At 72.0% G+C, this 55,759-nt stretch carries 54 protein-coding genes (2 of these 54 running past the window's edge); 24 read left to right on the top strand and 30 right to left on the bottom strand.

Going from position 1 to position 55,759, the window contains the following annotated elements; all coding sequences use genetic code 11:
* Positions 1–153: the 3' portion of a CGNR zinc finger domain-containing protein gene (locus B5D66_RS04480; RefSeq protein WP_078760311.1), read on the top strand. It extends 363 nt beyond the left edge of the window; only the last 153 of its 516 coding nucleotides appear in the window; its start codon lies off the left edge, out of view; its stop codon occupies positions 151–153.
* 11 nt (positions 154–164) lie between these two features.
* On the opposite strand, the gene kynU is transcribed toward B5D66_RS04480, so the two are convergent.
* Both kynU and B5D66_RS04470 read right to left on the bottom strand, forming a co-directional pair.
* Positions 165–1,406 (bottom strand): kynureninase, encoded by a 1,242-nt coding sequence (kynU, locus tag B5D66_RS04475; protein WP_078760310.1) that lies wholly within the window; start codon positions 1,404–1,406, stop codon positions 165–167.
* 48 nt (positions 1,407–1,454) lie between these two features.
* Positions 1,455–2,354: a tryptophan 2,3-dioxygenase gene (locus B5D66_RS04470; protein WP_078760537.1), complete on the bottom strand. Its 900-nt coding sequence runs from the start codon at positions 2,352–2,354 to the stop codon at positions 1,455–1,457.
* Between the two features lie 186 nt (positions 2,355–2,540).
* Here B5D66_RS04470 and B5D66_RS04465 point away from each other — a divergent pair, with 186 nt between their 5' ends.
* From B5D66_RS04465 to B5D66_RS04450, 4 genes are all read left to right on the top strand, one after another.
* Positions 2,541–2,981 (top strand): Lrp/AsnC family transcriptional regulator, encoded by a 441-nt coding sequence (locus B5D66_RS04465; protein ID WP_078760309.1) that lies wholly within the window; start codon positions 2,541–2,543, stop codon positions 2,979–2,981.
* A gap of 86 nt (positions 2,982–3,067) precedes the next feature.
* The gene (locus B5D66_RS04460; protein WP_078760308.1) at positions 3,068–4,735 is read left to right on the top strand and encodes an ATP-binding protein; all 1,668 of its coding nucleotides are present in this window, start codon (positions 3,068–3,070) and stop codon (positions 4,733–4,735) included.
* A complete protein-coding gene (locus B5D66_RS04455) occupies positions 4,732–5,418 on the top strand; it encodes a response regulator (protein WP_078760307.1) in 687 nt (228 codons plus the stop codon). Before B5D66_RS04460 ends, B5D66_RS04455 begins: the two co-directional genes overlap by 4 nt.
* 63 nt (positions 5,419–5,481) lie before the next feature.
* Positions 5,482–5,757 carry a DUF4031 domain-containing protein gene (locus B5D66_RS04450; protein WP_078760306.1) on the top strand — a complete coding sequence of 92 codons (276 nt, stop codon included), beginning with the start codon at positions 5,482–5,484 and terminating at the stop codon, positions 5,755–5,757.
* Positions 5,758–5,767: 10 nt separating this feature from the next.
* On the opposite strand, the gene B5D66_RS04445 is transcribed toward B5D66_RS04450, so the two are convergent.
* Positions 5,768–6,427 carry an HD domain-containing protein gene (locus tag B5D66_RS04445; RefSeq protein WP_078760305.1) on the bottom strand — a complete coding sequence of 220 codons (660 nt, stop codon included), beginning with the start codon at positions 6,425–6,427 and terminating at the stop codon, positions 5,768–5,770.
* Positions 6,428–6,648: 221 nt separating this feature from the next.
* Between B5D66_RS04445 and B5D66_RS04440 the strand changes: the two genes are divergently transcribed.
* Positions 6,649–7,593 (top strand): ABC transporter ATP-binding protein, encoded by a 945-nt coding sequence (locus tag B5D66_RS04440; RefSeq protein ID WP_078760304.1) that lies wholly within the window; start codon positions 6,649–6,651, stop codon positions 7,591–7,593.
* Entirely contained in the window at positions 7,590–8,363 is a 774-nt protein-coding gene (locus tag B5D66_RS04435; protein WP_144389962.1) for an ABC transporter permease, read from the top strand. Before B5D66_RS04440 ends, B5D66_RS04435 begins: the two co-directional genes overlap by 4 nt.
* 70 nt (positions 8,364–8,433) lie before the next feature.
* Here the strand turns inward: B5D66_RS04435 and B5D66_RS04430 are convergent, their stop codons facing one another.
* From B5D66_RS04430 to B5D66_RS04405, 6 genes are all read right to left on the bottom strand, one after another.
* A complete protein-coding gene (locus B5D66_RS04430; RefSeq protein WP_159457213.1) occupies positions 8,434–9,813 on the bottom strand; it encodes a sodium/glutamate symporter in 1,380 nt (459 codons plus the stop codon).
* A gap of 549 nt (positions 9,814–10,362) precedes the next feature.
* A complete protein-coding gene (locus tag B5D66_RS04425) occupies positions 10,363–11,019 on the bottom strand; it encodes a response regulator (RefSeq protein ID WP_078760301.1) in 657 nt (218 codons plus the stop codon).
* An 89-nt stretch (positions 11,020–11,108) separates the two neighbouring features.
* Positions 11,109–12,710, bottom strand: coding sequence for a sensor histidine kinase (locus tag B5D66_RS04420; RefSeq protein ID WP_078760300.1), 1,602 nt, complete (start codon positions 12,708–12,710; stop codon positions 11,109–11,111).
* A 74-nt stretch (positions 12,711–12,784) separates the two neighbouring features.
* Entirely contained in the window at positions 12,785–13,468 is a 684-nt protein-coding gene (locus B5D66_RS04415; protein WP_078760299.1) for a PhzF family phenazine biosynthesis protein, read from the bottom strand.
* Between the two features lie 89 nt (positions 13,469–13,557).
* Positions 13,558–13,890 carry a winged helix-turn-helix domain-containing protein gene (locus tag B5D66_RS04410; RefSeq protein ID WP_078760298.1) on the bottom strand — a complete coding sequence of 111 codons (333 nt, stop codon included), beginning with the start codon at positions 13,888–13,890 and terminating at the stop codon, positions 13,558–13,560.
* Positions 13,887–14,333: a hypothetical protein gene (locus B5D66_RS04405; protein ID WP_078760297.1), complete on the bottom strand. Its 447-nt coding sequence runs from the start codon at positions 14,331–14,333 to the stop codon at positions 13,887–13,889. Before B5D66_RS04405 ends, B5D66_RS04410 begins: the two co-directional genes overlap by 4 nt.
* A gap of 252 nt (positions 14,334–14,585) precedes the next feature.
* On the opposite strand from B5D66_RS04405, the gene B5D66_RS04400 reads away from it, so the two are divergent.
* The 8 genes from B5D66_RS04400 to B5D66_RS04365 all read left to right on the top strand — a co-directional run bounded on the left by B5D66_RS04400 (position 14,586) and on the right by B5D66_RS04365 (position 23,826).
* A complete protein-coding gene (locus B5D66_RS04400; RefSeq protein WP_078760296.1) occupies positions 14,586–15,809 on the top strand; it encodes an MFS transporter in 1,224 nt (407 codons plus the stop codon).
* 145 nt (positions 15,810–15,954) lie between these two features.
* The gene (locus tag B5D66_RS04395; RefSeq protein WP_235000736.1) at positions 15,955–17,154 is read left to right on the top strand and encodes an ROK family transcriptional regulator; all 1,200 of its coding nucleotides are present in this window, start codon (positions 15,955–15,957) and stop codon (positions 17,152–17,154) included.
* Between the two features lie 21 nt (positions 17,155–17,175).
* A complete protein-coding gene (locus tag B5D66_RS04390) occupies positions 17,176–18,258 on the top strand; it encodes an ABC transporter substrate-binding protein (RefSeq protein WP_078760295.1) in 1,083 nt (360 codons plus the stop codon).
* A gap of 35 nt (positions 18,259–18,293) precedes the next feature.
* A complete protein-coding gene (locus tag B5D66_RS04385; protein ID WP_235000734.1) occupies positions 18,294–19,808 on the top strand; it encodes a sugar ABC transporter ATP-binding protein in 1,515 nt (504 codons plus the stop codon).
* Entirely contained in the window at positions 19,805–20,824 is a 1,020-nt protein-coding gene (locus B5D66_RS04380; protein ID WP_078760293.1) for an ABC transporter permease, read from the top strand. Before B5D66_RS04385 ends, B5D66_RS04380 begins: the two co-directional genes overlap by 4 nt.
* Positions 20,821–21,846, top strand: coding sequence for an ABC transporter permease (locus tag B5D66_RS04375; RefSeq protein ID WP_078760292.1), 1,026 nt, complete (start codon positions 20,821–20,823; stop codon positions 21,844–21,846). Before B5D66_RS04380 ends, B5D66_RS04375 begins: the two co-directional genes overlap by 4 nt.
* A 48-nt stretch (positions 21,847–21,894) precedes the next feature.
* The gene (locus tag B5D66_RS04370; RefSeq protein WP_078760291.1) at positions 21,895–23,145 is read left to right on the top strand and encodes a Gfo/Idh/MocA family protein; all 1,251 of its coding nucleotides are present in this window, start codon (positions 21,895–21,897) and stop codon (positions 23,143–23,145) included.
* Between the two features lie 270 nt (positions 23,146–23,415).
* Complete coding sequence (locus tag B5D66_RS04365) at positions 23,416–23,826, top strand: VOC family protein (RefSeq protein WP_078760290.1); 411 nt, start codon at positions 23,416–23,418, stop codon at positions 23,824–23,826.
* A gap of 15 nt (positions 23,827–23,841) precedes the next feature.
* Here B5D66_RS04365 and B5D66_RS04360 read toward each other — a convergent pair whose 3' ends face one another.
* Positions 23,842–24,612, bottom strand: coding sequence for a DeoR/GlpR family DNA-binding transcription regulator (locus B5D66_RS04360; protein ID WP_078760289.1), 771 nt, complete (start codon positions 24,610–24,612; stop codon positions 23,842–23,844).
* A 254-nt stretch (positions 24,613–24,866) separates the two neighbouring features.
* Here B5D66_RS04360 and B5D66_RS04355 point away from each other — a divergent pair, with 254 nt between their 5' ends.
* Positions 24,867–25,568, top strand: coding sequence for a glycerophosphodiester phosphodiesterase (locus B5D66_RS04355; RefSeq protein WP_078760288.1), 702 nt, complete (start codon positions 24,867–24,869; stop codon positions 25,566–25,568).
* A 321-nt stretch (positions 25,569–25,889) separates the two neighbouring features.
* Entirely contained in the window at positions 25,890–26,495 is a 606-nt protein-coding gene (locus B5D66_RS04350) for a TetR/AcrR family transcriptional regulator (RefSeq protein ID WP_078760535.1), read from the top strand.
* A gap of 82 nt (positions 26,496–26,577) precedes the next feature.
* On the opposite strand, the gene B5D66_RS04345 is transcribed toward B5D66_RS04350, so the two are convergent.
* The 3 genes from B5D66_RS04345 to B5D66_RS04335 all read right to left on the bottom strand — a co-directional run bounded on the left by B5D66_RS04345 (position 26,578) and on the right by B5D66_RS04335 (position 30,424).
* Entirely contained in the window at positions 26,578–27,609 is a 1,032-nt protein-coding gene (locus B5D66_RS04345) for an alpha/beta hydrolase (RefSeq protein ID WP_078760287.1), read from the bottom strand.
* 80 nt (positions 27,610–27,689) lie between these two features.
* Entirely contained in the window at positions 27,690–28,850 is a 1,161-nt protein-coding gene (locus tag B5D66_RS04340; protein WP_078760286.1) for an acyl-CoA dehydrogenase family protein, read from the bottom strand.
* Complete coding sequence (locus B5D66_RS04335; protein WP_235000732.1) at positions 28,847–30,424, bottom strand: 3-hydroxyacyl-CoA dehydrogenase; 1,578 nt, start codon at positions 30,422–30,424, stop codon at positions 28,847–28,849. Before B5D66_RS04335 ends, B5D66_RS04340 begins: the two co-directional genes overlap by 4 nt.
* Before the next feature lie 226 nt (positions 30,425–30,650).
* Here B5D66_RS04335 and B5D66_RS04330 point away from each other — a divergent pair, with 226 nt between their 5' ends.
* Positions 30,651–31,628, top strand: coding sequence for a LysR family transcriptional regulator (locus tag B5D66_RS04330; protein ID WP_078760285.1), 978 nt, complete (start codon positions 30,651–30,653; stop codon positions 31,626–31,628).
* A gap of 15 nt (positions 31,629–31,643) precedes the next feature.
* Here the strand turns inward: B5D66_RS04330 and ku are convergent, their stop codons facing one another.
* Positions 31,644–32,453 (bottom strand): non-homologous end joining protein Ku, encoded by an 810-nt coding sequence (gene ku, locus B5D66_RS04325; RefSeq protein ID WP_078760284.1) that lies wholly within the window; start codon positions 32,451–32,453, stop codon positions 31,644–31,646.
* A 111-nt stretch (positions 32,454–32,564) separates the two neighbouring features.
* On the opposite strand from ku, the gene B5D66_RS04320 reads away from it, so the two are divergent.
* On the top strand, positions 32,565–33,146 hold the full coding sequence (locus tag B5D66_RS04320; protein WP_078760283.1) for a P-loop nucleotide/nucleoside kinase family protein: 582 nt from the start codon (positions 32,565–32,567) through the stop codon (positions 33,144–33,146).
* Positions 33,147–33,170: 24 nt separating this feature from the next.
* Here the strand turns inward: B5D66_RS04320 and B5D66_RS04315 are convergent, their stop codons facing one another.
* Positions 33,171–33,806, bottom strand: a complete 636-nt coding sequence (locus B5D66_RS04315; RefSeq protein WP_078760282.1) for a TetR/AcrR family transcriptional regulator — start codon at positions 33,804–33,806, stop codon at positions 33,171–33,173.
* Positions 33,807–33,927: 121 nt separating this feature from the next.
* Here B5D66_RS04315 and B5D66_RS04310 point away from each other — a divergent pair, with 121 nt between their 5' ends.
* Positions 33,928–34,935: an NADP-dependent oxidoreductase gene (locus B5D66_RS04310; protein ID WP_078760281.1), complete on the top strand. Its 1,008-nt coding sequence runs from the start codon at positions 33,928–33,930 to the stop codon at positions 34,933–34,935.
* Between the two features lie 48 nt (positions 34,936–34,983).
* On the opposite strand, the gene B5D66_RS04305 is transcribed toward B5D66_RS04310, so the two are convergent.
* Positions 34,984–35,733 carry a TetR/AcrR family transcriptional regulator gene (locus tag B5D66_RS04305; protein ID WP_235000730.1) on the bottom strand — a complete coding sequence of 250 codons (750 nt, stop codon included), beginning with the start codon at positions 35,731–35,733 and terminating at the stop codon, positions 34,984–34,986.
* A gap of 116 nt (positions 35,734–35,849) precedes the next feature.
* Here B5D66_RS04305 and B5D66_RS04300 point away from each other — a divergent pair, with 116 nt between their 5' ends.
* Complete coding sequence (locus B5D66_RS04300) at positions 35,850–37,004, top strand: acyl-CoA dehydrogenase family protein (RefSeq protein ID WP_078760279.1); 1,155 nt, start codon at positions 35,850–35,852, stop codon at positions 37,002–37,004.
* 1,010 nt (positions 37,005–38,014) lie between these two features.
* Here the strand turns inward: B5D66_RS04300 and B5D66_RS04295 are convergent.
* The 5 genes from B5D66_RS04295 to B5D66_RS04275 form a co-directional block, all read right to left on the bottom strand.
* Positions 38,015–38,557: a hypothetical protein gene (locus tag B5D66_RS04295; RefSeq protein ID WP_078760278.1), complete on the bottom strand. Its 543-nt coding sequence runs from the start codon at positions 38,555–38,557 to the stop codon at positions 38,015–38,017.
* 1,297 nt (positions 38,558–39,854) lie between these two features.
* Positions 39,855–40,739 carry a fumarylacetoacetate hydrolase family protein gene (locus tag B5D66_RS04290; protein WP_078760277.1) on the bottom strand — a complete coding sequence of 295 codons (885 nt, stop codon included), beginning with the start codon at positions 40,737–40,739 and terminating at the stop codon, positions 39,855–39,857.
* Between the two features lie 22 nt (positions 40,740–40,761).
* Positions 40,762–41,058, bottom strand: coding sequence for an MTH1187 family thiamine-binding protein (locus B5D66_RS04285; protein WP_078760276.1), 297 nt, complete (start codon positions 41,056–41,058; stop codon positions 40,762–40,764).
* 37 nt (positions 41,059–41,095) lie between these two features.
* A complete protein-coding gene (locus B5D66_RS04280; protein WP_078760275.1) occupies positions 41,096–42,112 on the bottom strand; it encodes an AEC family transporter in 1,017 nt (338 codons plus the stop codon).
* A gap of 117 nt (positions 42,113–42,229) precedes the next feature.
* Positions 42,230–43,477: a beta/alpha barrel domain-containing protein gene (locus B5D66_RS04275; RefSeq protein WP_200813515.1), complete on the bottom strand. Its 1,248-nt coding sequence runs from the start codon at positions 43,475–43,477 to the stop codon at positions 42,230–42,232.
* A gap of 1,588 nt (positions 43,478–45,065) precedes the next feature.
* Here B5D66_RS04275 and B5D66_RS04270 point away from each other — a divergent pair.
* On the top strand, positions 45,066–46,253 hold the full coding sequence (locus B5D66_RS04270) for a UDP-N-acetylglucosamine--N-acetylmuramyl-(pentapeptide) pyrophosphoryl-undecaprenol N-acetylglucosamine transferase (RefSeq protein WP_078760274.1): 1,188 nt from the start codon (positions 45,066–45,068) through the stop codon (positions 46,251–46,253).
* Between the two features lie 509 nt (positions 46,254–46,762).
* Here B5D66_RS04270 and B5D66_RS04265 read toward each other — a convergent pair.
* From B5D66_RS04265 to B5D66_RS04255, 3 genes are all read right to left on the bottom strand, one after another.
* The gene (locus B5D66_RS04265; protein WP_078760532.1) at positions 46,763–47,518 is read right to left on the bottom strand and encodes a cation diffusion facilitator family transporter; all 756 of its coding nucleotides are present in this window, start codon (positions 47,516–47,518) and stop codon (positions 46,763–46,765) included.
* Entirely contained in the window at positions 47,518–47,853 is a 336-nt protein-coding gene (locus tag B5D66_RS04260) for an ArsR/SmtB family transcription factor (protein WP_078760531.1), read from the bottom strand. The genes B5D66_RS04265 and B5D66_RS04260 overlap by 1 nt, the downstream gene beginning before the upstream one ends.
* Before the next feature lie 366 nt (positions 47,854–48,219).
* Complete coding sequence (locus tag B5D66_RS04255) at positions 48,220–49,122, bottom strand: DUF4429 domain-containing protein (protein ID WP_078760273.1); 903 nt, start codon at positions 49,120–49,122, stop codon at positions 48,220–48,222.
* 317 nt (positions 49,123–49,439) lie between these two features.
* Here B5D66_RS04255 and B5D66_RS04250 point away from each other — a divergent pair, with 317 nt between their 5' ends.
* Together B5D66_RS04250 and B5D66_RS04245 are read left to right on the top strand one after the other, a co-directional pair.
* The gene (locus B5D66_RS04250; protein ID WP_078760272.1) at positions 49,440–50,282 is read left to right on the top strand and encodes a SigB/SigF/SigG family RNA polymerase sigma factor; all 843 of its coding nucleotides are present in this window, start codon (positions 49,440–49,442) and stop codon (positions 50,280–50,282) included.
* A 244-nt stretch (positions 50,283–50,526) separates the two neighbouring features.
* Entirely contained in the window at positions 50,527–50,793 is a 267-nt protein-coding gene (locus B5D66_RS04245) for a hypothetical protein (RefSeq protein ID WP_078760271.1), read from the top strand.
* Between the two features lie 176 nt (positions 50,794–50,969).
* On the opposite strand, the gene B5D66_RS04240 is transcribed toward B5D66_RS04245, so the two are convergent.
* The 6 genes from B5D66_RS04240 to B5D66_RS04215 all read right to left on the bottom strand — a co-directional run.
* On the bottom strand, positions 50,970–51,236 hold the full coding sequence (locus B5D66_RS04240; RefSeq protein ID WP_144389961.1) for a hypothetical protein: 267 nt from the start codon (positions 51,234–51,236) through the stop codon (positions 50,970–50,972).
* Between the two features lie 162 nt (positions 51,237–51,398).
* Positions 51,399–51,716 (bottom strand): hypothetical protein, encoded by a 318-nt coding sequence (locus B5D66_RS04235; protein ID WP_078760269.1) that lies wholly within the window; start codon positions 51,714–51,716, stop codon positions 51,399–51,401.
* A gap of 236 nt (positions 51,717–51,952) precedes the next feature.
* Positions 51,953–52,495: a CAP domain-containing protein gene (locus B5D66_RS04230; protein WP_078760268.1), complete on the bottom strand. Its 543-nt coding sequence runs from the start codon at positions 52,493–52,495 to the stop codon at positions 51,953–51,955.
* 2 nt (positions 52,496–52,497) lie between these two features.
* The gene (locus B5D66_RS04225) at positions 52,498–53,031 is read right to left on the bottom strand and encodes a hypothetical protein (protein ID WP_078760267.1); all 534 of its coding nucleotides are present in this window, start codon (positions 53,029–53,031) and stop codon (positions 52,498–52,500) included.
* 156 nt (positions 53,032–53,187) lie between these two features.
* Positions 53,188–54,417 (bottom strand): PP2C family protein-serine/threonine phosphatase, encoded by a 1,230-nt coding sequence (locus B5D66_RS04220; RefSeq protein WP_200813513.1) that lies wholly within the window; start codon positions 54,415–54,417, stop codon positions 53,188–53,190.
* A 597-nt stretch (positions 54,418–55,014) separates the two neighbouring features.
* Positions 55,015–55,759: the 3' portion of a helix-turn-helix domain-containing protein gene (locus B5D66_RS04215; RefSeq protein WP_235000729.1), read on the bottom strand. The gene runs 74 nt beyond the window's last position; only the last 745 of its 819 coding nucleotides appear in the window; its start codon lies off the right edge, out of view — the gene reads right to left on this strand; its stop codon occupies positions 55,015–55,017.

Below are 55,759 nucleotides of genomic sequence, written 5' to 3'. Positions count from 1 at the left end.
TGCGGGGCCGGCGGCCACCGGCTGGGCCGTTGCGGGCGCGAGGGGTGCGACCGGGTCTACGTCGACGTCTCCCGCAACGGCCGGCGCCGCTTCTGCTCCGTGGCCTGCGCCAACCGGGTCAACGTCGCCGCGCACCGCGCCCGCTCGCGCTGAGACCGCACGGCTCAGGTCACCTGGGCGCGCCGCGCGAAACGCGGGTCGCGCCACTCCCCTCCGCGCACCACCTCGACCAGTGCCGTGGCCGCGTCGAAGACATCGACGTGGCGCAGGTACAGCGGGGTGAAGCCGAAGCGCAGGATGTCGGGGGCGCGGAAGTCCCCGATGATCCCGCGTTCGATGAGCGCCTGGACCATCGCGTAGCCGTCCGGGTGGCGCAGCGACACCTGACTGCCCCGGCGCGCGTGCTCCAGCGGTGTCACCACCTCCAGGCCGGCGGGCCTGGTCAGCTCCAGGAACAGGTCGGTCAGCGCCAGGCTCTTGGCGCGCACCAGCGCCAGGTCGACGCCGCGCCACACCTGGAGCGCCGCCTCCACCGCGGCCGCCGCGACCAGCGGCTGGGAGCCGCTGAGGAAGCAGCTGGCGCCGGCCGCGGGCTCGTAGTCCCCGGTGAAGTCGAACGGGCGGGCGTGGCCGTGCCAGCCGGTGAGGGGCTGGCGGGCGCGCGCGTGGTGGCGGGCGGCGACGTAGGTGAAGGCCGGGGCGCCGGGGCCCGCGTTGAGGTACTTGTAGGTGCAGCCCACCGCGAAGTCGGCGCCGCAGGCCGACAGCTCCACGGGGAGCGCGCCGACGCTGTGGCACAGGTCCCACACCGCCAGCGCGCCGTGGTCGTGGGCGAGCCGGGTCTCGGCGGCCATGTCGCGCAGCTCGCCGGTGCGGTAGTCGACGTGGCCGAGCAGGACGGCCCCCACGTCCCCCGGCCGCAGCGCCTCCGCCAGCTCCTCGCCGCCCGGTCCCACCAGGCGCAGCCGCACCCCGTCGAACAGTTCGGCGACGCCCTGGGCGATGTAGAGGTCGGTCGGGAATGCACCGGCCTCGGCCACCACCACGCGACGGTCCGGGTTGAGGCGCAGCGCCGCGACGAGCGTCTTGAACAGGTTCGCCGAGGTGCCGTCGCCGACGACGACCTCGTCGGAGGCGGCCCCCACGAGCGGGGCCAGCATGGCGGCGAGGGCGCGCGGCTGGTCCCACCAGCCCGCGTCGTTCCAGCTGCGGACCAGCCCTCTTCCCCACTCCTGTTCGATCAGGTGGGCGACCCGCCCCGGGACGGCCCGGGGCAGCGCTCCCAGGGAGTTGCCGTCGAGGTAGATCACCCCCTCGGGGAGCAGGAAGTCCGCACGGCGCGGGGCGAGCGGGTCGGCGGCGTCCAGTTCGGCGCACGCCTCGCGGGACAGGGAGGGCAGGGGCATCGGGCGGCTACCTCGTCTCGGTGGGGACGACAGGGGACGGCGGCGGGCTCAGGGGAGCTGGAAGCCCGTTCGCAGCGACCATAGCTCGGGGAAGACGTCGCGCGCGGCGTTGCGGGAGAGCCAGTCCAGCCCGCTGGATCCACCGGTGCCCGGCCTGGCCCCCAGGGCGCGCTTGACCGCCATGAGGTGGCGGTGCCGCCAGCGTGTGACGCGCTCGGCGGTGTCGAGCAGGGCCTCGGCCAGCGCGGGCAGCTCCGCTCCGGGCGTCTCGTCCGCGTAGACCACGCTCCAGGCGCGTTCCACCTCGGGGTCGGGCTCGTAGGGGCGGGTCCAGTCGCGCTCCACCCGATCGAGCGGGACCGGCAGGCCGCGCCGGTGCAGCAGGCGCAGCGCGGCATCGTAGAGACCGGGCTCGCGCAGGGCCCGTTCCAGCACGGCGCGCGCCCGGGGCGCCGCGCGGTGGGGGCGGGCCATGACCGCCGACTTGTTGCCGATGAGGAACTCCAGGTGGCGGTAGCCAGGGGACTGCACGCCCGACGCCTCGCCGAGGACGTCGCGGAAGCGGCCGAACTCCACCGGGGTCAAGGTGGCGAGCAGGTCCCAGGAGGAGACCAGGACGTCCTGGGCGTGATGGCCGCGGCGCAGTGCGGCCATCGCGGCCGCCACCCGGTCGGCCTCCAGCTCGTCGCGGGCCCGCTCCCACTCCTCGCCGATAAGCAGGAACAGCAGCTCCATGACCTGCGTTGCGATGATGAAGCGCGTCTCGGCGGGTTCTCCGGTCCGGGGATGCTGCAGGTCCAGCAGGGCCTCGATCCCCGCGTAACGGGCGTAGGGGGTGCTCCCCTCGAAGGAGAGGGTGGGCGGCCCCTCGCCGCGCGCGGCGCGCTCGATCCGCTCCTCCTCCGCGACGGGAGTGCGTTCCCGGGGCTGGGCCGACGTGGTGGCCATCGTGCTCGCCATCCTCCTCGTGTCAGGGCGGGAAACCATGGCGCCTCATGTCGACGGCGCCCTCGTCCGGTTCGAGAAAGGATGCTGTGAAGCGTCCCGAAAGAGAAGAAGCACCTCACGGCGCGAAGGCGGTTCCGCTTCGCGTTCGCAATCCGTTCGCGGCGATGTGGTTTATGATCGCCAACCATGCTGGATGACGTGGACTGGCGGATCCTCGACGAGCTCCAGGCCGACGGCCGGCTCTCCTACAACGAGCTGTCGCGGCGGGTGAGCCTGTCGGCCCCCGCCGTCGCCGAACGGGTGCGCCGCCTGGAGGAACGGGGCGTGATCACCGGCTACCACGCCCACGTGAACCCGGCGGCGGTCGGGCTGCCCGTGATGGCCCTGGTGCGGATGGAGTGCTACGGCCCCCTGTGCCTCCTGCGCGACGCCGCCGCGGCGAGCCGTCCGGAGATCCTGCGGATTCACCGCATCACCGGGGACGCCTGTTGCGCGCTGCTGATCGCGGTCCGCTCGATGGCCCACTTCGAGGAGGTCATCGACCGGCTCACCCAGCATGGACGTCCGGCCAGCAGCATGGTGCTGTCCAGCCCGTTGTGGTGGCGCGGCGTCTCCCGAGGGGGGTAGGCGCGCAGGCCGCCCGGGCCGACCTGGCACGATGGGTCCTCCGGGGGCCACCTCCCCGATGATCCGCTCGTTCCTGGAGCCCACCGATGCACGCCCCGCACTGGCGCACCCCGCTGTCCCTCACCGGACACCTGTTCATCGCGCACGTCCTGCTGCTGACCGTGGCGCTGGGGACGACCGGGATGCTGTGGATCGTCCAACACGAACGCGAGATCGACCGCCACTACACCGAGAGGGTCCTCGTCATCGCCCGTTCCGTGGCCGCGTTGCCGCAGATCCACGACGCGCTGGAGCTGGAGGACCCCGCGGCGGTCATCGACCCGTTGACCGACCGCATCACCGCCGCCACCGGGGCGCAGTACATCGTGGTGGCCGACCCCACCGGCATCCGCTACTCCCACGTCGACGACTCGCTGATCGGGCAACGGGTCTCCACCCCTCCCGGTCCCGCCGCACGGGGGCGGGAGTGGACCGGCGTGCAGACCGGGACCCAGGGCCGCACCGTGCGGGCGAAGGTTCCGCTCTTCGGCGAGGAGGGCGACGTCGTCGGCTACGTGTCGGTCGGCGTGCTCGAATCCGACGTCGAGAGCGTCGCCGCGGGCGCGCTGCCCGCCATCGTCGCCACCATCGCGGCGGTGCTCGCGTTCGGCGCGGCAGGCGCCTACCTGCTGTCCCGCCGGGTCCGCGCCAAGACCCACGGCCTGGAACCCGGCGAGATCACCGCCCTGCTGGAAGGCCGCGAGGCGCTGCTGTACGGCATCCGCGAAGGGGTGCTCGCCCTGGACGCCGCGGGCCGGGTCACCCTCGTCAACGAGCCGGCCCGTCTGATGCTGGGGCTGGCCGACGACTGCGAGGGGCGCCGGCTGGAGGAGCTGCCGCTCGACGCGCGTCTGCACGACGTCTTGTCGGGGGCCGACCCCGGTACCGACCGGGTCGTGCTGGCCGGGCGGCGGGTGCTGGTGTGCAACCGCATGCCGGTCCGCGTCCGCGGGGAGGACAGCGGCGCCGTGGTGACCCTGCGCGACCGCACCGAGCTGGAGTTGCTCGCCGGCGAGCTCGACGGCGCCCGCACCCTCACCCAGGGGCTGCGCGCGCAGGGCCACGAGTTCGCCAACCGCATCCACACCGTGGCCGGGATGCTGGAGCTGGGCGCCTACGACGAGGCCCGCGCCTTCCTGGAGGAGCTGAGCGCCGCGCACGTGCGTACCAGCGCCGACATCGCCGGGAGGATCGGCGACCCCGCGCTCGCGGCGCTCGTGCTCGCGAAGTCGGCGCAGGCCGCCGAACGCGGCGCGGAGCTGCGGCTGGCCCCCACCACCGAACTGCCCGGCGCCCTGCCCGGGGCCCTGCGCTCGGACCTGCTGCTGGTGGTGGGCAACCTGCTGGACAACGCGCTGGACTCGGTGGCCGGCGGGACCGGTGACGAAGGAGAGGAGTGGGTGGAACTGATGCTGATGCGCCATCGCGTCTCGCGGGGGCCGGCGCGTGACCTGGTGGAGGTCCGGGTGACCGACTCCGGGCCCGGCGTCGACCCGGCGCTGACCGACGAGGTGTTCTCGCTCGGTTTCACCACGAAGGTGGCGCGCGACGGCGGACCGCGCGGACTGGGGCTGGCCCTGGTCCGCCGGACCTGTGAGGAGCGCGGCGGCGAGGTCACCCTGGAGCGCGCCGCGGACGCCGAAGAGGGCGGCTGCTCGGTGTTCACCGCCTACCTGCCGGTCGTGGAGGAGACACCGCGGGCGGTGCGGTCGTGATCCGGGTCGTGATCGTCGACGACGACGTGCGGGTGGCCCGGACCCACCGCGACCTGGTGGACTCGCTCCCCGGCTTCACCGTGGCCGCCGTCGCGCACACGGCCGCGGCGGCGCTCGCCGCGGTCGAGGCGCAACGCCCCGACCTGGTCCTGCTCGACCTGTACCTGCCCGACGAGTCGGGGATCTCGGTGCTGCGCAGCCTGCGCGCCCCCGCGCGCGCCGGGACCATCCCCCCGGTGGACGTGCTGGTGATCACCGCCGTGCGCGACGTCGACCAGGTGCGCGCGGCCCTGCACGGCGGCGCGGTGCACTACCTGCTCAAGCCGTTCCCGTTGGCGGCACTGCGCGACCAGCTGGAACGCTACGCCGCCGCGCACCGCAGCCTGGACCGTATCGGCGAGGCCACCCAGGGCGACGTCGACCGGCTGTTCGGCCTCCTGCGCCCGGCCCCGGCCAGGTCGCTGCCGAAGGGACTGACCCAGGCGACGGCCGACCTCGTGGCCGAGACGCTGCGCGCCGCGGGGACGGACCTGTCGGCCGCGGAGGTCGCCGTACGCAGCGGCGTCGCGCGGGTGACCGCGCGACGCTACCTGGAACACCTGTGCGCGGAGGGACGCGCCGAATTGAAGATGCGCTACGGCTCCACCGGCCGTCCCGAGCACCGCTACCACTGGGTGCGCTGAGAGGCGGGGGCGTGGCGCTCCGGCGGGGCGCCGGCCCCTCCGCGGTGGCCTACCCTCGCTCCCGTGACCATCCTCATCGATCCCCCGCTGTGGCCCGGCCCGCGCGACCTGCTGTGGTCGCATCTGGTCAGTGACGTCTCCTACGCCGAACTGCACATGTTCGCCCGTGAGCTCGGCCTGTCCGAGCGGGCCTTCGAACGCGACCACTACGACGTGCCGCAGACGCTGTACGACCGCGCGGTGGCGCTGGGGGCCGTGGAGGTCCCGGGCCGCGTGCTGGTGGCCCGCCTGCGCGCGGCCGGGCTGCGCCGACGTAAACGCGGGCGGCGGGTGAGCTGATCCGACCGGCTCACGCCGTGGCGTCGCCCGGCCCGGGGGCCGTTCCGGTCAGCTCGCGCACCTCCGCGGCGACGTTGGCGCGGGCCCGCGCCTCCCAGAGGGCACGCGCCCGCTCGGTGTGGAACAGCGCCGGGGCGGCCAGCAGGCCCTCCAGCAGCGCGGCGCGGGCGGCCCGGAAGTCCGCGTCGGCGACGTGGCGGTACTCCTCCCGGACCGCTCGGGCATAGGCCGCGTACTCCTCGGGGGTCCCGCCCAGGACCGACAGGTCCGCGTCGCACAGCACCTCGGCGTCGGCGTCGCCGGGCCGGGGGCGGTGGGCGGCGGTGACCCGGACCAGGCGGGCGACCTCGGCGACGCGCCGGGCGTCCACCCCGCAGGCCGGCAGCAGTTCCTCGGCGAGCCGGGCGCTGCGCTCCTCGTCGGCGCCGGGCTCGCCCTGGTAGACGGCGTCGTGGAACCACGCGGCGTAGCGGACGGCCGTGATGTCGGCGGCGTCCTCCGCGAGCTCGCCGACCGCTTCCAGTACCGCGCGCAGGTGGTGGAGCGTGTGGTGGCGACGGTGCGGCTCGTCCCATCGGGCGACCAGTTCGGCGCCGACGGCCGCGGCCCGTTCCCCCGGCCCGGCCAGTTCCCGCCAGGCTGCGCACAGGTCGGATCGGTGTGGGGGCATCGCGCCCTCCTCGTGTCTGCGTCCGGCTCGTGGGTCCCGCCGGACGTTACCCCACGGACCGCCCTTAGCGCCGGTCCCGGGTGACGAAGGACGGTGCCCTCCCGCGCCGGGACCCGCCGAAAGATGGGGGGACGCGCCGCCGATCGCCCACTGTGCCACCGCCCTTCCCGCGCCTAGGGTCGGTGGGCCATGGGAGACGACGCGCAGAGGGGAGACCGTGCATGATCACCTTCCACGGACTGACCAAGCGCTACGGCGACAGGATCGCCGTGGACGGGCTGACCTGCGAGATCGCATCGGGGCGGGTGACCGGGGTGCTCGGTCCCAATGGGGCGGGCAAATCGACGACGATGCGGATGCTGCTCGGCCTGGACGCCCCCTCCGCGGGACGCGCCCTGATCGACGGCCGTCCCTACGCCGCGCTGCGCCACCCGCTGCGGGAGGTCGGAGCCCTGCTGGATGCCCGTGCGGTCCACCCGGGTCTCACCGCCCGCGCCCACCTGCTGGCGCTGGCGCGTGGCAACGGGATCGCGGCGCGACGGGTCGAGGAGGTTCTGGAGACCGTGGGCCTGGCCCGGGTGGCGCGCCGACGGGTGGGGACGTTCTCGCTGGGGATGTCACAGCGCCTGGGCATCGCGGGGGCGCTGCTGGGTGATCCGCGTGTCCTCGTCCTCGACGAACCGGTCAACGGCCTGGACCCCGACGGGGTGCGCTGGATCCGCCGGCTCATGCGTTCGCTGGCCGGCGAGGGACGCGCGGTCCTCGTCTCCAGTCACCTCATGAGCGAGATGCAGGAGACCGCCGACCACCTGATCGTGCTCGGCCGTGGCCGGCTGATCGCCGACGCCCCGTTGGGGGAGATCATCGCGCGCAGCACGGGCAACTCCGTCCGGGTCCGCACTCCGCGCGCCGCCGAACTCGTCACGGCGCTGACGGGTGCGGGGATGCAGGTGAGGTGGACGGCCCCGGAGGAGCTCCGCGTCACCGGCGCGCCGATCGAACGGATCGGCCTCCTCGCCCACGAGGCCGGGGTGCCCCTGCACGAGCTCAGCCCGCGCACGGCCTCGCTGGAGCACGCCTACCTGGAGTTGACCGCCAGCAGCGTCGCCTACGCTGCGCCCACGCCGGACACCGTCCCGGCGGCGGAAGCGTGGGGGCGGTCATGAGCGGGAACCGATCGACCGTCACGCCCCGCGGCGGCGGCCTCCCCGGGGCTTTCGCCGCGGAGTGGACGAAACTGTGGGGGGTGCGCTCGACCTGGCTGTGCGTCGGTGCGGCCCTGGCGATCGGCACGGCCGTCATCACGCTGATGACCTTCTCGCTGCACTCCTCCGGTCAGGCTCGGACGACCGTGAACGCCTCCACCGGGCTGGGGGTGCTGTCGGCCCAGTTCGCCGCCGTCGCCCTCGCCTCGCTGGCGATCACCGGCGAGTACGCGACCGGTGCCATGCGCACGACGCTGACGGCGGTGCCGCGGCGTGGCGCCGTGCTGGCGGCCAAGGCGGGCGCGGTGACCGTCACCGCTCTCGTCACGGGGGTGCTGCTCGGGCTCGCGGGGTGGGCGGTGTCCGCGCTCTTCTACGGTCCCCACCTGGTGGTCCACTTCGTGGACCTCGTCCACGGCACCGTGGGGACCGGCCTGTACCTGGCTCTGCTGTCACTGTTCGTGCTGGGTCTGGGCGCGGTGCTGCGCAGCACGGCAGGGACGGTGACCACGACGATCGGGCTGCTCGTGGGCGTGCCGCTGGCCGCGCAGGTCCTGGGCGAGAAGGCGTTCGTGTGGTTCGCCGAGCACTCGCCCGCGGGCGCGCTCGAACCCCTGGTCTCGGGGCGGGAGCTGCCCTATGGCGCGGGGACGGCGACCGTGGTGCTGCTGGTGTGGGCGGCCGCGGCGCTGGCCGCGGGGTACGCGCTGCTGCGCCTGCGCGACGCCTGACCGCCGGGCCGTACACGTGGGGGCCGCCCCGTACCGGGACGGCCCCCACACGGTGTCCATGGGACCGGGGTCAGGCCCCCTTGGTCACGGGGGCGGCGTCGCCCTCGGCTGTCGCGAAGGCCCGTGCCCCGGCCCAGCGCAGGGCGAAGGCGAGGACGAGCACGCCGGCGCCCACCAGGAGGGAGATCCCGGTGAACGGCCAGACGAGGCCGGCCACGACCACCAGCGGGGCGATGATCACCGTGCCGATCTCAAACGGCGCGTAGGCCATGTAGGCCAGGCCGTACTCCTCGATGACCTTGCTCTTCTGCTTGGGGTCGACGATGCGCAGCAGCGCGATGCCGCTCGGGGTGGAGCCGGCCGCCCATCCCCAGGTGAAGATGCCGCGCTCGAACCAGCGCTCGCCGAAGACCCGCGGCGTGACGACGAAGAACATGAACAGGCAGTAGGCCAGGCCGACGAGCGTCAGCAGGAGCAGCGGGACGATGTTGTCCACGACCACCGACGGCACGATCGCGGCGATACCGAACGCGACGAGGTAGTCGGTGGCGGTGCCGGAGAGGCTGTTGACCGTGGTGCCGTCCACGTAACTGCGGGCCGGGGTGCGCTTGATGATCACGCCGGCCACCAGGCCGACGAGCATCGCCATGGCGAAGACCGGGACCGAGATCGACGGGAACAGCGCCTTGATGCCCTCGGAGAGCATGTACCCGCCGAGCACGACCAGGCCGATCACGGTCATCGGCAGCGCGAGCGGCTCCAGCGAGTTCGGCGAGGTCGTGGCCCGGCCGATGGGGGCGCGTTCGGCGTCGTCGCGCAGCAGGCCGGTACGCAGCGACTCGGGCAGCTGGTCGAAGGAGGAGATCTCCTGGACGACGCCCTTGCGCACGCCCCACTTGACCAGGGCCAGGCCGACGACGATGGAGGCGACCATGCCGAAGGTGGCCGAGGTGAAGCCGAGCGTCTGGAACTCCTCCATGCCGGCGTCGGCGATGGTCGGGCTCATCGCGGCCACCGTGCCGAAGCCGCCGACCCAGCCGGCCGGCACGAGCATGCCGAAGGCGTCGGGCAGGTCCCAGAACAGGTTGAGCACGCCCAGCGCGAACAGGAGGCACACGCCCCACTGGAGCACGTATCCGGCCACGGAATAGGACCACATGGCCCGGGCCCCCTTGGCGACGCCCTTGGCGTCGAGGCCGCCGGCCAGCGGGATCGCGCCGAACACCACCGCCACGAGGATCGTGGTGTAGGTGTTGAGCTGGTCGGAGAAGGGGATGAGGTTCAGGCCGTAGGGGCCGAGGGCGAGGCCGAGGACACCGGCGATGATGCTGGCGGGCAGCATGAGCCGCTGCGCTATGCCGACCTTGGCGCGGATGATCTTGCCGACCAGCAGCAGCCCGCTGATGCAGCCGACATCAACGAGGATGCTCCATGCGTCGAAGTCTCCCACTTGCGCTCCTACTAACACGGGACACGCGGCACCCGGGTGCGGCGCGTGCGCGGACGGGACCGCGCCGATGGGCGCGGTCGTGAACAGGAGTTGACCGGAGGATCCTCTGGGGTCCTCGAATCCGGGGAACGTGCCCCTGCGGGGAGGCACGAGGCGCGTCCGCGCTCGCTCGGGAGGGAGGACGGGGACGGGCCGGCCGGTCCGGTCAGAAGGTGAGGCGCCGCCGATCGGAGGACGGCGCGACGGGAATGGCCGGATGGGGATCGTGTGACGTGCTCCACTCAGAGCGCAACACCGCACGCACGATCTCTCCCACCGACACCCCCGATGACGCATCGGCGCCCCCGCTCTCTGCGGGATGCGCTTCCGACGTGGTGAATCCGCCGGTCGGCTCTGTCACCTACCGGTCAGTAACGACAAATGTCGCATAAGTCAGAGTTTATGGCGAATTACCCCACTCACTTGCCCGGACTTCTCATCTGAAGACAGGACATCGACCCAGGCCACGGTAACCGACCGTCAGGACCGGCTCGTCCCCACCCCGCGTTCTCAGTCCTGCGCGACCAGACCCGCCTCGTAGGCGACGATGGCCGCCTGCACCCGGTTGCGCACGCCCAACCGGCCCAGGATCGCGCTGACGTAGCTCTTGACCGTGCCCTCCACCAGGTGGAGCCGGCGCCCGATCTCGGCGTTGGACAGTCCCTCCCCCAGCAGCGCGAGCACGTCCCGCTCGCGCTCGGTCAGCTCACCGGCCCGGCGGCGCGCCTCGGCGCCACGCGCCATCCGGCCGTCCCCCAGTTCGGCGATGACCCGCTGGGCGACCCGCGGCGACAGAAAGGCCGCCCCCTCGGCCACGGCGCGCACCCCCGCCAGGAGTTCCCGCGGGTCACCGGCCTTGAGCAGGAAGCCGCTGGCCCCCTCTCCCAGCGCCCGCGCGATGTAGTCGTCCTCGCCGAAGGTGGTCAGGATGACGACCGCCGTCGCGGGCGCCGCCCGCCGCATCTCCGCCACCGCGGCCAGCCCGTCCAACCGGGGCATGCGGATGTCCAGCAACGCGACGTCGGGCCGGTGGCTGCGTGCCAGTTCGACCGCCGCGCGGCCGTCGGCGGCCTCGGCCACCACCTCGATCTCCGGATCCGCGCTCAGGATCGCCCGCACACCGGCGCGGATCATCGCCTCGTCGTCGGCCAGCAGCACCCGGATCATGCCTTGTCCCCCTCTCTCCGGCCACACCGGTCACCTGCGAACATACGGCGGTGTGACAATCCCGACACTCCCAGGAACCGCCAAACGGGTCAGTACGGATCGTAGGCGTCCTTCGCCACCACAACGCCATCGGCGAAGCACAACCGGTGGACCCGATGGCCGGCGCCCGCGTCGAGGGAGGAGCCGGAGCGGTAGTAGCGGCATTCGGCCCCCGGCGGTACCGGCGGCTGTTCCTCTCTCGCCAGGGACTCCTCCTGGACCTCGGGCAGCACCGCCTCCGCCGACGCCTGGTCCTGTCCGACGCTCAACAGCGCGAACCGCTCGGGCGGCAGCTCGCTGTGGAGCGACCGCTGGAGCCCCGACACCATCCCCACCAGCATGAGCCCCGCCACGCACAGCGCGGGAAGGCCCAGCACCACGACCATGCCCCAGCCCACGCGCCAGCGGGCACGGCGGTAGCGGTCCGCGGCGCGCACACGCTGGTCGGCGACGGACTCGGCCGGCTCGGCCGCCGCCCGCGCCGCGACACCGCTCACCGGGATGCGCGCCTCCACGGCCCAGCCGCCCTCATCACGCGGCCCCGCCCGAAACGTCCCGCCGGCCAGCCGGACCCGCTCGCCCAGGCCGATCAGGCCGTGGCGCCCGCCGCTCGCGCCGAGGGACGGGCCGCCGCGGGCGCCGTCATCGCCGACCTCCACGACGACCTCGCCGGGCCGGTGGTCGACGCGGACCTCCACGGCGGAGCCCGGCGCGTGCCGGGCGGCGTTGGTCAACGCCTCCTGCACCACCCGGTAGACGGCGCGGTCCGCCATGGGTGCCAGCACCTCGGGGGTGCCCGTGGAGGTCAAGGCGACCTCCAACCCCGAGTCCCGCGCCCGTTCGACCAGCGCCGTGACGCTGTCATCGGCGGGCTCCGTGGGGACCTGTTCGGAGTCGTCGCGCAACACCCCGATGATCTGGCGCAGCCGATCGGTGGCCACGGCCGCGCTCTCGCGCAGCTCGCCGGCCGCCGTCCGGTGCCGTTCGGACAGGTCGGGGGCGACTTGGAGGGCGCCCGCGCGCAGCGCGATGAGGCTGAGCTCGTGGCCCAGCGAGTCGTGCATGTCCCGGGCGATCCGGGCCCGCTCCCGCAGCCGGGCCTGCTCGGCGGTGATCCGCTGTTCGCGTTCAAGCTGCTCGGCGCGCTCCCAGCCCGCGGAGAGCAGCTCCAACTGCTGACGCCGGTGGGTGCCGACCAGCCACGGCAGGACGACGGCGAGCAGGAAGCCCGCCACCGTGGTGAACCAGACGCCGTTGTGCGCCGGCCCGTCCACGGCCACCACGGCGGCACCCCCCGCCGCGATCCCGGCGAACACGACGACGACCGCCCGGTTCACCGGCCGGTGCCGGCCGACCCGGTAGGACAGCGCCAGCAGCGGCAGCGCGAACCAGGACAGCAGGAGCGTGGCCGCCGCGGCGACCGGTACGGCGACGAGCGAGGAGAAGCGGGCGAGTACCGGCAGGGCGAGGAGGAGGGGCAGCGCGACGGCGATCCGTACGGTGAACATGCCGTCGGCCGTGTTCAGCTCACGGAGCAGCGCCTCCATGAGCAGGAGCGGTCCCGTGGCCACGACGAGCAGCGCGTCCACGGCGAGCTCGCCCCGGCCCGGCCGGCCCCTCCCGCCCCCGTCGACCGTCGTCGGTGTCCCCATGCCCTCGACGCTACCGGCCGCCCCCTCGCCGGGACACCGTCGAAGGACAGGGGTCCACCCCCTCTTCCGGCAGGTCAGGGGAGCCGGTAGGAGCGCTTCTCCAGCAGGGCGCAGCGTCCGCCCAGCCGTACCGTCCCCTCCGGATCGGGACGGACCTCGATGCGCGACCCGCGGCCCTGGTGGATGGTCAACGGACGGTTCAGCAACGCGCCCAGGCGCAGCGCGGCGGCCCCGGTCGCCTCGTCCTCGGCGATGCCCATCCCGTCGGGGAACACCCGGGCCCGGACCGTCCCCGCGGTCTCGTCCTCCCAGGCCCACACGTGCAGCTCCACCCCCCGCTCGCCCTCGGTGAGCGCGTCGACGTCGGCGGGGGTCGCCAACTGCCGGGTGTCGAACTCCGGTGCGAGGGCCGGATCCGCGCGGATCCAGGTCCACTCGCCCTCGGACCAGGTGGGGACGTCGCCGGCGGGAGGACGCAGGACGTCGACCGGCGTCCCCTCGCGGCGCAGCAGCCAGGAGGTGCCCACCAGGGGATGTCCGGCGAGGGGCAGTTCGACCGCGGGGGTGTGGATGCGCAGTCCGGCGGTGGAACGGTCCTCGACGAACACCGTCTCGGAGAAGCCGAGGTCGGCCGCGATCCTCTGGCGGGTGGCGGCGGGCAGGGGTGCGGCGTCGAGGAAGACCCCGAGGGGGTTGCCGCCGGTCCCCCCGTCCCCGAGGAAGACCGTGACGACGTGCAGGGTGGCGTGGGAGCTCATGAGGGGAACCCTGGCACGGCCGCTCGCGCCGCACCACCCCGGCAGGGTCGCCCCCTCCGAGGCGGCCGCTCCCGGCCACCGCCGCCCGGTCACTCCTGTCCCTCCGCCTCGGTTCCCGAGGGCACCGCCACGCCCTCGGCGATGTCGCGGAGCGCCTGGACATGCCGTTCGAAGGCGTCGCGCCCTTCGGCGGTCAGGGACAGCCGGGTGCGGGGGCGGCGCCCCACGGAGGTCTTGCGGACGGTGACGTACCCCGCCTTCTCCAAGGTGGTCACCTGTTTGGACAGCACCGAGTCGCTGACCTCGACGGTGTCGCGGACGAACCTGAAATCGGCCTGGTCGGCCGCTGCCAGGACCGCCACGATCGAGAACCGGACCGGTGCGTGGATGACCTCGTCGATCCTGCCGCGTGGATGCCTCATCGCCGGCCTGCCTCCGTGGTCGCGCGCAGGGTCTGCCAGGCCGCCACCGCGGGCGGCACCGCCGTGAGGAGGGCGCCGGGGATCCACCAGGCGGGTTCGCCGGGGAACAGGTACAAGCCGATCAGCAGGACGGCGCCGTAGAGCAGCGCCCAGGCCAGGATCATCATGCCGTGGCGCCGCCCCTGGCCCCGGGGCACCGTGGCCGAACGACGTTGCGCGAGAGCCGTGAGCAGGGCGATGGCGGACGCCCAGGTCAGCGTGGCGACCACGATCACGCCCGGGCCGGGGAACAGTCCGAGGACCGCCGTGCATCCGGCGGTGAGCACGGCGTAGCAGGCGGCCCAGGAGGCGTACCAGCGTCCGGTCGCACGGACCTTGGCGTCGATGACGCCCGCCGTGGTCAGGGCGGTCCGGGCCTCCCCGCGCGAGATGCCGTCGTTCATGGTGTCCCCGCCTTCCTTCCAGGGACGGCCGTTCGGCCGTCCTCCCGTGTGCAGGATGGCAAATACTTTCCACTTTGGCAAGTACTTTCCATGCAGCCATCTTCGTGAACGCGCGGCACCTGCGCGACGAGACGGTATCTTTGGCCGGGTAAACGCCAGGTGATGGGATGAATCCCCGCCCTCCACGCACACGGGGTCCCCCTCTTCGCCCCCTCGCGACCAGGAGCGCCGCCCGAAACGACCAGGAGTGCCATGTCCCCCCTCGCCGCGCTGCGCCGGATGCGTGAGATCGCCGGCACTCCCCTGCTGGCGGCCTCCTTCCTCGCCCGCCTGCCGGTCTCCATGTCCCTCATCGGCGTGCTGACCCTGGTGACCACCCAGAGCGGCAGCGTCGCGGCCGGCGGACTGGTCTCCGGGGCGCTCGCGCTGGGCGAGATGGTGGGCGGCCCCGTCATCGCCCGCCTCGCCGACCGGCGCGGGCAGCGCCCGGTCGTCCTGACCGCCTCCCTCGTGGACGCCGCCCTCATCGGTGTTCTGGTCACCGCGGTCTTCGCCGGGGCGAGCACCCCCACGCTCGCGGTCCTGGCGATCCTGGCCGGGCTGGCCATGCCGCAGATCGGCCCACTGGCCCGGGCGCGCTGGATCTCCATCGCCGGACGCTCCCCCCACGACCGGGAGCGTTCGGTGGCCGCCGCGCTGTCGGTGGACGGCGTGCTCGACGAGACCGGGTTCGTCGTGGGGCCGGCCCTGGTGGGCCTGCTCGCGCTCGCGGCCGACCCGGCCATGAGCGTCCTGGGCGCGGCCGTCCTCATGGGCGTGTTCGGTTCGGTGTTCGCGCTGCACCCCACGGCCCTGCCCGGAGCGCCGCCGCAGTCCGACGGCGGTCGGGTGGGCGGCCTCGGCCTGTTCGTGCTGGCGCTGCCGATGGCCTGTCAGGGGATGTTCTTCGGCAGCACGTCGACCGGCGTGACCGCCTACAGCCAGCAGATCGGCCACGGCGACCTGTCGGGACTGTTGTACGCGGTGATGGGGGTCAGCAGCGCGGCGGCCGGGCTGCTGATGGCCTCGGTGCCGGCCCGGGTGGCGTTGACCCTGCGGTTGCGCGCGGCCTCGCTCGGCCTGGGGCTGTTCTCCCTGCTGCTGTTCGTCGCCCCCGACCTGTGGACGCTGCTGGCCGCGATGTTCCTGCTGGGCAGCGCGATCGGCCCGCACGTGGTGACGATCTTCGCCCTGGTGGAGCGCAGCGCGCCGGCCACCCGGCTGGCGCAGGCGATGACGATCATGTTGAGCGCGCTCATCCTGGGCCAGTCCCTGGGGTCGGCCGTGGCGGGCGACCTCGCGGAGCGCTATGGCCACCATGGGGCGTTCGCCCTGACGACGGGGGCGGCGTTCGCCGCGTTCGCGGTCGCGGTCCTGGTGGTGCGATCCCGCTGGTACATCGCCGGCGACCGCTCCCCGGCGCCGGCCGACGCCTGACCCGACGGCCACTCCTGGGTTACCCGCGAGTAGAACACGATTCGGTTACTTCCGTCGATCTTCGACATAAGTTCCGTTGACGATCTCCAAAAGACTGCCTAGTTTGTGCGCTACGCCACACAAACAGGGGAAGTCGGAGACATTCGTGACCTCACCAGGAGACGTGCTCGACCTCATCAGCCGCGGGGCGGCCGAGACCCGGGCGGACCTCGTGCGTCACACGGGCATGGCACGCTCGACCATCGGCCAACGGGTCGACGCGCTGATCGAGTACGGCCTGGTCGAGGAGACGACCCCCGGCGGCTCCACCGGCGGACGGCCGCCGCGCCTGCTGCGGCTCAACACCCGTGACAACTGCGTCATCGGCGTGGACCTCGGCGCCACCCACTGCCGCGTCGCGCTGATGGACATCGGCGGGACCCTCCTCGCCACCCGTGAGGACCCCCTCCGCATCGACATGGGCCCCCTACCGGTCCTGCGCCACATCGACACCCGTATGCACGAGCTCCTGGCCGAGACGGGCCGGCCGCTCGCCACGGTCAAGGCGATCGGCATCGGCGTCCCCGGCCCCGTCGAGTTCGCCACCGGCCGGCCGGCCAACCCGCCGATCATGCCCGGCTGGCACGACCATCCCATCCCCGAGTTCTTCACCGACCGCTACGACGTCGAGGTCCTCGTCGACAACGACGTCAACGTCCTGGCGCTCGGCGAGCGCCGCTACGCCCACCCCGACGCCCGTCACCTGCTGTTCGTCAAGGTCGGCACCGGCATCGGATGCGGCATCATCGCCGACGGGCGGCTGCACCGGGGCGCCCAGGGCAGCGCCGGCGACATCGGGCACATCCGCGTACCCGACGCGGGAGACGCCCAGTGCCGCTGCGGCAACACCGGCTGCCTGGAGGCGGTCGCCGGCGGCGCGGCCCTCGCCGAACGCCTCACCGCCGCCGGGATCCCCGCCGAGGACGGCCGCGCCGTCGTGGACCTGGTCAACCAGGGCGACCCCACCGCGCTGCGCATGGTCCGCGACGGCGGCCGGCTCATCGGCGACGTCCTGGCCGGCCTGGTCAACTTCTTCAACCCCGAGGCCATCGTCGTCGGCGGCGTCATGGCCCACGTCCACGAACCGCTCCTGGCCGGTATGCGCGAGGTCATCTACCAGCGGTCGCTGCCGCTGGCCACGCACCGGCTCACCGTCGTCCCCAGCAGGTCGGGGGAGCTCGGCGGCGCGCTCGGCGCCGGCCGGCTGGCCATCGACCGCGTCCTGTCCCCCGGCCACATCGACCGCGCCCTGGCCCACCGGCCCGGCGCCACCCCATCCCCCCGGCCGCCCACGGCGGCCCGGTAGCACCACCCCCTGGAGGCACAGATGGGTTCGTTTCCGCACCGGTACCGCGCCGTCGCACTGGCGGCCGGAGCACTCCTGATCACCACGAGCGCGTGCAGCACCCCCGACGCGGGGGGCGGCGGTGGCGACGGTGCCGCCGCCGAGGGTCCCTTCACGATCGGTGTCAGCAACGGATTCGTCGGCAGCGAGTGGCGTGAGCAGATGCTGACGACCCTGGAGGAGGCGTTCGCCACCTACCAGGAGGAGGGCGTGGTCGACGACCTCGTCGTGGAGAGCGCCGACGTCGACGTCAACGGCCAGATCCAGCAGATCCGCAACCTGGTCAACTCCGGCGTGGACGCGATCATCGTCAACCCCAACTCCCCCACCGCCCTGAACGAGGTGTTCGCCGAGGCGGCCGAGCAGGGCATCGAGATCATCGCCATCGACCAGGCGGTCAGCTCCGAGCACGTCACCAACGTCGTCATCGACCAGGGCGAGTGGGCCGCGATCTCCGCGCGCTGGCTGGCCGAGGAGGTCGGCGAGGGCGGCCGGATCATCGCGGTGAACGGCGTTGACGGCCACCCCGCCAACGAGGCCCGCTGGGAGGGCGCCTCCGCGGTCTTCGACGAGGCGGGCGTGGAGGTCGTCGCCAACGACTTCGCCGACTGGGACCAGGCCACCGGCCAGCAGGTGACGCAGAACCTGCTCGCCAGCCACCCCGACGTCGACGGCGTCTTCGTCCAGGACGGCATGGCGCTCGGGGCCTTCCAGGCGCTGGAGGCCGAGGGCCTGACCGACGAGGTGGCGATCACCGGCGAGGCCCGCGTCGGCTTCATGAAGCGCTGGGCGGAACAGCGCGAGGCCGACCCCGACTACTCCAGCATCGGCGTGCCCAACCCGCCCTCGGGGTCGGTCTCCGCGCTGCACATCGCGGTCCGTCTGCTCCAGGGCGAGGAGTTCGCCCCCGACACGCTCGACGGCAACACCCTGTACCTGCCGATGCCGGAGACCGTCACCGACGAGAACTTCGACGAGCGCTTCGCCGAGGTCGAGGGCGAGGCCGACACCTACGCGGTGGACCACGCGATCACGCCCGAAGAGGCCGACGCCTACTTCCAGTAGACCGCCGATCCCCGCGGAGCAGGGAGAACCGAGTCGTGCCAACCCCATATCTGCAGATGACCGGTGTGCGCAAACGCTACGGCGGTGTCACCGCGCTCGCCGGGGCGGACTTCGCCGCCGAGGCCGGAACCGTGCACGCGGTGCTCGGCCCCAACGGCTCCGGCAAGAGCACCCTGCTCAAGGTGCTCACCGGCGTTGTGGAACCCGACGCGGGTGAAGTGCGGCTGGAGGGACGTCCCCTCCGGCCGCGCGGCCCCCGCGACACCCTCGAAGCCGGCATCAGCGCGGTCTACCAGGAACTGTCGCTGGTCGAGGACTTCACCGTCGTGGACAACCTCGTGCTCGGCGTGGAGCCCCGCAGGTGGGGGCTGCGCGACCGGGCGCAGGCCCGGCGGATCGCGCTGCCCTGGCTGGAGCGCTTCGCCGACGCCTTCGGCGGCCGGGTCCCCGCCGACGAGCGGGTGCTCGGCCTGGATCCGGGGGAACGCCAGGTCGTGGAGATCTGCAAGGCCCTGGTCCGCGACCCGCGCGTGCTGGTGCTGGACGAGGCGACCGCCTCCCTGCGCCGCCGCCAGGTCGAGGTGCTGTTCGACGTCGTCGAGGAGCTGCGCGAGGCCGGCGTGCTGGTGCTGTTCATCACCCACCGGCTGGCCGAGATCCGTGCCGTGTGCGACCGCGCCACCATCATGCGCGGTGGCACCGACGTCACCACGGTCACCGTCGGCGAGCTCCCCGAGCAGGAGCTGGTGGAGCTGATGGTCGGGGAGATGGCCGCGGTGGGCGCCGCCCCCTCCACGGCGCGCGAACAGGTGCGCCTGGAGGTGCGGGACCTGTCGGGGCCGCGGGTCCGGGAGGCGTCCTTCCAGGTCCGCGCGGGTGAGATCGTCGGCGTGGGCGGGCTCCAGGGGCAGGGGCAGGGATCGCTGCTGGCGACCCTGTTCGGGGCCGAACGCCGGCACTCCGGGACGGTCCTGGTGGACGGGCGCGAGGTGCGCCCGCGCTCGCCCAAGCAGGCCGTCCGCTCCGGACTGGCCTACGTCCCCGGCAACCGGGGCACCCAGGGCCTGGCGCTGGGCCGGCCGATCCTGGAGAACATGGCGCTGCCGTCACTGGCGCGGCGGGCGCTGCTGGGGGTCGGGCTGTCGCGCCGGCGCGAGGTCGAGGCCGCGCGTTCGGCGGCCGGGCGGATGGCGACGAAGTACGGCTCGCTGGACGACCCGGTGGCGACGCTGTCCGGCGGCAACCAGCAGAAGGTCGTCGTGGGCAAGTGGTTCGCGACCGAGCCGCGGGTCGTGCTGATGGACGATCCCGCCAAGGGGATCGACGTCCGCGCCAAGGCCGAGCTGTTCGGCGTGGTCCGCGACCTCGCCGCCTCCGGCGTGGCCGTCCTCGTCAGTTCCAGCGACGACCGGGAGCTGGTGGAGGTGTGTGATCGGGTGCTGGTGATGTTCGAGGGACGGGTCGTCGACGACGTCCACGGCGAACGGCTGACCGAGGAGACGCTGGTGGCCGCCGCGATGCGGGTGACCGGAACGGAGGTCGGCTCATGAGCGCGCCGGCCCCCACCGCCGCCCCGCCGCCGGCCACGCGCCGGGTGTCGCGGGCGCTGCTGGCCACGCGCATGCCCTCGGCCGCCACCGCGGCACTGCTCGTGGTCGCCGTGACCGCCTCGGCGCTGATGCAGCACAACTTCTTCACCCCCTACGGCCTGACCTCGAACTTCGCGACGATCCTGCCGGTGGCCACGATCGCGGTGGCGCAGACGATCGTGGTGCTGGCCGGCGGCATCGACCTGTCCATCGGCACCATCGTGACGCTGTCCTCGGTGGTGGCCGTGCAGCTCATGGACGGCGATCCCGGCCGGGTGCCACTGGCGCTCGCGGCCGGGCTGGCCACGGGCGCGGCGTGCGGTCTGCTGAACGGGCTCGTGGTGGCGGTGCTGCGGCTCCAGCCGATCGTGGCGACCTTCGCCTCCAGTTACGTGTTCGGCGGGCTGGCGCTGCTCGTGCTGCCCACGCCGGGCGGAACGGTCCCGGCGGAGATCACCGGCGGCTACCGGCAGGTCATCGCCCTGCTGCTTCCGGTCCCGGCCGTGCTGCTGCTGGTGCTGTGGCTGGCCTGGCGGCTGCTGCGCGCGCACCGGATCGGCCAGTACCTCTACGCGGTGGGCGGCAACGCGGGGGCGTCCTACGCCTCGGCGGTGCCGGTCGCGCGGGTGCGGGTGTTCTCCTACACCGCAGGGGGGACGGTGGCGGCGCTGGCCGGGATCGCGCTTTTGGCCAACTCCGGCTCCGGTGACCCGTTCATCGGCAATGAACTGACGCTCGGCTCGATCGCGGCCCTGGTGATCGGCGGGACCCGGCTGAGCGGTGGGGCCGGCGGGGCCGGGGGCGCGATCCTCGGCGCCATCGTCCTCACCCTCATCCAGAACCTGGTGTTCTTCGCGGGCGTCCCGACCAACGCCCGCGAACTGGTCAACGGCGCGATCATCATCGTCGCGATCGCGCTGGCCGGCCTGCTCACGGCCCGCGGTGGCACTTCGGACGGTGGAAGGGGACGCTCATGAGCACGGTCGAGCGACCGCGCGCGGCGGAGCAGGGGGACAACGCCCCCGGACGCGCAACAGGGGTCCTGCGCCGGCTGGCACGCGACCCGATCGTCGTCTCGGGGGTGGCCGCCCTGGTCCTGTGGGGCGTGGCCGCGCTGGTCTCCCCGGCCTTCGCCTCGTGGAGCCAGATCGTGACGCTGCTCGTGCTGGCGTCGTTCCTCGGCGTCATCGCGATCGGCCAGACCCTGGTGGTGATCGCCGGCGGCGAGGGGATCGACCTGTCGGTGGGGGCCACGGCGACCCTGGCGGCCATCGTCGCCTCCCGCCACATGGACGGGTCCAACGAGGGCTTCGTGGGAGCGGTCGCCCTCGCCCTGGGCGCGGCGGCCGTGGTGGGCGCCCTCAACGCGACGGGGATCCTGGTGTTCCGGGTCCCCCCGCTGGTGATGACGCTGGGGATGATCTCGGTCGTCTACGGCTTCATCCGCCTCTACACCGGTGGCCGGCCGGCCGGATCGGCCGCGCCCGCCCTGCGCTCGCTGGTCGGTGGCGACACGGTCGCCGGCATCCCGGGGGTGCTGTGGCTGTGGCTGGGGCTGTCGGTCCTGGTGATCTGGCTGCTGCGGCGCACCTCCTACGGGTGGCGGCTGTACGCGGTGGGGGGCAACCCCACCACCGCCTACCTGTCCGGGGTGAACCCCCGCTTGGTGAAGGCCAGCGCCTACGTGCTGTCGTCGCTGTTCGCCGGGGTGGGGGGACTGCTCCTGCTCGGCTACACCCAGACCGTGTTCCTGCGCCTGGCCGACCCCTACATGCTGCCCAGCGTCGCGGCGACGGTCGTGGGCGGGACCGCGCTCATCGGGGGGATCGGCGGCTACCTGGGCACGATCATCGGCGCGATCCTGCTCACCGTCCTCGACTCCTTCCTGCGCGTGTTGCAGGTGGGCGGTGGTGGAGACGCGCCGCGGCAGATCATCTACGGGCTGGTCCTGCTGGTGGTGCTGTCGGCCTACGGACGTCAGAAACGGCTGCGGCAATAAGTCCGCATCCCCTTCCGGCTACACCCGACAGGAAACGGAGATGAGCAGGTGAGTAATCGTCTTGGCGTCGCGATCGTGGGAAGCGGTTTCATCGCGGAGTTCCACGTCCGCGCGTTCCGCGGGGTGCGGGACGCCGACGTGGTGGCGGTCGGCGGACGCAACCAGGAGACGGTCCAGCGGGTCTGCGACCTCGCCCGGGAGCTGCGGGTGGGCGATCCGGTCGGCTATGCCGACGTGCGCGAGCTCGTACGCGACCCGGCCGTGGACGCGGTCTGGATCACCACGCCCAACCACGTCCGGCTGGAGACGGTGCGCGCGATCACCGAGGAGGTGCGGTCGGGCCGGGCCCGGCTGCGCGGCATCGCGATCGAAAAGCCCCTGGGCCGCACGGTCGCCGAGGCCGCCGAGGTGGTCCGGCTGGTCGAGGAGGCCGGGCTGCTGCACGGCTACCTGGAGAACCAGGTGTTCGCGCCGGGCGTGACCCGGGCGCACGAGCTGGTGTGGGCGCGGGGCGCGTCGGCCGCGGGATCGCCCTACCTGGCCAGGTGCGCGGAGGAGCACAGCGGGCCGCACCGCGCCTGGTTCTGGCAGGGGGACAAGCAGGGCGGCGGCGTCCTCAACGACATGATGTGCCACAGCATGGAGGCGGGCCGCTTCCTGCTGACCCCGCCCGGCGTGGACATGGCGCAGTGGCTCACCCCGATCAGCGTGGACGCCACGATCGCGAGCCTGAAGTGGTCGCGCCCCGCCTACGCCGACGACCTGGTGCAACGGTACGGCCCGGAGGTGGACTACCGGCGCTCCCCCTCCGAGGACTACGCGCGGGCCACCGTCGTCTACCGCAACGGCGACGGCGACGAGGTGATCGTCGAGGGGACGACGTCGTGGAGTTACGTCGGCGCGGGTCTGCGGCTGACCTTCGAGCTGCTCGGCCCGGAGTACGCGATGTCGGTCAACAGCCTGGACACCGAGGCCAAGGTGTTCCTGAGCCGCGAGATCGCCGGGAAGCCCGGCGAGGACCTGGTGGAGAAGCAGAACGCCGAGGGCGGTCTCATGCCGGTCCTGCCCGACGAGCCCGGCGCCTACGGCTACACGGAGGAGAACCGGCACATGGTGACCCGCTTCCTCGACGGGGTGCCGCCGGCGGAGAGCCTGCACGACGGTCTCCTGGTGACCCGGCTGTTGATGGGGGCCTACCGCTCGGCCCAGGAGGGCCGGCGGGTGGACCTGACGGGCGCCGAGGACCTGGACCACTTCACCCCCGACGTGGCGCAGGGCACCTGGCGGCCTCGGGGGTGATCTCGCGGAACGCGGGGTGGTGATCGCCACACCGGGGGCTTCCGCCGGCCGCGCGCGGCCGGCGGAAGCCCTGGGAACGCGCGGACACGGCCGGTTCCGGGGGCCGTGGAGCGGACGGAACGGCGTGCGGCCAATGTCACGCAAGGACCAAACAGCACAATTATTAACAGAAACTTGCATGCCGGAAACAGCGGCGTAAGCTGGGCCATCGTGCTTACGCTGTTCCCTCCCCGAATGCTTCGGGCGCAGAATCGCCGTAGAGAGGTCTCCGTGCCCCAGTTAACGGGCCTGGCCCACATCACCCTGTCCGTCCGCGACCGTGACGCGAGTGTGGAGTTCTACCGCGACGTGCTGGGCTTCCGCGAGTACCAGACACGCGACGACGGCCAGTGGTTACGCACCACCTGCCACCACCCCTGCGGTCTCGTCCTGGCGCTGACCCAGCACCGGGACCACTTCAACGCCCGCTTCGACCCCCGCCACGCCGGTGTCGACCACATCGCCTTCGAGGTGGCCGGGGTCGGCGACCTGGAGACGTGGGAGGAGCGGCTGACCGAGCTCGACGTCGACCACTCCCCCATCGTCCACTGCGACTCGGGGTCGCTGATGAGCTTCACCGATCCCGACGGCGTCCAGCTCGAGCTGCACTGTTCCCCCGACCCCGACACCGGGGAGGACTGAGCAGCCCGGCGCCGCTCACTCCGGCGAGACGAGCTGGAGGCGCACCTCGCGTTCGCGCATCTCCTCGATGGCCGACTGGGGCAGCCGGTCGTCGCTGATGATCAGGTCGAACTCCTCCAGCTGGGCGACCCGGAACGTGCCGAACTTGCCGTACTTGGTGCTGTCGACCGTCAGGACGCTCTTGGAGGCGATGCGCAGCAGCTGCTGCTTGGCCATGACCTTGGGTTCGGAGGGCGTCGTGGACCCCCGCTCGACGTCCCATGAGCTGCTCGCGATGAACGCGATGTCGACGTTGACCTTCCTGAGGAACTCCGCCGAGAACTGTCCCACCGATGAGTGGTCGGCGTGGGCGACCAGCCCTCCCGTGTGGATCAGTTCGATGTTGGGGTACTCCATGAGGTGGCCGACCACGTTGAAGTCGTTGGTGATCACGGTGAGCCCGACCTTGTCGGTCAGCAGCGGCACCATCTGGAGCGTCGTCGTCCCGGCGTCGAGGAAGATCGTGAAGTTCTCCCGGACCAGTTCGGCCGCGGCCCGCGCGATGGCGCGCTTGGCCGGGACCTCCAGTTGCGCCTTCGCCAGGTAGGAGGGCTCGCTCTTGAGCCGGGCCGCCAGACGGACACCACCGGTGACCGACAGCACCTTGCCCTCGTTCTCCAGGGCCTGGATGTCGCGCCGCACCGTCATGTGCGAGACGGACAACATCGACGTGAGCTCGTTGATGCTGAGAACGTGGCGTTCCTGCAAGAGCTTCAGAATGTGCTCGCGCCGTTGGTCGGGGATCATCTTTCGCCTTCGGATTCGTTTGCCGTCGTCGGTGTGTGTCACTGTGACAGACGTATCCGCCACTCCAAAAGTTTCCCAGTCCGCCGGCCACCCCCGCACCCGCCCCCCGCGTGACCCCGATCGCAACCGGTCGGCACTTCCCGGATTTTCACCGATCGGCCCCACGCGCGTTCCCCTCCTTTGGCACTCTTGACGCAGTAGCCCGGCGCGCCGGCACCCGGACGCCGGTCCCGTCGCGCCCATCGGAGGCATCCATGACGCTGGCGATCGCGCACCGCGGCGACCCCATCCGGTTCCGCGAGAACACGCTTCCGGCCATCCGCGCCGCCGTCTCCGCCGGGGCCGACATGATCGAGATCGATCTCAAGGTCACCGCCGACGGGCACGTGGTCCTCCTGCACGACGAGACCCTGGAACGGTTCTGGGGACTGGACCGGCCCGTGTCCGACCTCACCCTCGCCGAGCTCGCCGCGCTGGGGGACGGCCGCGACCGGCGCATCCCCACCCTGATGGAGGTCCTCGCCGAGTTCGGCCGTCCGCCGGCCCCACCCCTGATGCTGGACGTGACCTCGCCCGAGGTCGCGTTGGCGGCCGACACGCTGGTCGCCGAGCACGGCGCGTCGGACCACGTGCTGTACTGCGGGTCGATCGAGGCCATGCGGGAGTTGCGGGCGTGTCGGACCGACATCCAGCTCGCGCTGACCTGGGACCGCCCCGATCTCCCGCCGGCGAGTCTGTGGCAGGAGCTGCGGCCCCGGTTCTACAACTCCTACTGGCCGTTGCTGACCCGCGAACTCGTCGCCGAGGTCCACCGGCACGGGTACGGGGTGTGCGCCTGGACGGTCAACGACCTGGGCGAGATGGCGCGGTTGATCGGCATGGGGGTGGACGCGCTCATCACCGACCGGCCGGCCGACGTCGCGACGCTCACCGGTGGCCTTCCCGTGGCGCGTTGATCTCGATCGGGGTGCGCACGCTCCGGCGCATCTTCCGTCCCTTCCGCCCTCTGATGGCGTCGTTCTCCCCAGATAAATGAATTCGGTTCATTTCAAACAGGCGTTCCACACCTTCCGGAGAAAGTAAGAATTCTCAGAGCCTGTTGCCGCACATCCCCGTTTTTTCCGCAAAGCACGGCTGGGGCGGCGCTATCCTCGAAACCGATTCGTAACCGAACCTGGAAGGCGTTTCCCGGCAGTGCCCCGCTGCCCGCCCCTTTATCCCCCGCCCCCTCGACCCCTCATCCCCTCGCCCCCTACCGACGCAGGCTAGAGATGATCATGACGGCCGACCTCTCTCCTCTCGACAGTCGCCGCACCGGACGCGCCCTCGACGTCGCGACGCGACTGTTCGGCGAACACGGCGTAAGCCGAGTCGACATGACGGTGATCGCCCGCGAAGCCGGAATCGACGCCCTGACGTTACGGCGGGCGTTCCCGACAAAGGTCGACCTCGTCCACGCCATCGCGCTGCGCACCACGCGCGCGCTCGTGGCCGGACGGCTCGTCGACGATTCGGGAACACCGGTCGAGCGCCTCTCCCGGCTCGTCCGGGCCCACGTCAGATTCTGCTGGCGGCACCGCACCGAAGAGGAACTACGCCGCTCCCTGACACCGGCGCTGCGCGCCGTCTACCCCGCGCGGCACCGCGAGATCTCCGACCTGCTCCGCGCCTACCGCGAGCACATCGACGCCCTCATCTCCGCCGGACGCGCGCAGGGGCTGTTCGTCCCACGCCGCCCCGGGGTCTCGGCCGGCACCGTGCTGGAGATGCTCGACGGCGCGCTGAACTGGTACGACCCCTCCGACGGCCTGTCGGTCACCCAGCTCGGCGACGTCTACGTCGACCTCATCATCCACCATCTGCTGGGCGCCCCGCGCGACTGAGCGCCCCGCGCCGGCCCCTTCCGCCGCTCCGCCGCGCGGGACCCGACCGCGCTCCACGACGGACCTCCGCGGGCGGCCCTGCTCAGTCGGCGATGCGCTCCAGCAGCCAGCCCACCGCGGGCGCGTAGCGGTACTCGATGGCGGCGTGTCCCGCGTCGAACAGCTCGAAGTGGACCCGCTCCTCCGGCACGCCGGCGGCCGCGACCGCCTCCCGGAACGCCTGCGCCCCCAGGTCCAGGTACCACTCGTCCCGCCGCCCGGCGTCGATCCAGATCGCGCGCATCGAGCGCAACGCCTCGGTGTAGGGCTCCCGTTCGGCCATGCGGACGGGATCGCGGTCCAGCCAGCGTCGCCACACCGACGGGACGATACGGCCCACCTCGTCGAAGGGCATCAGCACCGTTCCGTCGGGTTCGGCGGAGTAGGCCGCGGCGTAGGCGTACATCTCGATCAGCTCGGCGTCGCCGGCGCGGGTGCCGAACGGCCGGCTACGCACATCGGAGAGGAAGGAGGCGTAGGAGCCGTCGTAGGAGTCCCGCAGCGTCCGCGCGATCTGCGCGAAGTTGGGCTGGTAGGCCACGTCGAACAGGGCGTCGCCGGCGTGGGTCGCCAGCGCGCCGAACACGTCGGGGCGCAGCATCGCGGTGACCATCGCGCCGTAGCCGCCACTGGACTTGCCGGCGATCGCGCGGTGGTCGCGGTCGGGGATCGTCCGATACCGGGCGTCCACCCAGGCCACGACCTCGTCGCACAGGTAGGAGGAGTAGGCGCCGGTGCCCGGCGAGTCCAGGTACTGGCTGCCGCCCAGCGAGGTCCAGGCGTCCACGTAGACGAGGATCGCCGGCGGCGCATCGCCACGGGCGAACATCGCGTCGGCCAGCTCGGGGAACGGCGTGCGAAACGCGGTCCGGTTGTGCCACATCCCGATGTGTCCGGTGAACCCCTGGATGATGTGGACGACCGGGTAGCGCCGGTCCCCGTTGTCGTAACCGGGCGGGAGGTACACCTCGACGGGACGCTCGTGCGGGTCTCCCAAGGGGTTTCCCCGCAGCCGGTCGCTGACGATGGTCCCCCGCTCGATCCGTCCGGCGAGCTCCGACGACCAGGGCGGCATGGGCCTCCTCCTCGCTCCGTTGTTCCGCCCCACCCTCTCATCCCCGGACCGGCCGCGGTCCGGGCGGCCCCGCGATCGGCTCAGGTCATCGCGTCGACCCCGGTCAGCGCCCGGCCGATGATGAGCTTTTGCACCTGGCTGGTTCCCTCGTACAGGGTCAGCACGCGGGCGTCGCGCAGGTACTTGCCCACCGGGTACTCGTCGATGTAGCCGTAACCGCCGAACACCTGGAGGGCGTTGTTGGCGACGCGCACCGCGGTCTCGCTGGCGTGGTACTTGGCCATCGAGGCCGCCGTGGCGAGCTCGCTCGTCGAGGCCCCCCGGTCCATCATGGCCGCCGCCCGCCAGGTGAGCAGCCGGGCGGCCTCGGTGTCGACGGCGGAGTCGGCGAGGAGTTCCTGCACCAGCTGCCGCCCGGCGATGGGAGAGCCGAACTGCTCGCGTTCCTTGGCGTAGCCGATCGCGGCCTCCAGCGCCGCCCGGGCGACGCCGACCGCGCCCGCCGCCACCGACACCCGTCCCTTGGTCAGCGCGCCCAACGCGATCCCCAGGCCGCGGCCGACCTCGCCCAGCCGGGCCGAGTCGGGCACCCGGACCTGCTCCAAGACGAGCTCGGCGGTGCCCTGGCCGCGCAGGCCGAGCTTGCCGTGCAGCGTGTTGGCGGTGAACCCGGGCGTGTCGGTGGGGACGAGGAACGCGGTGATCGCGCGCCTCCCCTCGTCGGCGGTCCGGGCGAACACCAGGGCGAGGTCCGCCCACGGGCCGTTGGTGATGAACATCTTGCGGCCGGTGATGACCCACTCGTCCCCGTCCCGGCGCGCCCGGGTCCGCAGCGATCCGGCGTCGGAGCCGGACTCCGGTTCGGTCAGCGCGAAACAGCCCAGCGCCTCGCCGGAGGCCAGCCGCGGCAGCCAGAGGTGTTTCTGCTCGTCGCTGCCATGGGTGGCGACGGTGCGCGCCACCAGGCCCAGGGAGACCGAGACGATGCCGCGCACCGAGGAGTCGCCGCGTCCCAGCTCCTCGGTCACCAGGGTGTAGGACAGCGCGTCGGCCTCGACACCCCCGTACTCCTCCGGCAGGGTCAGGCCGAGGAAGCCGAGTTCGCCGAGCCTGCGGACGATCCCCCGATCGACCTGTTCGCGGCGGTCCCACTCCAGGGCGTGGGGGACGATCTCGGCGTCCACGAACTCCGCGGCCATCGCCTGGAACTCGCGCTGGGTGTCGGTGAGGTCGAAGGTCATGGCGTTTCCCGTCCGGGGGTCAGAAGGTCGGCCGGGAGGGTCCCGGTCTCGGTGAGCGGCAGGCCCAGCGCGGCCCGTTCGGCCAGCCAGGGGCTCGGCCGGTAACGGGGGTCCCCTGTGGCCTCGTGCAGGCCGCGCAGGATCGTCAGCATCCGCTCGGCTCCCACGGCGTCGCCCCATTCCAGCGGGCCGCGCGGATATCCCAGGCCCAGGCGCGCGCCGGTGTCGATGTCCGCCGGCGCGGCCAGGCGCAGTTCGGCGATCGAACAGGCGACGTTGACGATCGAGGCGAGCAGCCGTTGGGCGACGGGCGCCGGGCCGTCGCGCACGACCGTGACGGGACGGCCGGTGGCGGCGAGGGCACCGACCGCCGCCCGCCCCGCCTCGGGGTCGAGCGCCGGATGGACGCCCACGGTGAGACGCCCGCCGAAACCGCCGAGGGGGTCCACCCCGACCGTGCGCTGCGGGGGAAGCCCGGCCTCCAGCGCGGCGACCGCCGCCGAGCAGCCGTAGGGGGCGACGAGGACCACCGCGTCGTTGGGGGGCGCCGCCGCGTCGCTCACCGTGACGCCGGCGGCGCGGAGCGGGGCGAGGAGCCGCTCCCGGTCGGCGGGGTGCGCCGAGATCCACACGGTGACGTCGGTGCGCGGCCGGGGCGAGGGCCGCGCCGGTTCCTGCCGGACACCGTCGACGTAGCGGTAGAACCCCTCGCCGCTCTTGCGGCCCAGCAGCCCGGCCGCCAACCGGGCCCCGGTCACCGTCGGCGGACGCAGCCGCGGTTCCCCGTGGAATCCGGTCCAGATCGTCTCCAGCACGTGGTGGGAGACGTCCAGGCCGGTGAGGTCGAACAGTTCGAAGGGGCCCATGCGCAGCCCCAGAACGTCACGGGCGATCCGGTCGATGTCGACGGGCTCGGCGACGCCCTCGGCGAGCAGGTGCAGCGCCTCGGTGCCCAGCCCCCGGCCCGCGTGGTTGACCAGGAAGCCCGGCGTGTCGGGCGCGCGCACGGGTTCGTGTCCCAGCCGTCGGACCAGCGCGGCGGCGGCCTCGGGCAGCCACGCGGCGGTGCGGGCCCCGGGGACGACCTCGACCAGCCGCATGAGCGGGGCCGGGTTGAAGAAGTGCAGGCCCAGGAACCGTTCCGGGGCGCGCAGGCCGGAGGCGATGGCGGTCACCGACAGGGAGCTGGTGTTGGTGGCCAGGACGGTGCGCGGGGGACAGGCCCGCTCCAGCGCGGCGAACAGCTCCCGTTTGACGTCGAGGTCCTCGCGGACCGCCTCGATCACCAGGTCGCACTCGTCGAGGCCGCCCACCGGGTCGCCGACCGGGCGCAGCGCCGCGACAGCGGAGGCCGCCCGCTCCGCGCTGAGGCGCCCCTTGTCCACCGCCCGGCGCAGCATCCGCTCGATGTGGTCGCGGGCCTCGGCGATGGCGTCGGCGCGCGTGTCGGCGAGCTCGACGGTCAGGCCGGCGGTGGCCATGAGCTGGGCGATACCGCGTCCCATCACCCCGGTGCCGATGACACGCGCGGTGCGCACCCCCTCCGCCCACGCTCGCGGATCCGTCGTGCTCACGTTCTCACCTGACCTTGTCCCGGGGTGCGCGAGGCCGTGGGGCACGGCCGGCCTGTCGGCGCGGTCCTCACCCGGGCGCGTCGGGACCGGGACGCCGGTGCCGCCCGCCTTTGTGGTGACCGCTGTGCCGAATCTGACACGAACGATTGGGTATCGTCCAATACCCGATCAGGACAGTGGTGATACCGATCCGCTATCGGTCCGTCCTCCGGAAGGGGTCTTCGCCGTGGAGCTGCGGCATCTCCTCGGGTTCGTCGCGGTCGCCGAGGAACTGCACTTCGGCCGCGCGGCGGCGCGACTGCACATGGCCCAGCCGCCGCTGAGCCGGCAGATCCGCCTGCTCGAACGCGACTTGGGGGTGCGCCTGTTCGAGCGCAACACGCGCTCGGTGCGGCTGACGTCGGCCGGCCAGGCCCTGTTGGAGCCGGCTCGGCGGGTCCTGGCCGAGGCTGAGGTGGCCCGGCGGGCCGCCCTGGCCGGCGGGCAGGGCGAGGTGGGCCGGGTGAGCATCGGGTTCGCCGGGGCCAGCAGCCACGAGACGCTGCCCCGGCTCACCCGGGCGGTGCGCTCCCGGCATCCCGGTATCGAGCTGGTCCTGCACGGCCAGACCTACTCGGGGGAGGCCGCCGCGAAGGTCGCCTCCGGCGAGCTGGACCTGGGGTTCGTCCGGTTGCCGGTGCACGGCGAGGGCGTGGCGCTGCGGGTCATCGAACACGAGGAGCTGATCGCGGCCCTGCCGGCCGACCATCCGCTGGCGGCCGGATCGACCGTGCGGCTGCCCGAGCTCGCCGACGAGCCCTTCGTCACCTTCCCCGGCACCCGCGGCTCCTCGGTGCGCGACGCGCTGGTGCACGCCTGCGTCAGCGCCGGGTTCAACCCCCGCATCGTCCAGGAGGCGCCGGACTCCTACACGATCCTGGCGCTGGTCGGCTCGGGCGTGGGCGTCACCCTGACGATCTCCTCCGTACGCCACATCCGCCACCCGGGACTGGTCTACCGGCGGCTCGCGGGCCCGCCCCGGCACCTCACCGCCGCGCTCGCCTGGCGGCAGGACAACGCCTCGGCCGCGCTGCGCCGTGTCCTGGAGGCCGCCGAGACCGCCCTGCCCACGCCCCCGGCCTACGGCGGTCCTGATCCGGCGAGTGTCGCGGGGCCGGCGGAGACCCTCCGTCCGGGGCGGGCGCCTGGCGCCGGCGGAGGGTGACGGCGCCCGCGCGTCCTAGCCCGCCTTCCTCCCGTCGTCCCCGTGCGCGTCGCGCCCTTCGAGGCTGGCGCGCAGCGCGTCCATCAGGTCGGCGGTGCGGGTGTCGCTGGGCGGGGCCTCGTGGGTGATCGTCTCCCGCCCGGTGCGCTTGGCCTCGATGAGCTCCTCGATCCTGACCCGGTGCTCGTCGACGTGCTCCTCGGGCCGCCAGGGCACCGTCATCGTCTCGACGAGCCGCGCCGCGGTGCTGATCTCGCGCTCGGTGAAGTCGCCCGCATCGGGCAGCTCCTCGAACACCTCCGCCGGGTCGCGGATCTCGTCGGCGTAGCGCATCGTCTCCAGCGTCAAGGCGCCGTTTTGGGAACGGACCGCGCCCAGCTCCTGGCGGCCGTTCATGACGAAGGTGCAGATGCCCACCCGGCCGGTGCGCGACAGCGCCGCGCACAGCAGCGCGTAGGCCGTGGCAGCGCTCGACGTGCTCGGTACGAGGTAGTAGGCCTTCGCGTAGTGGATGGGCTCGATCTCGTCGCCGTCCACGAACTCCTTGAGCTCCAGCAGGTGGGAGCGGCCCGGGGCGACGGCGTCCAGTTCCTCGTCCTCCAGCAGCACGTACTGGCCCTCCGCGACCTCGGCGCCCTTGACGATGTCGCGGTAGGGCACCTCCTCACCGGTGCGCTCGTTGACACGCACGTAGCGGATCCGGTCGGTGGTGCCGCGCTGGAACTGGTGGAAGGTCGGGTTGCGGTTGACCGTCGCCGGCACCAACCCGACGGACACGTTGACCAGTCCGAACGACAGGGTCCCCGTCCACATCGGCCGTGCCATGTCACTCCTCGCGTGTTCCCCTGGCGGGCCGGTGCTCCGCCGTGTCCAGGTCCCCTACCCGGCGGGGTGGAAAGGATGTCCCCAGGAAGGCGGATCGGGCAGGCTTGGGCCATGACCACCTCCGCCAACCACGCCACGGTCTGGGTCGTCGCCGGTGCTCCCGGGGTCGGCAAGTCCACCGTCGCCGAGGAGCTGCTGCGCCGGCTGCGCCCGGTCCCGGCCCTGCTCGACAAGGACGTGCTCTACAGCGGGTTCGTCGCCGAGGTCCTGGCCGCGCACGGCCGCCCCCACGGCGAACGCGAGGGAGCCTGGTACGACGAACACGTCAAGGTCCACGAATACGGGGGCATGACCGCCGCCGCGCGGACGATCCGGGCCGCGGGCTGCCCGGTGCTGCTGGTGGCGCCCTTCACCGGCCAGATCCGCGACGCCCGACGCTGGCGGGAGTGGACGGCCGAGCTCGGCGGCGATCCGGTCCGTCTGGTGTGGGTCCGCTGTGACGCCCCGACACTGCGGACCCGGCTCAAGGAGCGGGGCAGGGGGCGTGACGCCGGCAAGCTCGCGGACTTCGACGCCTTCCTCGCCCGCACCCGGCCCGACGAGGCTCCCGCGGCTCCGCACGTCGAGGTCGACAACCGCGCCGGAGCTCCATCCCTGGCGGAGCAGGTGGCGGCGCTGGCCACGCGGGGCTGACCCCGTTCCCCCTCGGGGCGCTCCTCACCCGCTCGCCCGGGCGGGCTCCTCCTCCCCGTAGATGGCCCGCACGATGACCGTCCGCAGGGTCGCGGCGGTCGCCCGCCCGTCGGCGTCCTCCTCCGTCTCCCCGGCCAGGGCGAAGTTCGCGATGATCGCCCGGACCAGGGCCGCCGCGAGCGCGCGGGCGGGCGGGCCGGGCAGCGCCCGCCCCGCCCGCCGGTCCCGTTCGATCCGCTCGCTCATCCCCGCCACCAGCCAGTCGGTGAACTCCTCCATCGCCGCCCGCAGCACGGGGGCCGTCCCCGGTTCGAAGAAGGCCGCGCGCAGCAGGGCGCCCTGTTCGCGCCACAGGCACGCGGTGGTGGCGAGGGCCGCGTCCAGCGCCTCACCCGCGGCGTCGTCGCCGGCCAGCCAGCCGCCGAGGTCAGAGCGGAGACGGGCGGTCACCGCGCCGACCAGCGCGGCCAGGACCGCCTGCTTGGACTCGAAGTAGAAGTAGAAGGTCGAGGGTGAGATCCCGGCCTCGGCGGCGATCTCCTCCACCGTGACCCGCGCCGGTGGGCGTCGCTTGAGCAGCCGCGCGGCCCCCTCCAGGATCGCCCGTTCCCTGAGCTCGCCCTTTGTCGGCCCTCTGCGGCGTCCCGTGTACTGCGGCATGGCCACCACCCTAGCCCTCGGGCGGCGCGTCCCCCCGTCCCTCGAATGAGCATCGGGAATAATCGACGCTCATTCGGTTTTCTCTTCCGAGACACCATCCGTCCAAGCCAAGGAGCACGCCATGTCCCGTACCCGCGGAGTGGAACTGGTCTCGCGCCCGCAGGGCTGGCCCACCCACGACGACTTCCGGCTGACCGAGACCGAGCTGCCCGACCTCGGGCCGGGCGAGGTCCGGGTCCGCAACACCCACATCTCCGTGGACCCCTACATGCGCGGCCGGATGAACGACGTGAAGTCCTACATCCCCCCGTTCGGGCTGAACGAGGTCATGACCGGCGGCGCGATCGGCGAGGTCGTGGAGTCGCGCTCCGAGGATCTGGCCCCCGGCGATCTCGTCGTGCACATGCTGGGCTGGCGCGACGTCGCCCAGGCCCCCGCGGCCCGCTTCCGCAGGGTCCAGCCCGTCGCCGGGGTGTCCCCGTCGGCCTACCTGGGGGTGCTCGGAACGACGGGGCTGACCGCCTACGTCGGCCTGCTCGACATCGCGGAGTTCGAGCCGGGCGACACCGTGTTCGTCTCCGGCGCGGCCGGGGCCGTCGGCAGCATCGTCGGACAGATCGCGCGGCTCAAGGGCGCCGCCCGCGTCATCGGCTCGGCCGGTTCGCCCGAGAAGGTGCGTCTGCTCACCGAGAGGTACGGCTACGACGCCGCCTTCGACTACAAGGAGGGCGACGTCACCGGCCAGCTGGCCAAGTCCGCCCCCGACGGCATCGACGTCTACTTCGACAACGTCGGCGGCGACCACCTGGAGGCCGCGATCGCCTCGTTCAACGACTTCGGCCGCGCCGCGTTGTGCGGGGCGATCTCCCAGTACAACGCGACCGAGCCCACACCGGCGCCGCGCAACCTGGCGCTGGCGATCGGCAAGCAGCTGACGCTGCGCGGTTTCACGCTCGGCCACCACCTGCACCGCACCCCCGACTTCGAGGCCGAGATGGGCGGGTGGCTGAGCGAGGGGCGGGTGGCCCACGACGAGACCGTGGTCGAGGGCATCGACAACGCGGTGGAGGCGTTCCTCTCCATGATGCGCGGCGGCAACGTCGGCAAGATGCTGGTCCGCGTGTCCTGACCGGCCGCGCGGGGGCGGCGCGTCCGCGCGGCGCCCCCGCGTCCCCGACTAGGGTTCCAGCGCGTCGCGGACCCGGGCCAAGACATCATCCCGAGAGGCGCCGGCCGGGTAGACCGCGACCAGGACGCCGCTCTCCCGCTCGGTCCCCTGCTCCTTCTCCCGTCCGGCCAGGCGGACCGCGTAGGCCAGCGCGTCGTCCAGCCGCGCCCACGGAACCGCTCGGGCCGGGTCCTTCAACCACGAGCGCAGCACATGGTTGTGGGCGGCGATGATCGCGGCGGCCAGCGTCTCCGCCTCCAGGTGCGCCCGTTCGCCGTTCCTGCCGCGCGCCAGGTGGCGGCTGAAGGCGCGCTGGTAGCGCGCGGTCATCGCGATCTCCCGGTCGCGCAGCACGGCGTTGGCGCGGACCAACCGGTAGCGGGGCACCGAGATCTCGGGGTCGCCGACGTAGGCCTGGAAGACCATGCGGGCGGCGGCGCAGACCGCGGCCACCGGTTCGCCGCGCGTGTCGGAGTCCAACTGGCGGCGGACCGACTCCAGCACGCCCTCGTGCTCGGCGAACAGCACGTCGTCCTTGGACCCGAAGTAGCGGAACACGGTGCTGCGGCTGACACCTGCCGCCACCGCGATGTCGTCCATCGTCGTCGTCTCGTATCCCCGCTCGGCGAACAGGCGTAGCGCGGCGACGGCGACGGCGCGCGCCCGGGCCGGCCGGGCCGTGTCGCGCCCGTCGCGGTTGGCGGCCCTGCGGCCCCTGCGCCCGTCCGGATCGCCCATGTGCTCCGTTCCCCTTTCCATGCGCGTCGCCCCATTCTCCCGAGCGGCGGCGAAACGGCGAACACCATGGAACTCAGTTCCACAAATTGATACCCAGTGTCATACTGGTTCCATCGCCGCCGCCGAGGAGAGAACCGATGAGCGACTTCGACCTGTACCGACCCACCGAGGAGCACGAGGCGATCCGCGAGGCCGTCCGCGAGATCGCCGAGGACAAGATCGCCCCGCACGCGGCCGAGACCGACGAGACCGCGACCTTCCCCCGCGCCTCCTACGACGCGCTGCGCGCCGGCGACTTCCACGCCCCGCACATCCCCGAGTCCTACGGCGGGGTCGGGGCCGACGCGCTCGCCACCTGCATCGTCATCGAGGAGGTCGCCCGGGTCTGCGCTTCCTCCTCCCTGATCCCGGCGGTCAACAAGCTCGGGACGATGCCGCTGATCCTGGCCGGTTCCGAGGAGGTCAAGCAGCGCTACCTCGCCCCCGTGGCGCGGGGTGAGGCGATGTTCTCCTACGGTCTGTCGGAGCGTGAGGCCGGTTCCGACACCGCGAGCATGAAGACGCGCGCGGTCGCCGACGGCGACGACTGGATCCTGTCGGGACAGAAGTCGTGGATCACCAACGCCGGCGAGTCGGCCTACTACACGGTGATGGCCGTGACCGACCCCGACGGGCCGCGCGGCCGCAACGTCAGCGCGTTCGTCGTCCACGCCGACGACCCCGGCTTCTCCCTGGGCGAGCCCGAACGGAAGCTGGGCATCAAGGGGTCACCGACCCGGGAACTGCTCTTCGACAACGTGCGCATCCCCGGCGACCGCCTCGTCGGCGCCGTCGGCGAGGGGCTGCGCATCGCGCTGCGCACGCTCGACCACACCCGGGTGACCATCGGCGCCCAGGCGGTGGGCATCGCCCAGGGCGCGCTGGACTACGCGGTGGGCTACGTCAAGGAGCGCAAGCAGTTCGGCACGGCCATCGCCGACTTCCAGGGCATCCAGTTCATGCTGGCCGACATGGCGATGAAGCTGGAGGCGGCCCGCCAGATGGTCTACACCGCCGCGGCCAAGTCCGAGCGCGGCGACGACGACCTCTCCTTCTTCGGCGCCGCGGCCAAGTGCTTCGCCTCCGACGTCGCCATGGAGATCACGACCGAGGCCGTCCAGCTCCTGGGCGGCTACGGCTACACCCGCGACTACCCGGTCGAGCGGATGATGCGTGACGCCAAGATCACCCAGATCTACGAGGGCACCAACCAGATCCAGCGCGTGGTGATGGCCCGCCAGCTCCTCAAGTAGGGCGTTCTCCCCGCTCGGCGGCCGGTCCCGCCCCCGCGGCGAGCCGTGGAACAGGGGTCCCAAAGCCGGCTTCGGGACCCCTACGTCCCCCTGCGTTCCGAGCCGCACCGGCGTTCCCCAGAGCACGTCCTCCCCGCCGAGCCCGGCGCGCTCCCTGTCGATCCTCCGGCGCACAGGCCGTTCTGGGCGGCAGGCGCGCTCCACCCACAGGGAGGGGCCGGCCGTGGTGACCTCGATGGGATCGGCCCCGGCCCGGCCGAAGGCCGGTGGATGCCGCGCCCCGGCCGATCCGGCCTGCCTTTCGAACCACGGACCCCGGCCCGCACCCCGAATGAACGACGCGGCCGGCCCCGCGGGCCGCCCTTCTTCCGCTCCAGTGGCCTGCCCGCCCAGTCCCCGCCGGCGGACTTCGCGGCCGGACATGAGCCCCGGCGGCCGTCTCTCCCGGCGGGCGGTCCGGCCTCGGCTCCCCGTCCCGCCGGGAACCGGGCGTCGTCTTCGCCCAGCGCCCCGAGCCGGGCACGCCAGGCCCGGCGCAAGGTCACGAGGTCAGGCGAAGACAGGGGATCCTGGTGAGCGGCGCCGGCCGCGTGGCCGGCAGCCTCGGACATGCCGGAGTCACGTAACGGCCACAGCAGCCTGCCCGGGTGATGCCGTCCAGGCACATCGAGCCTGTTGACGAGGCCGACCGGGAATGGCCGGAGCCGGCACCCGCCCCGAAGGCTCCAGAACCCACCGACTCGATCCCTCACCTGCCTCCCGAAGGCCCCCGCCTCCCCATGGTGCCGGACAGCCGAGCACGCATCGGCTGTCCGCCTGATCCCCGCGAGACCGCTCCCTCTAGCGCATCGGACGGATCTGTTACCACAGACGCTCGGAGGGTGATCCGTCGTCGCGCTACCGAGCGAAATTCCCTCGCCCCGTCCACCTTGCGCGCCCAGCACACCGCAGCCCGCCATTACGCCACCGAGGCAGATCACCCGATTCCGGAGCATTCGAGATAGCAGACATCACTGAGCAGCCCTAAGAAGCAGGTGGATCACGAAGAACACACAGAAAACCGAACAAAGGAAAAGAATATTGAAATGCGGCTTATGGGTGACCGTCACACCCTCCACCCCGTCCCCGGCATCTCTACTTTCCAGGAAGGCTATCAACTTCTCCGCACAGCGCCGGTTCGTCGGATACCCGGCCAGGGCACCCAGGACAGATCCCCCCAGGTTGAGGCTCCCGTACGACCGACCAGGACGAGTGAATATCTCCACACCACCCTCATAGGTGACCCGGTTGATCATCCTCGCCGGAATAACCGTCTTGGAGAAGAGGTTCTTGACCACAACGGAATTCCCCACGGTCTCAATGTGAGCAAAAAATGCGACTTTAAAAAAGAACCATACAAAAATCGACGGAAGTGCGGAGCCAACGAACATATCACCCCACGTCAACCCACCGTTCTCCTCCCCCATAACCAGAAAGCCCATAAGATACAACAGGGAAATGAACACGGAAGCCGCCACTCCGGCCGACGCCGTCCAATAGTTTCTCAACACCATCCAACACGCTCCCGGGCGCGAATCCCACAAGAACAAAAACGATATCCCGGCGCCCCTGACGGGACGCCGGGAACTCCACCGAATCAACCGCTGTCAGGCCAAGCCCAGCATCTCCCTCTCCATCGACCCGAAGAACCGAGAAACCATCGCGGCGTTAGACCCGGCCACGAACACACCGCTACCAACGCCCCCACCTCCAGCGCCGCGACCCGCCGGTCTCCTCCGGTACTGCGACAGCCTCACAAGCGTCGTCTCCCCAGAACCTTGCCGCACTTCCAGCCGATTGGCGAACGATTGCATCCCGGCCGCCAAAATGAGGCTCCAATGAGACCCGAAATCGATCTTCCTCGGCTGGCAGCGGTGTTCAGCCGGCTGCTCCGGCCGTTCTTTCCGCGTTTCAGCGCCTCAGCGGTCGGATCGGGCGAAGGACCGGCGAAAAAGTCGACCTGTACGGCGGCGTAAGAGGAGGACGATCCCCACCGGAACCATCGCGGCCCGGATAACCGGAGTGGCCGCAGCACGAGGAGGATCCCCGGTGCATTCCGTTCCCCTAGCGGATCTTGGCGAGATCGCGGCCCTGCCGGGTCCCCATCGCATCCCGGTGCTCGTTGATCCATTCCGGGACTGCTCGCTCGGTTTCCCGCGTTTTCCGCCACCGCCCGGCGCGCACGGGTGCATACCCGGCACATAAAGGTCCGGGGTTCTGTGGAGGCTACGGGGTTGTTGTTGGCGTAGCCGTGCGCCTGCTGGGCGTTGGTGAGATCCATGATCGGATCGGCGACGACGGACCGCCCGAGAGTGCGCGAAACCACTGACGGTGTTCCGCGCACGACGAATCGGGATACGGCCTTCGGCTCTCTTCCGGCCGTGCTCGCAAACCGTCGGATGGGACGAGGGACCACGGGCACGCATCCCACCGTCCTCCTCGCCCCGGGCACCGGTGTAAGGACCGGGGCCGCGTAGACGGCGGCCCCGGCGTCGAGAGCGCGCGGCGCCCCCGGTCGGTGATCCGAGCGGGGGCGCCGCGGCGGGGGTGACGTAGGGGCCCCCGCGTCGCGGCGCCGTCCTCTTCCCGGCTCACGGTGTGCCCGGAACGGGGTTGCGCGTCGTCAGCCTTCACCCACCATGGCACCGCTGGGCGGCGAACCCGTGGCAGCGGCATGACGCCGCCACGGGAGGCGCCGTGAGCGCTCCGGGAGGAACCGGCATGGCGCCGTGGCCGCCGGCGGAGGAACCCCACGGGGAGGCCCCCATGAGGGCCGCGCGCCCCTCGTCCCGGATGGCGAACGCCCGCGTCTCAGCGCGGCCCGGCGGCGGGAGGCTGGCCCGACTCCGTCACCTCGTACCGCTGCGTCCCCAAGGGCCCGCAGCCCAGCTCCACCACGTCACCGGAGGCGAGATAGCCGGGCGGGGAGGAGGTCATTCCGGTGCCCGCCGGTGTCCCGGTGCAGATCAGGTCCCCCGGCTCCAAGACCATGAAGTGGCTGAGGTAGTGGACGAGCCGGGCGGGGCCGAACGCCATGTCCTTGGTGCTGCCCCGCTGGCGCGCCGCCCCGTTGACGTCCAGCCACAGGTCGAGACCGCCGACGTCGGGGATCTCGTCCCGGGTGGCCAGGAACGGACCGCACGGGGTGAACGTGGGCGCCGACTTGCCCTTCATCCACTGCCCGCCGCGATCGAACTGCAGGGCCCGCTCGGACACGTCGTTGACGAGCGTGTAGCCGGCGATCGCCTCCTCGGCCTCCCCCTCGTCGGAGAGCCGGTACACGCGCCGGCCGACGACGACGCCGAGTTCCACCTCCCAGTCCGTCCTGTCCGACCCCGGCGGGAGCACGAGCGGATCCGTGGGGCCGCTCAGCGTGTTCGGGGCCTTCGTCGTGATGACCGGTTCGTCGGGGAGCGTCTGACCGGTGGCCGCGGCGTGGTCGGTGTAGTTCAGCCCGACGCACAGGATCTGATGCGGCCGGGCGATCGGCGGACCGATCCTGATCCCCTCCAGGGGCCGGGCGGCGCCCGCGGCCACCCGTTCCGCGATCAGCGGGGCGAGGGAGGCCGCCGGGTCCGAGGCGAGGAAGGCGGCGTCGACGTCCCCGACGACGTCGGACACGTCGATGTAACGGTCGGTGCCGACACGTACGGCGGGGACCTCCGCCCCGGCCGGGCCGATACGCATGAGGTACATGGGGGCTCCTAGTCGGGGTGGGTCACATGTCGCGGAGATGGGCCTCGACGGAGGCGACCTTGCCGTCGAGCGCCCCGGTGGTCCCCGGGCGGATGTCGGCCTTGAGGATCAGCGTGGTCCGTCCCGCCCCCTCGCCGGCCGCCGCCACGGCGCGCTTGACGACGTCCATCACCTCGTCCCACTCGCCCTCGATCGTGGTGAACATCGCGTCGGTGCGGTTGGGCAGCCCGCTGTCGCGGACCACCGCCACGGCCCTGGCGACGGCCTCTCCCACGGATTCGCCGGTGCCGAGCGGACTGACTGAGAAGGCGACGAGCATGGTCGTTCCGGTTCCTTTGGATGGTTGGTCGGTTGCGTCACGCGATCAGGGCCGCCAGCGGCAGGGTGATCAGTGACAGGGCGCTGGTGACGACGATGGAGGCCGCGGCCTGCTGGGCGCCGGACTCCTTCTGCTGGGCCAGGACATAGGCGGTCGCGGCGTTGGGCAGCCCGCACATCACCACCGTGGTGAACGCCCACACCGTGGGCATCGGGAAGACCCACGTGACCAGGGCGACGGCGACGAGCGGCATGATCGCGAGCTTCACGACGATCGAGCAGGACAGCTCGGGGATGGCCACGCTGCCCTCGCGCAGCGCCGACATCGCCCGGCGGAGGGTGAGGCCCACGGCGAACAGGGCACCGGGCGCCGCCGCCCCGGCGAGCATCGTGATGGTGTCCTCGACGGGCCCGGGAAGGCCGAGCCCGGTGAGGGCGAAGAGCAGTCCGGCGACGACGGAGAGGCTGACCGGGTTGAGGACGACGCTGCGCAGCACCGCCCGTCCGGTGCTCCCCGTGGAGGGCGCCGACGGGCCATCGCCCTCGGCGGTGATCCCGCCCTTCCCCGAAGCGACGGGCTCCTTCACCCGCGCGCGCTGGACCGCCACGGTCACGCACATGGGGTAGAGCACCATGAAGAACATGTTGTGCAGCAGCTGCCCCAGCGCCACCGGTAGCGCGGCCTGCGTCCCCACCGCGGTGACCAGGAGCGGCACCCCGAGATAGGCGACGTTTCCGTACCCGGACAACATCGCCGTCGTCAGCGCCCGGGGCATCGGGTGGCGGAACAGGAGCCGCCCGATGGCCAGCCCCAAGCCCGCGCCCAGGACCAGCATGGTGAGGTTCGCGGCGATGAAGGACCAGGAGATCCCCTCGGACAGGCCGGATTCGGCGACCGAGGAGAAGAGGAGGGCGGGAAGCGCGATGAAGAAGACGAAGTCGTTGACGGCCTTCTGCGCGTTCCCCTTGAAGGGGGCGGAGTAGCTGGCGAGGTATCCGATCAGGACGATGGCGAAGAGCGGGACCATCGTCGACAGCAGTGGGGCGAATCCCATTGCGGGCGGACCTCTCGAAATCGTCGGAACGTGGGCGTGGCTGGTGCCCGCCGGTCGGGCGGGCACCAGGGCGTGAGAGTGGCCGGTGGTGTGCCGGTCGCGCGCCACCGGCGGGGATCAGGTCGCGGGCACCTGGTCGGAGGCCCGCTCCTGGAGGACGTCCAGCGCGGCGTCCTGCACCGCGTCGAGGCGGACGATGTCGGTGTAGAACTCGTGCACCTGGCGCAGGAGCTCCTCGAAACGTTCCCGCTTGGCCGGGTAGAGCACGTTCTCCATGTGGTCGGTGAGGCGGTCGGCCACCGCCGTGATGAACTCGCGGTCCCCCGTGAGCCGTTCGGGGAATCCGGCGTTGTCCAGCGCCTGGGCGACGGTGGTGGGGAAGGTGCCGATGGGGTTGAGGAAGTAGTCGACCGGTCGGCTGACACCGAGGTAGTCGGGGACGTTGACGATCCCGGCGTTCTCATTGCGCACCAGCATGCCACTGACCGGACGGTAGACGTTCGGCAGCACCATGAAGACCTCTTCGGCCAGCGACGCGGCGCGGGACAGCTTCTCGGTGTCCAGTTCGGTGCCCGCGACGGAGATGCCCCGCTCGGTGAAGATCTGGCTCATGACCTCGAGGTTGGCCAGTCCGGCCCGGTTGCCGAACCCCGCCACCCCGCCCTCGACCATTTGGAAGCCGTGGAAGATCGAGGCGAGGGAGTTGGCGAGGCCGAGCCCACGGTCGTCGTGGGAGTGGAGGTAGAAGGTGATGTCGGGGTTGTCGCGGACGAGGTTCGCGGCGAGGACCGCGGTGGCCTCGGGGAACAGGGTCCCGATGGAGTCGTTCACCCGCACCAGGTCGATGCCGAGCGCGCGCACCCGGGCCACCTGCTCGTTGATGAAGGCGTACTGCTTGTCGTCGATCTCGTGCGAGAAGGCGTTGAGGATGCTCGCGCGGAAGGAGCCGACCCCCAGCGAGGTCAGGTGGTCGTGGGCGCGTTCGAGGAGTTTCTCCTCCTGGCGGTGCTCCACCATTCCCAGGCTGACCTGGATCTTCGCCAGGTAGTCCCGCGGGATGATCTTCAGCGCCTCACTCAGGGGCTCCCAGGTCTTCAGCGTCAGGTTGAAGACGAACTGGGTGTCCTCCGGGATGCGGCCCAGCATGTGCTGCGCGTGCAGGCAGCGGAGGAGGAAACGCGGCTCGGTGAGCCCGGACCCTAAGTCGATGTCGCGCAGGCCGCCTTCGGTCAGGGCCTCGATCAGCTGGAGTTTCTGGCCGTCCTCGGCCCCGTAGAGGGCACGTTCCCCTCCCTCACGCATGGTCTCGTCCGAAATGCCGGCGATCTCAAAGTCGGTGTACCGGGGCTGGTGCCCATCCGGCATGGAAAGAGGCATTTTTACTCCCTTGAAATATGTCATTCATTCGGGGGGACGAGATGAATCGGAGAACATTCCCGGAAGCAAAGCGTGAATGGCTGGATAAGGCTCGGTCATCCAGCGATAAGTGGCCGTGGATTCACTCAGCGCGCTGTACCGGCATGAGACTACCGGGACCCACTTCGCATTTAAATGTGACCTGTCTCACATTACACCTTTTGTTACCCCAATAAGGAAATTTCGCGCGCTCCAAGATCAGCAATTAGCTGGCCCCCTCCAGGCGGCAGACCCGACCCGCCCCCTCCACCCCGAGCGCCCCTCTACCTAAAGTCGCATTTCGGGAGGAGGCGGTCTTCATCCCCACCCGCATCACGCCCGGCCCCACCCCACGTGTCGAGGGGACGGGGAGCGCGAACGGGCCAGAGCCCCTCCTCCACACACACCGCCCTACCCGCCTTTTCACGCTCCTGTCCGCGAGGATCCGCACGTCGAAACGGCCGACACGACCACCCGGGCATCAACCCCCGACCCCCGGGGGAGGCGGCCGGAAACGGATGCCCTCGCTCGGATCATCGAACGGGACAGGGGAACCCCCTCGGGAATACGCGAAAAAGAAAGGTCACCCCTCGCGAATTTCGCCCATTCGAGCGGAAGAACGCACGTCGGCCGCCCACGACTCACGCGCGTCCCAGCTCCACCGCGGTATCCGATCTGGCCGATATGGGCCAGGGCGGGGCGGACATCGGTATCGACCCCATTCGGTTCTTCTCGACGCGGAGTGACGGTCGCACCGGCAAACCGCGCGTTCCGTAACAGGCCCCTGGATCGCGCACCGCCGCGGAAACGCCGCCCCGGCGCCAGCGACGGGCTCCGGAAACGCCTCATCCCCGCTCCCGAGCGGATCGAGCCTCGATGCCCTTTCCCCTCACCCACAAAAACGACTCCATCGGGAAGAACACCGGCCCTCCGGGCAACGGCCCGCGTGGCGCGAGGAGGGGCCGAGACCGTCACCGCACCCGCCGATTGGGCCGGCGAGCACCGAAAACCACGCGACTTCCATTTCCCTGAACCGCCCCCGGGCGCCACCGCATCTGTCGGCCGCGACACGGGAGGGGGTTCCACACGCCCGATGTGGACGGCCGAGGGCACCAATGGTCCCCGGCCGGGTCCATCCCCGCCATCCAGCGCCGCTCCGCCCGCCACACGTTCGATTCCGTTCGGGGCGGAGAACTTCCCCACCGATTTCCCGTACTCCCGATCCCCCTCCCCTCATCGGCGGGCCGTTTCCCATCCAGGTCAGAGGGCGCGCGGCCGCCTTCGAACGCTGAAGGACGCGGCGGACGTCCCGCGCGGAGCGCGGGGAGGCAACGACGCGCCCCCGATTCGGGGTCTACCATCACGGGTGAAGTAGGGCGCGGCGTTTGTCCGCCCGCCAGGCCACCCCACGCCTGGCCGAGCACGCCCACCCTCCCGACGGGTGCAGGGTCTGGAGCGTCACTTCGTCTTTTCCAGCGTCATCGGCCCCTGGCGACGATGACCGGCCAGGAAATCCCTACGGCCCGCAGGAGCCCGGGCGTAGCCAGATTGGAATCTTGTGAACAGCGACGACCTCAACCGCCTCCCGCAGGACCGGCCCCTCCGGCTGATCGTCACCGGGGGTGGGACCGGCGGCCACACCTATCCCGCTCTCACCGCCGTGCGCGCGCTGCGCGCACGGCTGGCGTCCACCGGCAGGGCGTTGGAGGTCCTGTGGGTGGGAGCGGCCAACAGCCTGGAGTCACGTGTCGCGCAGGGCGAGGGGATCCGGTTCGCCTCGGTGGCCACCGGGAAGATCCGCCGCTCCAAGAACCCCCTCAAGCTGGCCTCTCCCGCCAACATCCGGGACATGACCAACGTTCCCCGCGGCGTGGCCCAGGCCCGCCGGATCGTCGCGGACTTCCACCCCGACGTGGTGCTGGCCACCGGGGGCTATGTCGCGGTTCCCGTGGGCCTCGCCGCCAAGCTCTGCCACCGCCCCCTGGTGGTCCACGAGCAGACGGTCCGCCTGGGGCTGGCCAACCGCGTGCTCGCCCGCACCGCGGCGCGGGTCGCCGTCTCGTCGGAGTCCACCATCGCCCTCCTCCCCGAACAGGCCCAGGCGGGTGCCGTGGTGACGGGGAACCCGGTCCGGCCGGAGGTGCTGTCGGGCCAGGGCGAGAAGGCCGTCGAGGCGCTCAACTTCACCGGCTACGACCCGAACCTGCCCACCGTCTACGTCACCGGTGGCGCCCAGGGCTCGGCCCAGATCAACGGCACGGTCGGGGGTCTCCTGCCGTGGCTGCTGGCCCGCGCCAACGTCATCCACCAGTGCGGCGAGGCGAACATGGCCGCGTTGATCCGGCACTCCGAGGGGCTTCCCGTGAACCTGGCGGTCCGGTACCACCTGCGTGGTTTCGTGGGCCCCGAACTTCCCGACGTCCTCGCCCTGGCCGACGTGGTCATCTCGCGCAGCGGGGCGGGGACGATCGCCGAGTTGACGGCGCTGGGCAAGGCGTCGGTCCTCATCCCCCTCGCGTCCTCCGCGGGGAACGAGCAGGCGCACAACGCCCGCCACCTCCAGGAGGCCGGGGCCGCGGTGGCCCTGCTCGGCGAGGTCTCCCCGGAGAGCCTGCGCGACGCGGTGGGGCCGCTCCTGGCGGACCCCGCGCTGCGTGCCGGTGTGGCCGAGCGGGCCCGCGCGCACGGCCGCCCCGACGCGGCGGAGCGTCTGGTCGACGTCGTGCTGTCGGCGGTGGGCGCCTAGCCTTCCGGCGCGCGGTGAGGTGCGCCGCGCGTCCCCGGCCGCTCCGGTGGGCGGGGACTCCCCGAGACGGTCGCGCTCGCCCCCGAACCGGTGGGAGGGCACCCGGTGTCCGGCCCGGGAGGTGCGCCATTTCGCGAGCGCTCGGCCGGGGCTGGCTCGACGGCCGCCGCCCGGGCGCCTTCCGGCGGCGCATCCGGCACTCGTCCATGGCCGCGGCAGCGCGCCATTTCGCGCTTCTCCCGGCGCGCCGGCCTGTCCCCGCGTCCGGCCCGTCCGCAGGCCGCCGTGGTGCGCCGCGCGTCTGCTCCGCGTTCCGCCCGCAGCGGCGTTCTCGCCGGCCTCCCCGCCCGGGCGGACGGGTCTGCGGCGACTTCGGTGGGGGTCCGCCGTGCTCGACCCCGGCGCCCATAGGGAAGCCGCTTCGGGCATCCGCGAGGCGCGGCGGCCCGGCCGGCCGCGCCGGTCGTCGGGGAACGGCCCCGGCGACCGGCGGCCTGCCACGGCGTCACTCAGGGGCGGTCCCGGTCGCCGGCCGCCGCGCAACCGTCGTGACATCCCGGCTCGGCCGCCTTCGCCGCGGTGTGGCACGTCCCGGCCCCGGCGGCCTGCGCGCCGGCGGGGGCGAGCCCCGGCGCGCAGCAGGCGTCGCCGCGCCAGGCCTCACGCCCTTCCTTGACCGCGACCACGGCGATGAACAGGGCGACGACGGGATCGGCCCACGCCCACCCGAACAGGGCGTTGGCGAGCAGTCCCACCAGCAGGGCCGCGGAGAGGTAGGTGCACAGCAGGGTCTGCTTGGAGTCGGCGACCGCCGTCGCCGAGCCGAGTTCGCGGCCCGCCCGGCGTTGCGCGTGGGAGAGGAACGGCATGACCACGACCGAGAGGGCGGCGAGCACGATGCCGGGAACCGAGGAATCGGCCTCGCCCCCGCCGAACAGGCTCCTCAGCGCCTCGAAGGTGACATATGCGGCCAGGGCGAAGAAGGAGACGGCGATGACGCGCAGCGCCCGACGCTCCCTGGCCTCGCGCGTCGAAGCGTCCCGGGCGGAGAACTGCCAGGCCACCGCGGCGGCGGAGGACACCTCGACCGCGGAGTCCAGTCCGAAACCGATCAGCGCCGTCGAGGAGGCCAGGGTCCCCGCGGTGATCGCGATCACGGCCTCGATGACGTTGTAGGCGATGGTGATGGCGACCAGCAGGCGCACGCGGTTGGTGAGCGCCGCGCGGCGCTCGTCGCTCAGCCGGAGAGTGGGGGACACGCTCATCAGCAGCACCCCTTCTCCTCTGCATCGACGCAGGTCGTGTCGGTCTCCACCGCCAGGACGGCGGCGCGCAGGTCGTCCAGGGCGTGGCCGAGTCTGTGGTCGGCGAGTTCGTAGCGGACCCGTCGCCCGACCGGGACCGCGACCACGAGGCCGCAGTCGCGCAGACAGGCCAGGTGGTTGGACAGGCGGGTGCGGCTGACGCCGAGGGCGTCGGCGAGGTCGGCGGGGTGAGCGGGGGCCTCGCGCAGGGAGAGCAGGATACGGCAGCGGATCGGGTCGGCCAGGGCGCGTCCGAAACGGGCAAGCGCATCGATGTCAGTGGTGATCGTGAGCACGACACCAAAGTACATATATTTCTGAATCCAGGAAACCCTGAACCAATGTGATCCACCGCGGCATCGCCCCCTCAATGGCACCCGGCGGATCGGGAGGGCGCGATCACGGCGCCCTCCAGGAGACCCGGGCAGCGGAACGGACACCCCGGGCCCTTTACGACACGCGAGAGCCGTCAGAGACAGCGACCCCAGGAGGCCGGCACGGCGCTTGCGGAAGGCGGTCCACGGCCAGGCGGGGCACACCCCTCCCGCCTTCCGGATCCCCGCGCGATCACCCCGCCCCCGCCCGCTCCGGGAGGGGCGGGTGGCGGGGTGCCGGGGAGGCCCGGTTCGGCCATCACCCCGAAGGCCGATCGGCCAAGGCGGTCAGAAGCGGCGCAGCAGGGCCTGCTTGGCGGCGGCGAACTCCGCCTCGGTCAACACTCCCTCGCGGTGCAGTTCGGCGAGTTCACGGAGTCTGCGCAGCAGTACGTCATGGTCCTCGCCGGAGGCGGCCTCCTCCTGGGGGGCCGCGGTCAGCGCCTCCCGTTGCGGTTCGGGGGAGGACGCGCCGGTTCCGAAGGGGTGCGGCAGCCTGGCCGTCACCGCGGCGGCCAGCAGGGCGGTCGTGGTGTACTCCTTCTGGGTTCCCCAGCCGAGCTTCAGGCAGTACGGGTCGTACTTGGGCGGGACGTTCGCGCTGTCCCCGTGGTGGCGGAACCGCAGGTACCCGCTCTCCCAGCCGACAGCGGGCAGCCATTCGACCCGCACCAGTTCCCGCAGCGTGACCTGGCGGGGCCCGCCGGCGCGCTTGCTCTCCTCGGTGATCCAGTTCCAGTCCAGGATGATCCGCTCACCGTCGAACAGGGCGGTGCCGTCCTCGCCCGAGGCCGTCAGCGGGGCGTTGGGGCCGGGCAGCAGGTAGCGGTCGGTGGGGCCGTCGGGCACCTGTTCCAGCGACAGGGCGGCGCGGACCTCGTCGACCAGGTACTCCGCGACACCGGTACGATCCGGGTCCACGGCCATCCGGTAGGGGTCGGCCGCCTCGTTGAGCCGTCCGGCGGCGATCTGGGTGAGCGGGTCGGCGCCCTCACGTAGCCGCAGCCGGATCCGTCCGCCCTTGCCCTTACGGCCGGGCTCGTAGGCGATGCCGGCCAACGCCGGCAGGGGGACCGCGATCTCGCCGAGCTCCTTGCGAAGCCGGTGCACCCCCCGACCGTGGCCGGGTACGACGCGCACGATGTCCCCGTCGAACGTCCACGTCCCGTCTTGTCCCATGAGCTCGGCCATGCGCCGATCTTAGGACGCGCGGAGCGGGGAAGGTGCGCCGGTTCCGGCCGCTTCACCCCTCCGCCACGCGCAGACCTTCACCCAAAGTGACTACTTACCCGCGATTTGTTACTTTGAGTAGCGGGCACCTGCTTTATTCGGGTCTGCGAGTCAGCCTTGGCCGTCCAGATGTCCACCGCCTGGACAGCCGGGGCGCACAGCCACGGTTCCGGACCGGTCGCGTCCGCGCCGCCGGCCACCGCGCTCGTACCACGGGTCCGCTCCGCCGTCCCGTGATCCGCTCCAGCACGCCCTCCCGTCCGGTGAAGGGAACCTCGATGTCCAGCTCCACACCACCCGCCTTGGCGCCCTCGCCCTCCTCGCCCGAGCCGACCCGCGAGGACCATCTCCCGCCCGCGGCGGCACAGCAGGAGGCGAGTGCCGAGGATCTCCTCGCGACGCTGGCCGAGCTGCCCCCCGGAGATCCGGCACGCGAGGTGATACGCGCCCGGATCGTGGAGATGCACGCCCACATCGTCCGCCGTGAGGCGGGGCGCTACCGCCAGCGGGGCGAGCCGATGGAGGACCTGGTCCAGGTCGCCATGGTCGGCCTGCTCAAGGCGATCAGGGGATTCGACCCCAATTACGGCAAGCGGTTCGTCTCCTACCTGCTACCGATGGTCACCGGCGAACTCAAGCGCCACTTCCGCGACAGTACGTGGGCGATCCGGGTCCCCCGCCGCCATCAGGAGCGGCGCAGCGAGCTCAACCGGGTGGTCGCCGAACTCACCCAGCGCGCCGGCCGCACCCCCTCCCTCACCGAGATCGCCGCGGCGCTGGACCTCGATGTCGCCGACACGATGGAACTGATCGACGCGGCGGCCGCCTACAGCGCCCTGTCCCTGGACGCGCCCTTCGGAGAGGCCGGGGCCGACACCACGCTCGGCGACACGATCGGCGACACCGACACCGACCTGGAGGGCGTCGTCGACCGGCACGCCCTGTACGCGGCGATCACCCACCTGCCCCCACGCGACCGCCGTGTACTGCTGCTGCGTTTCTTCGGCAACAAGACACAGAGCGAGATCGCCGGGGTGATGGGGATCTCGCAGATGCAGGTGTCACGGGTACTCTCGGCGACCCTCCAGCGCCTCCGCTCGACGATGCTGGACTCCTCATGAGCCGCCTCCGGTGGTGTAGATAACCGACGCCCGGACGCGCGGGGGCGAAAAAAGTTGCCCTGTCGCACCATGAGGCTTACCACATGACGTGATCGATTAATGACCATGAGTCCCGGTAGAGGCGTCCCTGGAGGTCACCACGCCTCCCGCTCGACGACCTCGACCCGACAGGGCGGGGATCGGAGGACACGCGGATCCGCGAGGCCTCAGGAGCGAAAAGGCGACACACTCGAGAGGATTCGAGATGCGCAACATCCAACGCGCCATCGCCGTAGGCGCCCTGTCCATTCCCGCGGCCCTCGGCCTCGGCGGCGTCGCGTTCGCCGGCGACTTCTTCGGTAACGGCGCGTTCTACAACGAGTCGGGGTCGTTCGCCGGCCCCAAGGGCTCTGCCGCCTGGGAGACCCTGAGCGCGGCGGACGGTTTCGGCAACACCATCTACTACGACAACGAGTCCTTCGCCGGCGAGTTCGGCGCCGCTTCCAACACGGTGGTCGCCGGCACCGGGTGATCGCATACGGGTGGTCCGGCCATCACCCGGGGACCCCGCGCGGCGGTGCCGCGCGGGGTCCCCCTCTTCTCGGGCCGCCGTCCGCTCCGGGCGGGAGGACGGTTCCCGGCCGGATCACGGATCGGCACCCTGTGTTCCATCCGTCCGGGACGGCCCCGAGCCGTCCCGGACATCCTCTAACGCGCTGCGCTCGTGGTCGCCTCGATGCTGGCTCCCCCCGGTCCGACCCGATAGCAGACCTGCTCGTAACGGGCGCCTGCGTGTTTGCCGTCGCGGGCGACGGCCTTCACGACGCACAGGCTCGCCCCGTCACGGCTGGCCCACATGTCGCTCTCTTCGAACTCGGTGTCGGCCGCTGCGGTGGACTGCAGCGACAGGAGGGCGATCGTCGCCGTGACACCAGCGACAACGGCGCGACGCACCACTCTCCTCTTGCTTGCCATTGCTCTCCCCGGCCGTCCCACATCCCGCCGCTCTCACGAGAGAGCCGGAAGGACACCGGAGGCGCCGTCCGGTCGGACGAGAATGCGGGACGCCCCCTAGGTTCGGCTGGGTTGTGGCCGGGGGCGGACGGCGCGAGCCGGCCGCCCCGGCCGGGATGGTCGCTAGTCGGCGACGCTGACCAGGTTCTCGGAGATCGCGCCGTACGGGCCGGCCGCCTCGAACGACTCCTTGTAGAGGGTGACGCCGCCGAAGCCGCCGTGTCCGCCCTTGCCCTTGTCGTCCTTGCCCTTGCCGTCCTTGCCGTGGCCGAAGCCGTCACCGGCGAAGGCGAGGACCTCCTGGGAGACCGCGCCCTGCGGGCCGGCGGCGCTGGCCTCGGCACCGAACAGGGTGTCGGCCATGGCCGCGGCGGGAGCGGCCAGCGCGACGGTCGGGGCGACGACGGCGGTCACGGCGACTCGGCTGAGCATCTTGTTCATTCGGGTTTCCCTTCCCAGGTGAATCCGGTACGCGACCGGACCGAGATGTGTGCCGGCTCGACACCGTCGCGCTTCGCGCCGCGGCGGGGAGCCCGCACCCGTCGCGCATCCAGCTACCCGAAGAATTCCTTCGTAACTATGCGTAATGCATTGCCCACACAAAGTAACGACAAAGGGGGGCGGGAGTACAGAAACGGCGCACGACGGAATCCGCCGTACGCCGTCGCCGTATCCGGTCAGCCGCCCCCGAGGAGCTGGGTCCAGCGCGTCCGCGCCCCCTCCCCCGCCATCCCGACCCCCGTCTCCGTCATGGCGCAGTCCAACAGGAGCGCGCGATCCCGCCCATCGCGCAGCCATGATCCGGCCACTCCCGTTGCGTCGGACCGCCCTCCCGCGACGACCTCGCCGACCGGCCCCCGATATCCACGAGCCCGCACCCGTTCCCTCGGCCCTCGACCGTCCGGCGCGAGATGGCCGAGGAACCCCCGTTCGGCCATGTCCCGGCTGTGGCCGAGGGCCACCACGCGCAGTCGCTCATCGACCCTCAGCCGAGGGCATCCGGCCCGTACCCGTGCCCGGTTGACCTCGGAGAGCACCGCGTTCTCCGACGGTCCCTGCGACGATTCCTCCAGCGGACGCGGATCGAGCCGCGACAGGGGCGGTTTGGCCTCTCGTCCGGCGATCCCCTCCACGCCGATCGGGCCGCATCCGCACACGAACAGCAGCGCCGTCGATACCAGGGCGCCGCGTCGACGCCCCAGAGCGTCGACGCGGCCCATGGTCACGGCCCGATCTGGAGTCGGCCGATCCGGATGGTCGGCCCTTCCCAGGCCGGCGCGTCCTCGGACGTCTCTCCCACCGTCGGACCGACCGGGCCAGGGTCGCGCAGGTCGCAGGAGTCCTCCCTCAGCGAGATCTGCAACCGGTCGGAGTCCCCCTCCTTGACCGCGGCGAGCCGATCGCGCAGTCGCTCCAGGTCGGGGCGTGGAACCTCACAACGCACCTGCCCCTGCGGCGTCCAGACCTCGATCGCCTCGGCGGGAGGCGCGTTCTCCTCCGTCTGGCTCGGGCGCGCCTCCGTCTGGACGGCCTCCTCCTGCTGCTGGCCGGCCGGGCGTCCCCACAGCAGCTCCTCGATGTAACCGGTGATCCCCCAAGGGCCGAGGGAACGCTCCTCGAACAGCTCCGGCGCCACTTCGACCCCCTCTCGGGAGATGAGGATCGAAACGTACTGCTCCTGTGGGGCGGTTTCCGCGTGGGCGGGCAGGGCCGTCGCCGCGATGCCCGCGATCGCCAGACCGGTGAGGATTGCCATCCTCGTCATCGTGTTCCCCCTGGTTTCCTATGTGCACGGCCGGGAGGCACAGCCGCCCGACCTCCGATGCTCACCGCGCGCTTCTACCCAAATACACAGAGTAATGCGGGGGTCGTCGAAACCTTCCCGGCCGGTTTCCCAGCACCGGCACACCACTCAGAACAGCAGGTCCCGCCCGCCTTTGGTGCCCCACTCGACCAACAGCACGGTGGCGTCGTCCTCCAACCGGCCGTCCTGGTGACGCAGCACCGTCTCGACCAGTCGCCGCAGCGTCTCCGGGGTGGACAGGCCGTCCGCCATGCGGCGGATGATGAAATCGATGAAGCGGTGCAGGCCGAAGAAGTCACCGCGTGAGCTGCGAGCCTCGATGATGCCGTCGGTGTAGAGGACGAGCCGGTCGCCCGGCTCCAACTGGGTCTGACACGCCTCGGGATCGCTCGGCAGGGGCATCCCCATCGGCAGGGCGGGCGGACAGGACAGCTCGGCGACCCACCGTCCGCCCCGGATCACCAATGGGGGGTGGTGCCCCCGGTTGACCCAGGTGAGCACGCCGGTGCGCAGGTCGAGGTCGGCCAGCAGACCGGTGACCGAACGCGTCCCCCCGAACTGCTCGCCGACCTCGGCGTCGATCGCCTCACTGGTCTCGACCAGCCCCCGCCCCTGGCGACGCTGGTTGCGGTTGCAGCCCATGGCGATCGTCGCGGCCAGCCCCGAGGCCAGATCGTGGCCGGTGGCGTCGAAGATCGCCAGGCGGAGCAGGTCGCCGGCCAGCGCGTAGTCGAAGGCGTCCCCTCCGATGTGGTACGCCGGCTCCAGGGCCGCGCTGACCACCACGTCGTCGTTGGCGAACGTCGAGGGGGGCATCAGCGTCCACTGCACCTCCGCCGACACGCTCATCGGACGGCTGCGGACCAGTCCGGCATAGGTGTCGCTGTGGGGACGTTTACTCGCCACGAGCAGGGCGACGAGATCGGCGAGGGCCCGGGCCGCCTCACGCGTGGCGGCATCGTCGACCTCCACCCCCACGCGCAGGACCCCGAGCCGTTCCACCCCGTCCACCAACGGCACCCACAGCCGACGCGGCCCCTGTTCCCCTCCCTCCCCGTTCTCGGTGACCGCGACGATCCCGTAGGTGCGGTAGGCGCGACCGGCCAGGGTGGCGTCGATGTTCACCCGCTTGCCCAGCAGCCCGATCTCCGTCCCCGTCAAGGGACGCAGCACCTCCTGGCGAAGATCGGCGAGGTAGAGCACGACGTCGTGCAGGCCCGCCGACGGCGCGTGCCGGGCGATCAGGGCGGGCAGCTCATCCAATGGACACAGATGGGCCGTGCTCAACAGGCCGGCGAGCATGGCGCCGACGCGCTCGGAAGTCCTCTCCGTCGCCATGGCCACCCCCGCGTCGCCTGCCCGCCCCTCCGACCGCGCTGACGTGCGCAAAGCCGTCTCCGGTACCGGCCGTCCACCCTAACCGAGCCCGCCCCGCGAACGCGGGAGCACGTTGCGCGTGCCGTAGCGGACGGGGAGGCGAAGCGCGAGGGACGCGCCCGCGGCCCCGGGGCCGCGCCACCGTGGCCGTCCCACCACCGGGTGGGGCCGACCGTGACATGGCGGGATCGGCGCCGCGGAACAGAGCGGGGAGCACCACCTCCCGTGGGCTCCGTGGACATCCACCGCGAGGCGCGCCGGGGATTCGGGGCGGAGGGGTCCGTTTCACGCAGGGCACGCCGGCCACCGGTCTGGGCGCCCCCTGCGGGGGCCGTCCTCCCCGGCGCGGGACGAAGGCGCCGACCGGCCGATCGCCGAGGCGCGTCCCCGACCAGGCGCCAAGGGAACGGAGCTCCCCACCCCGCCGTCCCTCCGCCTCCGCGCGGCGCGCGTTCCCGGCCCACGCTGCCGCCCCTCCCCGCGCCCGGGAGAGCCGTGGGAGGGCGCCCCGACGCCCTCGAAACCACTCCGGGCCCGCGCCACGGCCGTCCCTCCGGCCTACGCCCCGCGACCCGCTCGCGACGCGCGGCTGTAGCGCGCCGGGGGCGTGCCAACGAGCCTCGTGAACTCGCGGACGAGGTGCGACTGGTCGCTGTAGCCCAGCTCCGCCGCCAGGGCGGCCCAGTCGACGGAGCCCGCCGACCGCGCGCGCTCGGCCACCTCGTAGAGACGGTAACGGCGGATCACGGCCTTGGGCCCCAACCCGACGTGGTCGGCGAAACGGCGCTGGAGGCGGCGCACCCCGATCCCCTCCCGTGCGGCGACCTCCTCCACCCTGGTCACGCTCGGATCCGCGGCCATCCGTTCGACCAGGTCGGCGGTGTCCTCACAGGCCACGCGCGCCGTGGGGAGCCGTTCGGCCAGGAAGCGATCCACGTGGGCCACCATCGTCTCGGGATCGGCCGCCGTCTCCACCCGCACCGCCAATTCCCGGACCCGCGCGCCGAACACCTCGGCCGGATCGACGGTCCGGTCGGTGATCCCGGTCATCGGCCCACCCAGGAAGGGACGGAACCCGGCGGGGCGGAACATGACCCCCAGCGCGCGTCCCGCACCACGCAGCTCCCGTTCACCCACCCGGGTGGTGGGACCGTGCAGCCCGGCGTCGACCGGTCCGAAGACGAGGTTGACCACCGGATGGGCGAAGACGCGCTGGACGTAGGGGGCACGCCCGCGCAGGTCCCAGTCGACCAGCCAGTAACGGTCGACGAAACGGGCGACCTCTCTGGAGGGCGCGTGGCGG

This window comes from Marinactinospora thermotolerans DSM 45154 (genome assembly GCF_900167435.1).
Taxonomy (GTDB): Bacteria; Actinomycetota; Actinomycetes; order Streptosporangiales; family Streptosporangiaceae; genus Marinactinospora; species Marinactinospora thermotolerans.
Note: the sequence above shows the minus strand (reverse complement) of the source record. Positions and strands in the feature narration are given on the sequence as shown.

Bases quoted from the DNA above. Each gene is read 5' to 3' on its own strand.
- B5D66_RS04350 (WP_078760535.1), top strand. From the start codon at position 25,890: ATGACGGCCGACCTCTCTCCTCTCGACAGTCGCCGCACCGGACGCGCC.
- B5D66_RS04245 (WP_078760271.1), top strand. From the start codon at position 50,527: ATGCGCAACATCCAACGCGCCATCGCCGTAGGCGCCCTGTCCATTCCC.
- B5D66_RS04375 (WP_078760292.1), top strand. From the start codon at position 20,821: ATGAGCACGGTCGAGCGACCGCGCGCGGCGGAGCAGGGGGACAACGCC.
- B5D66_RS04470 (WP_078760537.1), bottom strand. From the start codon at position 2,354: ATGGCCACCACGTCGGCCCAGCCCCGGGAACGCACTCCCGTCGCGGAG.
- B5D66_RS04355 (WP_078760288.1), top strand. From the start codon at position 24,867: ATGACGCTGGCGATCGCGCACCGCGGCGACCCCATCCGGTTCCGCGAG.
- B5D66_RS04440 (WP_078760304.1), top strand. From the start codon at position 6,649: ATGATCACCTTCCACGGACTGACCAAGCGCTACGGCGACAGGATCGCC.
- B5D66_RS04225 (WP_078760267.1), bottom strand. From the start codon at position 53,031: ATGGCAATCCTCACCGGTCTGGCGATCGCGGGCATCGCGGCGACGGCC.
- B5D66_RS04280 (WP_078760275.1), bottom strand. From the start codon at position 42,112: ATGGGATTCGCCCCACTGCTGTCGACGATGGTCCCGCTCTTCGCCATC.
- ku (WP_078760284.1), bottom strand. From the start codon at position 32,453: ATGGCACGGCCGATGTGGACGGGGACCCTGTCGTTCGGACTGGTCAAC.
- B5D66_RS04340 (WP_078760286.1), bottom strand. From the start codon at position 28,850: ATGACCTTCGACCTCACCGACACCCAGCGCGAGTTCCAGGCGATGGCC.
- B5D66_RS04310 (WP_078760281.1), top strand. From the start codon at position 33,928: ATGTCCCGTACCCGCGGAGTGGAACTGGTCTCGCGCCCGCAGGGCTGG.
- B5D66_RS04410 (WP_078760298.1), bottom strand. From the start codon at position 13,890: ATGAGGCATCCACGCGGCAGGATCGACGAGGTCATCCACGCACCGGTC.
- B5D66_RS04265 (WP_078760532.1), bottom strand. From the start codon at position 47,518: ATGAGCGTGTCCCCCACTCTCCGGCTGAGCGACGAGCGCCGCGCGGCG.
- B5D66_RS04250 (WP_078760272.1), top strand. From the start codon at position 49,440: ATGTCCAGCTCCACACCACCCGCCTTGGCGCCCTCGCCCTCCTCGCCC.
- kynU (WP_078760310.1), bottom strand. From the start codon at position 1,406: ATGCCCCTGCCCTCCCTGTCCCGCGAGGCGTGCGCCGAACTGGACGCC.
- B5D66_RS04390 (WP_078760295.1), top strand. From the start codon at position 17,176: ATGGGTTCGTTTCCGCACCGGTACCGCGCCGTCGCACTGGCGGCCGGA.
- B5D66_RS04240 (WP_144389961.1), bottom strand. From the start codon at position 51,236: ATGGCAAGCAAGAGGAGAGTGGTGCGTCGCGCCGTTGTCGCTGGTGTC.
- B5D66_RS04360 (WP_078760289.1), bottom strand. From the start codon at position 24,612: ATGATCCCCGACCAACGGCGCGAGCACATTCTGAAGCTCTTGCAGGAA.
- B5D66_RS04460 (WP_078760308.1), top strand. From the start codon at position 3,068: ATGCACGCCCCGCACTGGCGCACCCCGCTGTCCCTCACCGGACACCTG.
- B5D66_RS04425 (WP_078760301.1), bottom strand. From the start codon at position 11,019: ATGATCCGGGTGCTGCTGGCCGACGACGAGGCGATGATCCGCGCCGGT.
- B5D66_RS04405 (WP_078760297.1), bottom strand. From the start codon at position 14,333: ATGAACGACGGCATCTCGCGCGGGGAGGCCCGGACCGCCCTGACCACG.
- B5D66_RS04345 (WP_078760287.1), bottom strand. From the start codon at position 27,609: ATGCCGCCCTGGTCGTCGGAGCTCGCCGGACGGATCGAGCGGGGGACC.
- B5D66_RS04415 (WP_078760299.1), bottom strand. From the start codon at position 13,468: ATGAGCTCCCACGCCACCCTGCACGTCGTCACGGTCTTCCTCGGGGAC.
- B5D66_RS04220 (WP_200813513.1), bottom strand. From the start codon at position 54,417: ATGGCGACGGAGAGGACTTCCGAGCGCGTCGGCGCCATGCTCGCCGGC.
- B5D66_RS04300 (WP_078760279.1), top strand. From the start codon at position 35,850: ATGAGCGACTTCGACCTGTACCGACCCACCGAGGAGCACGAGGCGATC.
- B5D66_RS04230 (WP_078760268.1), bottom strand. From the start codon at position 52,495: ATGGGCCGCGTCGACGCTCTGGGGCGTCGACGCGGCGCCCTGGTATCG.
- B5D66_RS04295 (WP_078760278.1), bottom strand. From the start codon at position 38,557: ATGGTGTTGAGAAACTATTGGACGGCGTCGGCCGGAGTGGCGGCTTCC.
- B5D66_RS04285 (WP_078760276.1), bottom strand. From the start codon at position 41,058: ATGCTCGTCGCCTTCTCAGTCAGTCCGCTCGGCACCGGCGAATCCGTG.
- B5D66_RS04305 (WP_235000730.1), bottom strand. From the start codon at position 35,733: ATGGAAAGGGGAACGGAGCACATGGGCGATCCGGACGGGCGCAGGGGC.
- B5D66_RS04290 (WP_078760277.1), bottom strand. From the start codon at position 40,739: ATGTACCTCATGCGTATCGGCCCGGCCGGGGCGGAGGTCCCCGCCGTA.
- B5D66_RS04400 (WP_078760296.1), top strand. From the start codon at position 14,586: ATGTCCCCCCTCGCCGCGCTGCGCCGGATGCGTGAGATCGCCGGCACT.
- B5D66_RS04235 (WP_078760269.1), bottom strand. From the start codon at position 51,716: ATGAACAAGATGCTCAGCCGAGTCGCCGTGACCGCCGTCGTCGCCCCG.
- B5D66_RS04445 (WP_078760305.1), bottom strand. From the start codon at position 6,427: ATGCCCCCACACCGATCCGACCTGTGCGCAGCCTGGCGGGAACTGGCC.
- B5D66_RS04255 (WP_078760273.1), bottom strand. From the start codon at position 49,122: ATGGCCGAGCTCATGGGACAAGACGGGACGTGGACGTTCGACGGGGAC.
- B5D66_RS04315 (WP_078760282.1), bottom strand. From the start codon at position 33,806: ATGCCGCAGTACACGGGACGCCGCAGAGGGCCGACAAAGGGCGAGCTC.
- B5D66_RS04435 (WP_144389962.1), top strand. From the start codon at position 7,590: ATGAGCGGGAACCGATCGACCGTCACGCCCCGCGGCGGCGGCCTCCCC.
- B5D66_RS04420 (WP_078760300.1), bottom strand. From the start codon at position 12,710: ATGGGGACACCGACGACGGTCGACGGGGGCGGGAGGGGCCGGCCGGGC.
- B5D66_RS04380 (WP_078760293.1), top strand. From the start codon at position 19,805: ATGAGCGCGCCGGCCCCCACCGCCGCCCCGCCGCCGGCCACGCGCCGG.
- B5D66_RS04465 (WP_078760309.1), top strand. From the start codon at position 2,541: ATGCTGGATGACGTGGACTGGCGGATCCTCGACGAGCTCCAGGCCGAC.
- B5D66_RS04275 (WP_200813515.1), bottom strand. From the start codon at position 43,477: ATGCCGGATGGGCACCAGCCCCGGTACACCGACTTTGAGATCGCCGGC.
- B5D66_RS04320 (WP_078760283.1), top strand. From the start codon at position 32,565: ATGACCACCTCCGCCAACCACGCCACGGTCTGGGTCGTCGCCGGTGCT.